Annotated in this window: 55 protein-coding genes and 1 pseudogene (1 of these 56 cut by a window edge); 32 read left to right on the forward strand and 24 right to left on the reverse strand. The window is 66.2% G+C overall.

Annotated elements, in window-relative coordinates:
* Both NU1_RS31660 and NU1_RS31665 read left to right on the forward strand, forming a co-directional pair.
* Positions 1 to 389: the 3' portion of a TetR/AcrR family transcriptional regulator gene (locus tag NU1_RS31660; protein WP_067527145.1), read on the forward strand. The gene continues 214 nt to the left of window position 1, outside the view; 389 of the gene's 603 nt are visible here — the last part of the coding sequence; the start codon falls outside the window, past its left edge; it ends in the stop codon at positions 387 to 389.
* A gap of 40 nt (positions 390 to 429) precedes the next feature.
* Positions 430 to 810, forward strand: coding sequence for a nuclear transport factor 2 family protein (locus NU1_RS31665; RefSeq protein WP_067527146.1), 381 nt, complete (start codon positions 430 to 432; stop codon positions 808 to 810).
* 3 nt (positions 811 to 813) lie between these two features.
* On the opposite strand, the gene NU1_RS31670 is transcribed toward NU1_RS31665, so the two are convergent.
* A complete protein-coding gene (locus NU1_RS31670; RefSeq protein WP_067527197.1) occupies positions 814 to 1,782 on the reverse strand; it encodes a quinone oxidoreductase family protein in 969 nt (322 codons plus the stop codon).
* 82 nt (positions 1,783 to 1,864) lie between these two features.
* Here NU1_RS31670 and NU1_RS31675 point away from each other — a divergent pair, with 82 nt between their 5' ends.
* Complete coding sequence (locus NU1_RS31675; RefSeq protein ID WP_067527198.1) at positions 1,865 to 2,215, forward strand: hypothetical protein; 351 nt, start codon at positions 1,865 to 1,867, stop codon at positions 2,213 to 2,215.
* A 47-nt stretch (positions 2,216 to 2,262) separates the two neighbouring features.
* Positions 2,263 to 2,982, forward strand: coding sequence for a GntR family transcriptional regulator (locus tag NU1_RS31680; protein ID WP_245720401.1), 720 nt, complete (start codon positions 2,263 to 2,265; stop codon positions 2,980 to 2,982).
* 50 nt (positions 2,983 to 3,032) lie between these two features.
* Here the strand turns inward: NU1_RS31680 and NU1_RS31685 are convergent, their stop codons facing one another.
* Together NU1_RS31685 and NU1_RS31690 are read right to left on the reverse strand one after the other, a co-directional pair.
* Positions 3,033 to 3,482, reverse strand: coding sequence for a PTS sugar transporter subunit IIA (locus NU1_RS31685; RefSeq protein ID WP_067527148.1), 450 nt, complete (start codon positions 3,480 to 3,482; stop codon positions 3,033 to 3,035).
* Positions 3,483 to 3,490: 8 nt separating this feature from the next.
* On the reverse strand, positions 3,491 to 3,721 hold the full coding sequence (locus tag NU1_RS31690; protein WP_067527149.1) for a PTS sugar transporter subunit IIB: 231 nt from the start codon (positions 3,719 to 3,721) through the stop codon (positions 3,491 to 3,493).
* A 117-nt stretch (positions 3,722 to 3,838) separates the two neighbouring features.
* Here NU1_RS31690 and NU1_RS31695 point away from each other — a divergent pair, with 117 nt between their 5' ends.
* From NU1_RS31695 to nagB, 5 genes are read left to right on the forward strand one after another with little or no spacing between them, the layout of a single operon-like run.
* Positions 3,839 to 5,059 (forward strand): PTS transporter subunit EIIC, encoded by a 1,221-nt coding sequence (locus tag NU1_RS31695; RefSeq protein ID WP_067527150.1) that lies wholly within the window; start codon positions 3,839 to 3,841, stop codon positions 5,057 to 5,059.
* Positions 5,059 to 5,322: an HPr family phosphocarrier protein gene (locus tag NU1_RS31700; protein ID WP_067527151.1), complete on the forward strand. Its 264-nt coding sequence runs from the start codon at positions 5,059 to 5,061 to the stop codon at positions 5,320 to 5,322. Before NU1_RS31695 ends, NU1_RS31700 begins: the two co-directional genes overlap by 1 nt.
* Positions 5,312 to 6,973, forward strand: coding sequence for a phosphoenolpyruvate--protein phosphotransferase (gene ptsP / locus NU1_RS31705; RefSeq protein WP_212762184.1), 1,662 nt, complete (start codon positions 5,312 to 5,314; stop codon positions 6,971 to 6,973). Before NU1_RS31700 ends, ptsP begins: the two co-directional genes overlap by 11 nt.
* Before the next feature lie 55 nt (positions 6,974 to 7,028).
* Positions 7,029 to 8,192, forward strand: a complete 1,164-nt coding sequence (locus tag NU1_RS31710) for an N-acetylglucosamine-6-phosphate deacetylase (RefSeq protein ID WP_067527199.1) — start codon at positions 7,029 to 7,031, stop codon at positions 8,190 to 8,192.
* On the forward strand, positions 8,180 to 8,962 hold the full coding sequence (gene nagB / locus NU1_RS31715) for a glucosamine-6-phosphate deaminase (protein ID WP_067527153.1): 783 nt from the start codon (positions 8,180 to 8,182) through the stop codon (positions 8,960 to 8,962). The genes NU1_RS31710 and nagB overlap by 13 nt, the downstream gene beginning before the upstream one ends.
* 18 nt (positions 8,963 to 8,980) lie before the next feature.
* On the opposite strand, the gene mraY is transcribed toward nagB, so the two are convergent.
* A complete protein-coding gene (gene mraY / locus NU1_RS31720) occupies positions 8,981 to 10,057 on the reverse strand; it encodes a phospho-N-acetylmuramoyl-pentapeptide-transferase (protein WP_067527154.1) in 1,077 nt (358 codons plus the stop codon).
* A gap of 250 nt (positions 10,058 to 10,307) precedes the next feature.
* On the opposite strand from mraY, the gene NU1_RS31725 reads away from it, so the two are divergent.
* Genes NU1_RS31725 through NU1_RS31740 form a run of 4 tightly spaced genes read left to right on the forward strand, consistent with a single transcriptional unit; the run spans position 10,308 to position 12,906 of the window.
* The gene (locus NU1_RS31725; RefSeq protein WP_067527155.1) at positions 10,308 to 10,685 is read left to right on the forward strand and encodes an ArsR/SmtB family transcription factor; all 378 of its coding nucleotides are present in this window, start codon (positions 10,308 to 10,310) and stop codon (positions 10,683 to 10,685) included.
* Positions 10,682 to 11,782, forward strand: a complete 1,101-nt coding sequence (arsB, locus tag NU1_RS31730; protein WP_084521989.1) for an ACR3 family arsenite efflux transporter — start codon at positions 10,682 to 10,684, stop codon at positions 11,780 to 11,782. The genes NU1_RS31725 and arsB overlap by 4 nt, the downstream gene beginning before the upstream one ends.
* On the forward strand, positions 11,779 to 12,453 hold the full coding sequence (locus NU1_RS31735; RefSeq protein WP_067527157.1) for an arsenate-mycothiol transferase ArsC: 675 nt from the start codon (positions 11,779 to 11,781) through the stop codon (positions 12,451 to 12,453). The genes arsB and NU1_RS31735 overlap by 4 nt, the downstream gene beginning before the upstream one ends.
* A 42-nt stretch (positions 12,454 to 12,495) precedes the next feature.
* Positions 12,496 to 12,906 carry an arsenate reductase ArsC gene (locus tag NU1_RS31740; protein WP_067527158.1) on the forward strand — a complete coding sequence of 137 codons (411 nt, stop codon included), beginning with the start codon at positions 12,496 to 12,498 and terminating at the stop codon, positions 12,904 to 12,906.
* Positions 12,907 to 12,936: 30 nt separating this feature from the next.
* Here the strand turns inward: NU1_RS31740 and NU1_RS31745 are convergent, their stop codons facing one another.
* Complete coding sequence (locus NU1_RS31745) at positions 12,937 to 14,031, reverse strand: flavin-containing monooxygenase (RefSeq protein WP_067527159.1); 1,095 nt, start codon at positions 14,029 to 14,031, stop codon at positions 12,937 to 12,939.
* A gap of 250 nt (positions 14,032 to 14,281) precedes the next feature.
* On the opposite strand from NU1_RS31745, the gene NU1_RS31750 reads away from it, so the two are divergent.
* Together NU1_RS31750 and NU1_RS41950 are read left to right on the forward strand one after the other, a co-directional pair.
* Positions 14,282 to 14,491 (forward strand): TDT family transporter, encoded by a 210-nt coding sequence (locus tag NU1_RS31750; RefSeq protein ID WP_067527160.1) that lies wholly within the window; start codon positions 14,282 to 14,284, stop codon positions 14,489 to 14,491.
* Positions 14,488 to 14,631 (forward strand): hypothetical protein, encoded by a 144-nt coding sequence (locus NU1_RS41950; protein WP_157553306.1) that lies wholly within the window; start codon positions 14,488 to 14,490, stop codon positions 14,629 to 14,631. The genes NU1_RS31750 and NU1_RS41950 overlap by 4 nt, the downstream gene beginning before the upstream one ends.
* Here NU1_RS41950 and NU1_RS31755 read toward each other — a convergent pair.
* Positions 14,628 to 15,602: a COX15/CtaA family protein gene (locus tag NU1_RS31755; RefSeq protein WP_067527161.1), complete on the reverse strand. Its 975-nt coding sequence runs from the start codon at positions 15,600 to 15,602 to the stop codon at positions 14,628 to 14,630. The two genes, NU1_RS41950 and NU1_RS31755, sit on opposite strands and share 4 nt — an antisense overlap.
* A 58-nt stretch (positions 15,603 to 15,660) precedes the next feature.
* Positions 15,661 to 16,614: a helix-turn-helix transcriptional regulator gene (locus tag NU1_RS31760; protein ID WP_067527162.1), complete on the reverse strand. Its 954-nt coding sequence runs from the start codon at positions 16,612 to 16,614 to the stop codon at positions 15,661 to 15,663.
* A gap of 90 nt (positions 16,615 to 16,704) precedes the next feature.
* Between NU1_RS31760 and NU1_RS31765 the strand changes: the two genes are divergently transcribed.
* The gene (locus NU1_RS31765) at positions 16,705 to 17,118 is read left to right on the forward strand and encodes a VOC family protein (protein WP_067527163.1); all 414 of its coding nucleotides are present in this window, start codon (positions 16,705 to 16,707) and stop codon (positions 17,116 to 17,118) included.
* Between the two features lie 56 nt (positions 17,119 to 17,174).
* Here the strand turns inward: NU1_RS31765 and NU1_RS31770 are convergent, their stop codons facing one another.
* The 3 genes from NU1_RS31770 to mptB are packed head-to-tail and all read right to left on the reverse strand — an operon-like array spanning position 17,175 to position 20,559.
* A complete protein-coding gene (locus NU1_RS31770; protein WP_067527164.1) occupies positions 17,175 to 17,957 on the reverse strand; it encodes an ABC transporter permease in 783 nt (260 codons plus the stop codon).
* A complete protein-coding gene (locus tag NU1_RS31775) occupies positions 17,954 to 18,883 on the reverse strand; it encodes an ABC transporter ATP-binding protein (RefSeq protein ID WP_067527165.1) in 930 nt (309 codons plus the stop codon). The genes NU1_RS31770 and NU1_RS31775 overlap by 4 nt, the downstream gene beginning before the upstream one ends.
* Entirely contained in the window at positions 18,877 to 20,559 is a 1,683-nt protein-coding gene (gene mptB, locus NU1_RS31780; protein WP_067527166.1) for a polyprenol phosphomannose-dependent alpha 1,6 mannosyltransferase MptB, read from the reverse strand. The genes NU1_RS31775 and mptB overlap by 7 nt, the downstream gene beginning before the upstream one ends.
* A gap of 135 nt (positions 20,560 to 20,694) precedes the next feature.
* Here mptB and NU1_RS31785 point away from each other — a divergent pair, with 135 nt between their 5' ends.
* Positions 20,695 to 21,273: a TetR/AcrR family transcriptional regulator gene (locus NU1_RS31785; protein ID WP_067527167.1), complete on the forward strand. Its 579-nt coding sequence runs from the start codon at positions 20,695 to 20,697 to the stop codon at positions 21,271 to 21,273.
* 85 nt (positions 21,274 to 21,358) lie between these two features.
* On the opposite strand, the gene NU1_RS31790 is transcribed toward NU1_RS31785, so the two are convergent.
* Complete coding sequence (locus tag NU1_RS31790) at positions 21,359 to 22,903, reverse strand: acyl-CoA synthetase (protein WP_067527168.1); 1,545 nt, start codon at positions 22,901 to 22,903, stop codon at positions 21,359 to 21,361.
* A 188-nt stretch (positions 22,904 to 23,091) separates the two neighbouring features.
* Between NU1_RS31790 and NU1_RS31795 the strand changes: the two genes are divergently transcribed.
* The 6 genes from NU1_RS31795 to NU1_RS31820 all read left to right on the forward strand — a co-directional run bounded on the left by NU1_RS31795 (position 23,092) and on the right by NU1_RS31820 (position 28,270).
* The gene (locus NU1_RS31795) at positions 23,092 to 24,279 is read left to right on the forward strand and encodes a lipid-transfer protein (RefSeq protein WP_067527169.1); all 1,188 of its coding nucleotides are present in this window, start codon (positions 23,092 to 23,094) and stop codon (positions 24,277 to 24,279) included.
* 2 nt (positions 24,280 to 24,281) lie between these two features.
* Complete coding sequence (locus tag NU1_RS31800) at positions 24,282 to 24,740, forward strand: MaoC family dehydratase N-terminal domain-containing protein (protein ID WP_067527170.1); 459 nt, start codon at positions 24,282 to 24,284, stop codon at positions 24,738 to 24,740.
* Entirely contained in the window at positions 24,737 to 25,147 is a 411-nt protein-coding gene (locus NU1_RS31805) for a MaoC/PaaZ C-terminal domain-containing protein (protein ID WP_067527171.1), read from the forward strand. Before NU1_RS31800 ends, NU1_RS31805 begins: the two co-directional genes overlap by 4 nt.
* 15 nt (positions 25,148 to 25,162) lie before the next feature.
* Positions 25,163 to 25,993, forward strand: coding sequence for an SDR family NAD(P)-dependent oxidoreductase (locus NU1_RS31810; protein ID WP_067527172.1), 831 nt, complete (start codon positions 25,163 to 25,165; stop codon positions 25,991 to 25,993).
* A 157-nt stretch (positions 25,994 to 26,150) separates the two neighbouring features.
* Complete coding sequence (locus tag NU1_RS31815) at positions 26,151 to 27,014, forward strand: alpha/beta fold hydrolase (protein WP_067527173.1); 864 nt, start codon at positions 26,151 to 26,153, stop codon at positions 27,012 to 27,014.
* A 62-nt stretch (positions 27,015 to 27,076) separates the two neighbouring features.
* Entirely contained in the window at positions 27,077 to 28,270 is a 1,194-nt protein-coding gene (locus NU1_RS31820) for a TetR/AcrR family transcriptional regulator (RefSeq protein ID WP_067527174.1), read from the forward strand.
* A gap of 6 nt (positions 28,271 to 28,276) precedes the next feature.
* Here the strand turns inward: NU1_RS31820 and yidC are convergent, their stop codons facing one another.
* Both yidC and NU1_RS31830 read right to left on the reverse strand, forming a co-directional pair.
* Positions 28,277 to 29,041, reverse strand: coding sequence for a membrane protein insertase YidC (gene yidC / locus NU1_RS31825; RefSeq protein ID WP_067527175.1), 765 nt, complete (start codon positions 29,039 to 29,041; stop codon positions 28,277 to 28,279).
* Between the two features lie 89 nt (positions 29,042 to 29,130).
* A complete protein-coding gene (locus tag NU1_RS31830) occupies positions 29,131 to 29,424 on the reverse strand; it encodes a DUF6412 domain-containing protein (protein WP_084521990.1) in 294 nt (97 codons plus the stop codon).
* A gap of 86 nt (positions 29,425 to 29,510) precedes the next feature.
* Here NU1_RS31830 and NU1_RS31835 point away from each other — a divergent pair, with 86 nt between their 5' ends.
* Positions 29,511 to 29,870 (forward strand): P-loop NTPase family protein, encoded by a 360-nt coding sequence (locus NU1_RS31835; protein WP_169815175.1) that lies wholly within the window; start codon positions 29,511 to 29,513, stop codon positions 29,868 to 29,870.
* Between the two features lie 91 nt (positions 29,871 to 29,961).
* On the forward strand, positions 29,962 to 30,768 hold the full coding sequence (gene prcB / locus NU1_RS31840) for a proteasome subunit beta (RefSeq protein WP_067527201.1): 807 nt from the start codon (positions 29,962 to 29,964) through the stop codon (positions 30,766 to 30,768).
* Positions 30,769 to 30,790: 22 nt separating this feature from the next.
* On the opposite strand, the pseudogene NU1_RS31845 reads toward prcB, so the two are convergent.
* From NU1_RS31845 to NU1_RS31855, 3 genes and pseudogenes are all read right to left on the reverse strand, one after another.
* Positions 30,791 to 31,175, reverse strand: a pseudogene (locus NU1_RS31845) (VOC family protein).
* Entirely contained in the window at positions 31,162 to 31,458 is a 297-nt protein-coding gene (locus tag NU1_RS31850) for an ArsR/SmtB family transcription factor (protein ID WP_067527177.1), read from the reverse strand. Before NU1_RS31850 ends, NU1_RS31845 begins: the two are co-directional and overlap by 14 nt.
* Positions 31,459 to 31,545: 87 nt before the next feature.
* Entirely contained in the window at positions 31,546 to 32,562 is a 1,017-nt protein-coding gene (locus NU1_RS31855; protein WP_067527178.1) for an alpha/beta fold hydrolase, read from the reverse strand.
* 68 nt (positions 32,563 to 32,630) lie between these two features.
* Between NU1_RS31855 and NU1_RS31860 the strand changes: the two genes are divergently transcribed.
* Positions 32,631 to 33,803 carry an RNA-guided endonuclease InsQ/TnpB family protein gene (locus NU1_RS31860; protein ID WP_157553308.1) on the forward strand — a complete coding sequence of 391 codons (1,173 nt, stop codon included), beginning with the start codon at positions 32,631 to 32,633 and terminating at the stop codon, positions 33,801 to 33,803.
* 56 nt (positions 33,804 to 33,859) lie between these two features.
* On the opposite strand, the gene NU1_RS31865 is transcribed toward NU1_RS31860, so the two are convergent.
* Together NU1_RS31865 and NU1_RS31870 are read right to left on the reverse strand one after the other, a co-directional pair.
* Positions 33,860 to 34,357, reverse strand: coding sequence for a DinB family protein (locus tag NU1_RS31865; RefSeq protein ID WP_067527180.1), 498 nt, complete (start codon positions 34,355 to 34,357; stop codon positions 33,860 to 33,862).
* 22 nt (positions 34,358 to 34,379) lie between these two features.
* A complete protein-coding gene (locus NU1_RS31870; RefSeq protein ID WP_067527181.1) occupies positions 34,380 to 35,006 on the reverse strand; it encodes a class I SAM-dependent methyltransferase in 627 nt (208 codons plus the stop codon).
* A gap of 87 nt (positions 35,007 to 35,093) precedes the next feature.
* On the opposite strand from NU1_RS31870, the gene NU1_RS31875 reads away from it, so the two are divergent.
* Positions 35,094 to 35,693 carry a helix-turn-helix domain-containing protein gene (locus NU1_RS31875; RefSeq protein ID WP_067527182.1) on the forward strand — a complete coding sequence of 200 codons (600 nt, stop codon included), beginning with the start codon at positions 35,094 to 35,096 and terminating at the stop codon, positions 35,691 to 35,693.
* 21 nt (positions 35,694 to 35,714) lie between these two features.
* Here the strand turns inward: NU1_RS31875 and NU1_RS31880 are convergent, their stop codons facing one another.
* Positions 35,715 to 36,293 carry a dihydrofolate reductase family protein gene (locus NU1_RS31880; protein ID WP_067527183.1) on the reverse strand — a complete coding sequence of 193 codons (579 nt, stop codon included), beginning with the start codon at positions 36,291 to 36,293 and terminating at the stop codon, positions 35,715 to 35,717.
* A 154-nt stretch (positions 36,294 to 36,447) separates the two neighbouring features.
* On the opposite strand from NU1_RS31880, the gene NU1_RS31885 reads away from it, so the two are divergent.
* The gene (locus NU1_RS31885) at positions 36,448 to 36,657 is read left to right on the forward strand and encodes a hypothetical protein (protein ID WP_157553310.1); all 210 of its coding nucleotides are present in this window, start codon (positions 36,448 to 36,450) and stop codon (positions 36,655 to 36,657) included.
* 84 nt (positions 36,658 to 36,741) lie between these two features.
* Positions 36,742 to 36,957 carry a DUF4236 domain-containing protein gene (locus NU1_RS44405; protein WP_084521991.1) on the forward strand — a complete coding sequence of 72 codons (216 nt, stop codon included), beginning with the start codon at positions 36,742 to 36,744 and terminating at the stop codon, positions 36,955 to 36,957.
* A gap of 135 nt (positions 36,958 to 37,092) precedes the next feature.
* On the opposite strand, the gene NU1_RS31890 is transcribed toward NU1_RS44405, so the two are convergent.
* The gene (locus tag NU1_RS31890; RefSeq protein WP_067527202.1) at positions 37,093 to 38,064 is read right to left on the reverse strand and encodes a zinc-binding dehydrogenase; all 972 of its coding nucleotides are present in this window, start codon (positions 38,062 to 38,064) and stop codon (positions 37,093 to 37,095) included.
* Positions 38,065 to 38,147: 83 nt separating this feature from the next.
* On the opposite strand from NU1_RS31890, the gene NU1_RS31895 reads away from it, so the two are divergent.
* Both NU1_RS31895 and NU1_RS31900 read left to right on the forward strand, forming a co-directional pair.
* Entirely contained in the window at positions 38,148 to 38,807 is a 660-nt protein-coding gene (locus NU1_RS31895; protein WP_170264355.1) for a TetR/AcrR family transcriptional regulator, read from the forward strand.
* A 153-nt stretch (positions 38,808 to 38,960) separates the two neighbouring features.
* Positions 38,961 to 39,158 (forward strand): hypothetical protein, encoded by a 198-nt coding sequence (locus NU1_RS31900; protein ID WP_212762187.1) that lies wholly within the window; start codon positions 38,961 to 38,963, stop codon positions 39,156 to 39,158.
* A 74-nt stretch (positions 39,159 to 39,232) separates the two neighbouring features.
* Here NU1_RS31900 and NU1_RS31905 read toward each other — a convergent pair whose 3' ends face one another.
* From NU1_RS31905 to NU1_RS31910, 3 genes are read right to left on the reverse strand one after another with little or no spacing between them, the layout of a single operon-like run.
* Complete coding sequence (locus NU1_RS31905) at positions 39,233 to 39,706, reverse strand: NUDIX domain-containing protein (protein WP_067527187.1); 474 nt, start codon at positions 39,704 to 39,706, stop codon at positions 39,233 to 39,235.
* Entirely contained in the window at positions 39,690 to 39,854 is a 165-nt protein-coding gene (locus tag NU1_RS41955; protein ID WP_157553312.1) for a hypothetical protein, read from the reverse strand. Before NU1_RS41955 ends, NU1_RS31905 begins: the two co-directional genes overlap by 17 nt.
* Positions 39,855 to 39,872: 18 nt before the next feature.
* Positions 39,873 to 40,529 carry a hypothetical protein gene (locus NU1_RS31910; protein ID WP_067527188.1) on the reverse strand — a complete coding sequence of 219 codons (657 nt, stop codon included), beginning with the start codon at positions 40,527 to 40,529 and terminating at the stop codon, positions 39,873 to 39,875.
* Positions 40,530 to 40,547: 18 nt separating this feature from the next.
* Here NU1_RS31910 and NU1_RS31915 point away from each other — a divergent pair, with 18 nt between their 5' ends.
* Positions 40,548 to 40,784 carry a hypothetical protein gene (locus NU1_RS31915; RefSeq protein ID WP_067527189.1) on the forward strand — a complete coding sequence of 79 codons (237 nt, stop codon included), beginning with the start codon at positions 40,548 to 40,550 and terminating at the stop codon, positions 40,782 to 40,784.
* Between the two features lie 88 nt (positions 40,785 to 40,872).
* On the opposite strand, the gene NU1_RS31920 is transcribed toward NU1_RS31915, so the two are convergent.
* The coding region (locus NU1_RS31920; RefSeq protein WP_218027870.1) for a hypothetical protein at positions 40,873 to 41,616 on the reverse strand (744 nt) is incomplete at its 5' end.

Consider the following 41,616-nt stretch of genomic DNA (forward strand, 5'->3'; position numbering starts at 1 on the left):
CGCGCGCGGAGGGCCCCGACCACAATCCGGACTTCACCGATCCGGAGGCCGTGCGCTTCCACATCAGGGGGTACTGGGACGCCGCCCGCGAGAACTGGCCGGTATTCCGCGCCATGGGTCAGGCCGCGCTGGTCAATGATGAGTTCGCCCGCATCATGGCCGGCTTCACCGCCTCGCAACGTGCGGATGTCGCCGACCACCTCGATGGTTTCGACGCGGCGGGGCTGTCGCTACCGAGCACGCCCGATGCCAGTCTCGCCATGATGTTCCTGGTGGCCACCGGGCTGCTACAGGCCGTCGAGGAGGGCGCGGTCGAACTCACCGATGACGAGGCAGTCGAGGGACTCACTCGATTCGTCTATCGGGGACTCACCGGCCGCGATATCTGATCCTCGCCCCGGCGGCGCCCGCCGAATCTAGAATCGGTGCATGGCCGCCGAGTCGGCGCACGCCGAACTGACCGAGATCTCCAGGGACTGGGCGAGCGCCATCGTGTCGAACGATCCCGCCCGGATCGCGCATTTCATGACCGAGGACTGGGTGATCGTGGCCGAGTCGGGGATCTCGACCCGCGAGGAATTCCTGGCCCTGATCAGTTCGGGCGATCTGACGCATTCGGCCATGGATACGGTCGACGAACCGCGTATTCGCGTGTACGGCGATACGGCGGTGGTGACGGCGCGCGCCACGAATACCGCGCACTACCGCGGTGATCGGTTCGATTCCGATGAGTGGGTCACCGATGTGTTCCTGCGTCGCGATGGCGAGTGGCGTTGTGTCCTCACCCATCTCACCACCGCGAAGGGGTAGCGGCTATCGGGGCAGCAGCACGATGGAGCCGGTTGTCTTGCGCCCCTCCAGGTCCCGATGCGCCTGTTCAGCCTCGGCGAGGGGGTAGGTCGCGCCGATGCGGAGGCGCAGCGTGCCGTCGGCAATGGCGTTCATGACATCGCGTGCGCGCCACAGCAATTCGGCGCGGTCGCGGGTGTAGTGGGCCAGTGTCGGCCGGGTGACGAACAGTGAACCCGAGCCGCTGAGCCGTTGCAGGTCGAACGGCGGCACCGGACCGCTGGCCCCGCCGAACAGCGCCAACATGCCGCGCACCCGCAGCGAGGCCAGGCTGGCCTCGAAGGTGGCCGCGCCGACGCCGTCATAGGCGGCGGCGACACCCACGCCACCGGTGAGTTCGCGTACCTGCGCGGCGAGTTCGTCGCTGTAGCGCAGCACCTCGGCGGCACCGGCCTCGCGGGAGAGCTTCTCCTTCTCCTCGGAGGACACCGTGGTGATGACCCGAACCCCACGCTTGGCAAGCAGCTGGGTGAGGATGAGCCCGACACCGCCCGCCCCGGCGTGCACGAGCACCGCCTCGCCCTGCTCGGGTTTGTAGATCGATTCGGTGAGGTAGTGCGCCGTCATGCCCTGCAACAGCGCCGACGCCGCGACCGGCGCGTCGATCCCCTCGGGCACCGGAATAGCCACGGCCTCGTCCACCGCGACCCGCGCGGCATAACTACCCGGCGCGGCCGCCCACGCGACCTGATCCCCGACCCGGAATTCGGTGACATCCGCCCCGACCGCGGCCACCCGCCCGGTGCCCTCGGCGCCCGGCACATACGGCACGGTCTGCGGATACCGGCCGGTGCGGATATAGGTATCGATGAAATTCACGCCGATGGCGTCGATATCGACCAACAGCTGCTTGGTACCGATAACCGGGTCCGGCACCTCCGTGAACCGAAGGACCTCGGGACCGCCATGCTCGGAAACCTCAATCGCGCGCATGCCTTCCAGTTCTACACCCGTGCCGCGCTGTTGTGGGCGGCGGCACATGGACTCGGTTCTACACGTGGGTAAACTCCTCGGCATGAGCGCTACCGCCGCCCCGGCTTCCGTCACCCTGTCGCCGTCCATCGTCGATTCGGTCAAGGGATTCCTTGCCGAGCACGGTGGTTCCGCCACGGCGGTACCGCAGCCGCTCGGGCGGGTGGGTGTGCGCGTTACCCTCGTCGGTGCCGACGGTGTGCTCGGGGACCGCGTGGTGGCCGATATGGAAACCGCCAAGGCTCTGGTCGCCGCCATCGAGGGTCTGTCCGAGAGCGATGAGTGGGATCGGGAGCTGATCTCGAAGGTCACCCCGGAGAAAGGCCACTGGGCGCGGATGGCCGGGTGGGTCGCCAAGCAGACGCGATTCCCCAAGGGCCGCAACGAGAGCTGAGTTGAGCCACGAATGACCCCGGTGGTCGAGGAGTGCCCGAGGGCCGCGTGGCCGGGCGCGTAACCAAACAGGCGCAGCTGCGGTCGGCGCTGACGACCCTGTGCGCCACCCTGCGCCCGGGTGAAATGCTGCCCAGTGAGCGGCAGCTGTGCGATGACTACCGCGTCAGCCGGATGACGGTGCGAGAGGTATTGAGCCAGCTGGAGTCCGAAGGGGTCATCACCCGGATTCCCGGTAAGGGCACCTTCGTCGCGGAGCGGGTAGCACGCTCGCGCCTGCATATGGCGTCCTTCAGCGAGGATATGCGCCGCCTCGGCCGCACCCCGAGCACCGTGGTGCTGCACAGTGATTACGGCACACCACCGCCCGCGTCGGCGGCCGCACTCGGCTTGGCGCCCAGTGCGAAAGCGTTCCATCTGGTGCGGCTGCGATTGGCCGACGGACTGCCGATGTCCATCGATGACGGCTGGTACCGGGCCGATCTGCTGCCCGGACTGCTCGATCACGATCTGACGCAGTCGCTGTACGCGCTGTTCGCGGGGGAGTACGACTGCCCGATCGACCGCGCGGAGCAGAGCGTGCGGGCGGTAGCCGCGGATGAGCGGCACGCGGGCTGGCTGGGAACCGAACCCGGTTCTCCGCTACTGGCCTTCGACCGCATGTCGTTCTCACGGGACCGCTGCGTGGAGCACGCGGAGTCCTGGTACCGCGCCGACCGATACCAGGTCTACATGACGGTATCGGCCGACGACGGCCACAGCGAGTAGGCCCGACACTCCGGGCTACGTCCCCGAACCCCCGTGGGGGACTTCGTCTCTCAGATCGAGAACAGCACCGCGCCCGCGGTGACCGGCCCGGTCACGGGGTTCCGCGCCGCCCCCGGTGCGGTATCCATGACCACCACCGGCACTGCGGCACTCAGGCCGAGTCGGCGAATGGCGTTGGGGGAGAAGGTGATCAGCGGTTCACCCGCGGTCACATCGCCGCCTTCTTCCACCTTGACCTGGAAGAGGTCGGGCTTGCCGACGGTATCGATGCCGACGTGCAGCAGGACACCCACTCCGGAATCGGAGACGATGACCGCCGCGTGCGGATGCACTTTCACCAGCGTGCCGGAGATCGGCGAGATGACCGTAATCGGCTCATCGGTATCCGGCGGCTCCACCGCCACTCCGGAGCCCACCATTTCGGCGGAGAAGACCGGGTCGGGAACCTCGGACAGGGGTATGGCGCGGCCCGCGAGCGGCGCCAGGATCTCGGTGCTCATACCGTCGCTCAGAGGAGATCGTTGATGTCTTCGGCCAGGGCATCCGCGGTCGGCCCGACCACGACCTGAACCGCGGCACCACCTTTGACCACGCCGTGCGCACCGGCGGCCTTGAGCGCCTTCTCGTCGACCTTCGCGGAATCCTTGACCTCCACGCGGAGTCGAGTGATGCAACCTTCGACCTCGACGATGTTGTCGGTGCCGCCCAACCCGGCGACGATCTGGTCGACCTTCGACATATTTCCTCCGTGCGTGTCTAGTGGACAAAGCTGGTTATAACCAGTATAAGTCTGGTTATAACCAGTCGCTGTCACCATACACGTGTGTGACCCGATTCACGGACTGAGGACCTCGCTATGGCCGACGCCGCCACAAGTGCGCGTAAGAAGCTGGATCTATCCGGCCTGCAAAAGCTCGGACGCAGCCTCATGCTGCCGATCGCCACCCTCCCCGCAGCGGGTCTGCTGCTACGACTAGGCCAAGAGGACATGCTCGGCCGCTGGTCGGCCACCAAGACCGTCGCCGATGTCCTGGCTGGCGCGGGTGGCGCGCTCCTGGACAACCTGCCGTTGCTGTTCGCGGTGGGTGTCGCCATCGGCTGGGCCAAGAAGTCCGACGGTTCGACCGCGCTGGCGGCGGTGGTCGGATACCTGACCTTCAATGGCGTCCTGAAGGCCATGTCCCCGGTGGTACTGGAGGACAAGGTAGACAAGGATGGCGCACAGGCGCTGGTGAACTTCGGTGTACTGGGCGGCCTCGTCATCGGCCTGGCCGCCGCCGTACTGTGGCAGCGCTATCACCGCACCCAGTTGCCCGACTACCTCGGTTTCTTCTCCGGCCGTCGCCTGGTGCCGATCCTCGCCGCCTGCGCGGCCGTGGTCATCGGTGTCGCCATGTCGTTCATCTATCCGGCCTTCAATGCCGGACTGACCTGGCTCGGTAATGCGGTGGCCGATAACGCCGTTGTCGGTGGCGGCATCTTCGGATTCGTGAACCGGCTACTGCTGCCACTGGGTCTGCACCACATCCTGAACTCGGTGGTCTGGTTCGTCATCGGCGACTACGACGGCGCGCACGGTGATATTCCGCGATTCCTGGCCGGTGACCCGTCCGCCGGTACCTTCATGACCGGCTTCTTCCCGATCATGATGTTCGGCCTGCCCGCCGCGGCCTTCGCCATCTGGCGCAACGCCAAGCCGGAGAACCGCAAACTGGTCGGTGGCATCATGCTCTCCACCGGTCTGACCGCCTTCGTCACCGGTATCACCGAGCCCCTCGAGTTCGCCTTCATCTTCGTGGCGTGGCCGCTGCTGCTCATCCACGCGCTGTTCACCGGTTCGGCCCTCGCCCTGACCAACGCGCTCGGTATTCACGACGGGTTCATGTTCTCCGCGGGAGCGATCGACTTCCTATTGAACTTCGGCAAGGCACAACACCCGCTGTGGCTCATTCCGATCGGACTCGGCTACGCGGTTCTGTACTACGTGACATTCAGTTTCATCATCCGTCGTTGGAATCTGCCGACACCCGGCCGGGAACCCGATGAGGAAGAGATCGAGAAGGAGAACATCGCGTGATGATCAACCGCACCGCCGTAGTCGCGTCCAAGACCGGTCTGCACGCCCGCCCCGCCGCGCTGTTCGCCAAGGCCGCCGCGGCATCGCCGATACCGGTGATGATCTCGGTGGACGGCAAGGGGCCCGTAGCCGCCGGAAGTCTGCTGCAGATAATGACCCTGGGGGTGAAACAGGGCGATACCGTGATCCTGTCCGCCGAAGACGGGGCCGAGGTGACCCTGGACGAATTGGTCGAGCTGCTGGAGACCGATCTTGACGCGTGAGATTCGCGGTATCGCGGCCGCGCCGGGAACCGCTGTCGCGGCGGTGAAGTGGTTGGCGTCCGCGCCGAGCACCAGTGCCGCCGACACCCCCGGCGCGGACGTCGATGCCGAAATCGCCCGGGTCGAAACCGCTTTCGACACCGTCTCCGCCCGCTACGCCGCACAGGCGGAGCGGGCGGCGGGACCGGCCGCCGATATTCTGACCATGACGGCGGCCCTGGCCGGCGATCCGGCGCTGCTGGATCAGGTGCGGGCCGGGATTCGGGCCGGTGGTCCGACGGCGCATTCGGTGACCGAGGCCGTGAACCACTTCGCGGAGCAATTGGCCGCACTCGGCGGAATGATGGCCGAGCGGGCATCGGATCTGCGCGATGTGGGACAGCGGGTGGTCGCCGAATTGCTCGGTGTCGATCCGCCCGGAATTCCGGACAGCGCTGAACCTTTCGTTCTCGCCGCACAGGATCTCGCGCCCGCCGATACGGCCACCTTGGATCCGGCGAAGGTGGTCGGCCTGCTGACCATCGCGGGCGGGCCCACCTCCCATACCGCCATTCTCGCCAAAGCACTGGGCATTCCGGCCGTGGTCGCCTGCCCGGGGGCCGTAGAGATCGTCGAGGGGACCGAAGTGCTCCTCGATGGCACCGCCGGTGTGGTCGATACCGAACCCGATGCGCAGCGTCGTGCCGCGGTGGCGATCGAGAAGTCGCGGCAGCAGACCGCTGCGACAGGTCCCGGCCGTACCGGCGATGGGCACGCGGTACCGCTGCTGGCGAATGTGGGCAGTGCGGCCGACGCGCGGCTCGCGGTCGAGCTGGGAGCCGAGGGGGTCGGACTGTTGCGCACCGAATTCCTGTTCCTGGGACAGCAATCCTCGCCGACCATCGACGAGCAGACCGCGCACTACACCGAGATCTTCCAGATCATGGGGGAGCGGCCGGTGACGGTGCGGACCCTCGATGCCGGATCGGATAAGCCGCTGCCGTTCCTGAAGTTGCCCGCGGAGGAGAATCCGGCGCTCGGTGTGCGCGGGATTCGATTGGCCAGTGTCGATGAGGGGACATTGGACGATCAGCTCACCGCCATCGAGGCGGCGCGGGCGGCTACCGGGACGCCGGTCAAGGTAATGGCACCGATGGTGGCGACCGTCGAGGAATCGCGGGCCTTCGCCACCCGTGCGCGGGAGCTGGGCGTGACCAGCCGCGGGATCATGGTCGAGGTTCCGGCCGCGGCCATGCGCGCCGAATACCTCGGCGCGGAAGTGGATTTCTTCTCCATCGGCACCAATGACCTGTCGCAGTATCTGTTCGGCGCGGACCGGATGTCGTCGGCGCTGGCGGCCCTGCACGATCCGTGGCAGCCCGCCCTCGCGGCGACCATTGCCGCTGTTGTCGCGGGTGCGCGCACACACGATGTCACGGTCGGCGTGTGCGGAGAGTCCGCATCGAACCCCGAATTCGCCTGTGTACTGGTTGGTTTGGGTGTGTCGACCCTGTCCATGGCACCGCGCTCGCTTGCCGGAGTGCGCGCGGCGCTGGCCGATGTGACGCTCGCGCAATGCCGGGCGGCGGCCGCCGCCGTCCTGGCGGCCACGACTGCCGAGGCGGCCGCGCGGGCGGCGCGTGCCGAGCTCGGCCGGGCCGGTCGAGTATGAGGCAGGGCTGGTCGACAATGACCGGGTCGAGCGTGATACCGGAGCGAGCCGGGCGATGACGACACTGCGTGGGCGGGTCGTCACTGCCACCGGTGCCGGCGAACTCGCCGACGGTGTGGTGTCGTTCCGCGGGCCGCTGCTCGACTTTGTGGGCCCGGCAGCGGAATTCGACGGTGAACTCCCCGAGTTGGTGGGAGAGCCGTCGATTCTGCTGCCCGGGCTGATCGATGTGCATTGCCACGGCGGTGGTGGATTCGGTTTCCCGGAAACCGATTACGACGGTGTGGTGGCGGCCGCGAGCTTCCATCTCGGCCGCGGGACCACCACTCTGGTCGCCTCGCTGGTGTCGGGGACCGAGGCGGAGTTGGTCGAGAAGATCGATCTGCTGGGTAGGGCCGTCGATGCCGGGTGGCTGGCGGGCATTCACCTCGAGGGCCCGTTCATCAGCGAACATCGGCCCGGCGCACACGATCCCGAGCGCATCGTGCCCGGTGATCCGGCCATGCTGCGGCGGCTGCTGGAGCGGGGCGGTGGGCGGATCGTCTCGGTGACCATCGCACCGGAGACCTCGAATTTCGACGATCTCGCCGATCTGCTCAATGCGGCCGATACGGTGCTGTCGCTCGGACATACCGTCGCCGACTATGACAGCACGGTGCGGGCCATTCGACGCGGCGGGCGCGTGTCGATCACCCACCTGTTCAACGCCATGCCCGCACTGGCACATCGCGATGCGAACTTCCTCACCGCGGCCATGGCGGCGGCCGGGCGCGGCGATGTGGTGGCCGAAGTCATCGCCGATGGCGTGCATTTGGCCGACGGCACCGTGCGGATGGTGTTCGACACCCTCGGCGCGGACAATCTCGCCCTCATCACCGACGCCATGGCGGCGGCCGGTATGCCCGACGGGCGCTACCGCCTCGGCATTATGGATGTTGTTGTAGCGGAAGGGGTATCGCGCCTATACGACCCGGCGGGCGAAGGCGCTATCGCGGGCGGAACGGCTACCGCCGCAGATGTGCTGCGGCGCACCGTATTCCACGCCGGGGTGGATCTGACCACCGCCGCCACGGCGGCCTGCGCCACTCCCGCGCGTCTGCTCGGTATCGCCGACCGGGTCGGCGCGCTGCGCCCCGGCCTGCGTGCCGATGTGCTCGTCACCGATTCCCGATTGAACCCAGTGAATGTGTACAAGGACGGACTCCCATGGAACTCGTGATCGCCGACAATCGAACCGAAGCCGGTGTGCTGGCGGGCCGGATCATGGCCGACCATGTGCGCCGGGGTGCGCGCGCCATCGGCCTCGCCACCGGCTCCTCGCCACTGGGCGCCTACCAGGAACTCATCCGTCAGCACCGCGAGGACGAGCTGAGTTTCCGTGGCGTACAGGCCTTCCTGCTTGATGAGTACATCGGCCTCCCGGAAGGCCACCCACAGTCCTACGCGCAGTTCATTCGGGACGAATTCACCTCCCACGTCGACTTCACCGACTCCGATGTGCACAGCCCCGACGGTCGCGCCGCCGATATCCCCGCCGCTGCCGCCGATTACGAGCGCATGATCGCCGCAACCGGCCGAATCTCCGTGCAGATCCTCGGTATCGGCGCGAACGGTCATCTCGGCTTCAATGAGCCCGGTTCCTCCCTGCGCTCACGCACCCGCGTCAAAACCCTCACCCCGAAAACCCGTGCGGACAACGCCCGCTTCTTCGAGGGCGACCTGACCCAGGTGCCCACCCACGTCCTCACCCAGGGCCTCGGAACCATCAGCGATGCCGACCATCTCGTCATGATCGCCACCGGCGCGGGGAAAGCCGACGCGGTCGCCGCCGCCGTCGAAGGCCCCGTCTCCGCCTTCTGTCCTGCCTCGATCCTGCAAATGCATCCGCACGTCACGGTGATCGTCGACCCGGCCGCCGCCACCAACCTGAAGGCCATCGACTACTACCGCTTCGCCGTCGAGAACAAGCCCGCCTGGCAGAGTTTCTGAGGTCGGCAGCGGGTCGGGTCAGCCGCTGGTGGCGAGATATTCGCCGTAGAACAGGGCGAGCCCGACCGCCGCGGAAATGCCGCCCAATAGCCAGAATCGGATGATGACCGTGGTTTCGGCCCAGCCGGTGAGTTCGAAGTGGTGATGGAACGGGGCCATTTTGAACAGGCGCTGGCGGGTCGTTTTGAAGACGATGATCTGGAGCAGGACCGAGAGGATCTCGGCGAAGAACAGGGCACCGACGACAATCATCAGTAGTTCGGTGCGGGTGGTGATGGATATTCCGGCGAGGAGGCCGCCCAGGGTCATCGACCCGGTATCGCCCATGAAGATCTTGGCGGGGGCGGCGTTCCACCACAGGAATCCGATACATGCCGCCGCACCTGCCGCACAGACCAGGGCCAGGTCGAGCGGATCGCGGACGTGGTAGCAGCCGAGGCTGGGTTGGGCCGCGCACGAATTCGAGTACTGCCAGAATGAGATCAGCACGTACGCACCCAATGCCCAGCTCATCGCCCCGGCGGCCAGCCCATCGAGCCCATCGGTGAAGTTCACCGCATTGGCCCAGGCCACGACGAGGAAACACACCCACAGCAGGAAGAACACGGTCCCGAGCGAGATCAGCGACATATCCCGCACATAGGACAGGGCCGGACTTCCCGGTGTCAGCCCGGTACTGCTCGGAAACCGCAGGGCGAGCACCCCGAATACCACGGCGGCGGTGAGCTGCCCGATGTACTTTCCCGCTGCGGTCAAGCCCAGATTCCGCCGCTGCCGCAGTTTGATGAAGTCATCGAGGAACCCGACGAACCCGAGGGCGGTGGCGAGGCCGAGTACCAGCAGCCCCGATGCGGAAACCCCCGGCGCGTCATACCTGATCCCGATCAGATGCGAGCCGAGATATCCGGCCCACATGCCGATGAGAATCGCGATCCCACCCATGGTGGGCGTCCCACGTTTCGCGTGATGGCTGGCGGGACCGTCGCCGCGGATCTCCTGCCCGAGACTGCGCGTCGCGAACAGCTTGATCAGCAAGGGCGTCAACGTAATCGAGACCGCGAGCCCGATCATCGCCGCGAACAGAATCTGTCTCACACGCCCCCCTCTACCGCCGACCACAGTCGGCCCGCAACAGCCATCCACCGCACAAAGCGTCGAAGTCAGATGCTAACCAAGGTGTTTGGACAGCGCCGCATTCGGACCGCGGTCCAGGTGTGAGCTCGGCGCGGTGTGCGGGTTCACGGCCGAGCGGCTCGATGCGTAGTACCGACGACGCGGCCCGTGCGAGCCACAGTTCACCGAGAGTTTGCTTGATCGCTATTTAGATATCTGTCAATATTGGCGTATGTCGAAGTCAAAGCTGCCGGTCACGCCGGTGCAGGCGTGTTCCGCCGCGCCGCTGGCGCGTGAACCCCTGACCGGTGAGGCCGCCGTCGAGCTGGCGAGCGTATTCCGGGCGTTGTCGGATCCGGTCCGGTTGCGCCTGTTGAGCGCGATCGCAAGCCGTACCGGGCAGGAGGCGTGCGTGTGTGATCTGTCCGAGGGTATCGATGTCAGCCAGCCGACGATTTCGCACCATTTGAAGGTGTTGCGCGAGGCCGGGCTGCTCGACAGCGAGCGCCGCGCGTCCTGGGTGTACTACCGGGTGGTTCCCGAAGCCCTGCAACGGCTTTCGGATGTCCTGTTGGTCGAGAGCGGCGCCGCGGCGGGAGTAAACGCGTGAGTGTGGAAACGACCACCGCCGAGCGCGGTGTGGTCGGCAAGCTGTCGACCCTGGACCGGTTCCTGCCGGTGTGGATCGGCGTCGCGATGGTTGCCGGGTTGCTGCTCGGTCGATCCGTCTCGGGGCTCAATACCGCGCTGGAGAAGGTGCAGATCGATGGGATCTCGCTGCCGATCGCCATCGGGCTGCTGATCATGATGTACCCGGTGCTGGCGAAGGTGCGCTACGACCGCCTCGACACCGTCACTGGCGATCGCAAGCTGCTGGTGAGTTCGCTGCTGTTGAACTGGGTGTTCGGTCCCGCGCTCATGTTCGCCCTGGCCTGGCTGATGCTGCCGGACCTGCCCGAATACCGCACCGGGCTGATCATTGTCGGCCTGGCGCGCTGCATTGCCATGGTCATTATCTGGAACGACCTCGCCTGCGGCGACCGTGAGGCCGCTGCCGTGCTGGTCGCGCTGAACTCGGTATTCCAGGTCATCATGTTCGCGGTCCTGGGCTGGTTCTACCTGTCGGTTCTCCCGGGTTGGCTCGGCCTGGAGCAGACCACCATCGACGCCTCGCCATGGCAGATCGCCAAGTCGGTGCTTATCTTCCTCGGCATCCCGCTGCTTGCGGGATACCTGTCGCGTCGCATCGGCGAGCGAACCAGGGGCCGTGACTGGTATGAGAGCGCGTTCCTGCCCAGGATCGGGCCGTGGGCGCTGTACGGATTGCTGTTCACCATCGTGCTGTTGTTCGCGCTGCAGGGCGACCAGATCACCAGCCGCCCCTGGGATGTCGCCAGGATCGCACTGCCGCTGCTGGTCTACTTCGCGGTCATGTGGGGTGGCGGGTACGCCCTGGGTGCGGTGCTGGGTCTCGGCTACGAGCGCACCACCACCCTGGCGTTCACCGCCGCGGGCAATAATTTCGAGCTCGCCATCGCCGTTGCCATCGCCACCTACGGCGCGACGTCCGGACAAGCTCTCGCCGGTGTGGTCGGGCCGCTGATCGAGGTTCCGGTCCTCGTCGCCCTGGTCTACGTCTCCCTCGCGCTACGCAAGCGATTCAGTCCGATTATCGGCACCGCCGTCGCGGAGCGGAGTGGGTCATGACCGAGGGTCTCGACGACGCGCTCGTCGGTGTCCGGCATACGGTATCGGTCGATCAGCGCGTGGCGATCGAGCGGTCGGCGGTGCGGCTCGCCGAAGAGTTCGCGGGCGTGTTCGAGTTCGATACGGTGCAGCGGTTCCTGATCTCCTCGTACGACCAGTTGGCGGTGACGGCGAAGGTGCCGAATTACCTGCCGCTGCTGGCGGAACGGTTCACCCGGCAACGGTTGCGGGCCCGGGCGAAGGCCGAAGGTCGCGCCGATTCCAGGATTCCGGCGGTGCTGTTCCTGTGCTCCCACAATGCGGGTCGGTCGCAGATGGCGCTCGGATTCTTCGCCGATATCGTGGGTGACCTCGCGGTCGGCTGGTCGGGCGGTTCGGCACCGGACGCTGCGATCGATCCGCGCGTAATCGATGCGATGGCCGAACGCGGTGTCGACATCACCACCGAGTTCCCCAAACCCTGGACCGATGAAGTCGTCCAAGCCGCTGATGTCGTTGTCGATATGGGCTGCGGCGATACCCGCCCCGCCCGGTCCGGACATCGGTACGAGGTGTGGGATCTGGCCGATCCGGCGGGGCAGAGCATCGACCGCATTCGCGCCATTCGCGACGAGATCGAACAGCGCGTCCGTCTGTTGGTCGCCGATCTCGACCTGTCCGGCCACCACTGAACCGCCCGACCCGTCCCGAACCTCATCGAAAGGCACTGCCTCATGACCGACAAGCCCAGCGTCCTCTTCGTGTGCGTCCACAACGCCGGACGTTCCCAGATGGCCCAAGGCTTCCTCGCTCACCTTGCCGGGGATGACATCGAGGTCCGCTCCGCGGGCAGTGCGCCCGGTGACGCGCTCAATCCCGCCGCGGTGGAGGCGATGGCCGAGGTCGGAATCGACATCACCAGCCAGTCCCCGAAGATCCTCACCCCGGATGCGGTGGAGGCCTCCACCGTCGTGATCACCATGGGCTGCGGTGACGCCTGCCCATACTTCCCGGGCGTGGACTATCGTGACTGGAAGCTGGCGGACCCGGCAGGCAAGGGCGTCGAGGCGGTACGGCCGATCCGCGACGAGATCCGCACGCGCATAGCGGAATTGGTCGCCGAACTGCTGCCCGTCCGCCCCTGAGCCGCCCGGTTCCGGGAGGGATCGAACCAATCACCGCGCCGATCCGCGGCGCTGCCGCGGCGATGTCTTCGCGGTCGGGCTGCGCTGGATGAGGTGGTGGGCAAGCCGATCGGCGTCGCGGCCGACCCCGCGCAGGGAGTTCGACGACAGACTGCGTTGGAATTCCAGCCCGAGATACCCGAGACCCGGGTGTGTGGTGGACAACCCACCGCGGTGCCGTGGTCGGCCGTCGACGGCGAGTGCTCCGAGAGCGGACAGGTAGGGCAGGTGCGGGGTATATCCGGTGGCGAAGACAATCGCATCGACCGGCGTGCGGGTGCCGTCGGGCCACACCACGCTGTCGGTCTCGACGCTGGTGAACATCGGCCGCGCCCGAGGGCGGCCGACGTCGAGAGCGGCGCGGTAGCGGCCGCTGTCGAAAACCGGTGCGGTCGGCGGGTTCCGGAGCAGATGCCCGACCGGTGCCGCGTCGATCCCGGTGATGGTGAACCAGAAATGCATGTCACGGCCGAGGGGGCGTTGCGGCGCGAACTTCACCGGCGTGCGGCTGGCGAGCGTCACCGTCGCGGTGTCGGCGAGTTCCACCGCGATCTGCACCGCGGAATTTCCGGCGCCGACGACGATCACGTGTTCTCCGGCGAACTGGTCGGGCGAGCGATATTCGCTGGCGTGCAATAGTTTTCCGGCGAAGCGATCCTGGCCGGGCACGGTTGGGATGTGTGGCGAATCGAATGCGCCGGTTGCCGCGATTACCCGTGGCGCGGTGAACGCCGCGCCGGTATCGGTGCGGACGGTGAACCCGTGTTCGCCGTGGTCGACGCTGTGCACCCGGTGGCCGGTGCGGATGTCGATGTCGAGGGTGTCGGCGTAGGTACGCAGGTAGTTGATGACTTCATCGCGGTGAGGGTAATGGTCCGGGTGGCCGGGGAACGGAAGACCCGGCAGGGAGCTGTATCTCGCCGGGGAGAACAGGGTGAGACTGTCGTAGTACCGCGGCCAGGAACCGGTCGGCTCCGGCCCGGCTTCCAGCAACGCCACCGTCGAACCGCGTCGCCGCAGGTGATATCCGGCGGCGAGTCCGGACTGTCCGCCGCCCACCACGAGGGCCTCGTATTCGTTTGTCACAGCAGTTCCATTTCCTTGTCTTCATCGACGCTCATCGATCAATTGCCACTGGACTATATCGATGGTCGTCGATCGATACAACCATCGATGAAGATCGATGTATGAGTGGTGGTATTGCTGTATCCGCTCGGTTGGCCGTGCGGATACAGGCCGACTAGGTGATTCGCGGATTCGATGGGTGTGATGCTGTGTGGTTGCTTGATCGGTGATGCCGAATGGGTTGTGCTGGCCGGATGGCGCGAGAGCGAGGATGGCGGGATTTATCTCCACCCTGGCCGCTTCGAAACTGGTCGCGTGGCACCGGTGGACGGGCCCGCCGCACGAGGTGCTGTGCGTGGTGACGTTCGCGCTGCTCGCCCTCACGTTCGTCGGCTACGTGATTCTGTGCGTGTCCGAAATCGCCCGGGTCCGGCTGGGGTACAACATTCGGCGCTGGGCCACGGTATTCCCACTGGGATGACGGCGGTGGCGACCCTGTCCACGGCGGCCGCGACGGACGTGCCGTCGCTGCGCACAGTCGGAAAAGTGTTGCTGGCCATCGCCGTCGGCGTGTGGTTCCTGGTGATCGCCGAACTGGCCGCGCGCAAGGTCGCGAACTAGACGGTCTCACCGATCGGTTCGCGGATATCGGCGGGCACCGCTTCGCGGGTGCGCATGGCCGCCCACAGGGCCGCGGTGGCGGCCACGCACGCCGCCGCACCGCCGACATGGATGGCGACCAGAGCGGCCGGCACGTCGGTGAAGAACTGGACGATGCCGACCAGGGCCTGGCCGCAGACCAGGGCGATGAGGACGATGAGGCGTTTGCGGATGGCGCTGGTCATTCCGACGGCGGCGAGGCCGCAGGCCAGGCCGATCAGGAGGGCGAGGTAGGCCACCAGGAGTTCGGAGTGCAGGTGCACCAGCGGCGTGATCTCGACCTGCAGCCGCTCGACCGGCCGTTCCAGGCTCTTGTCACCGGCATGCGGTCCCGCGCCGGTAACCAGGGTCCCCGCGATGAGCGTCCCGGCCAGGGCCACGCCACTGAATACCGTCAGCAGACGCAACGGCCGGGGCGCCTGGACGGTTTCGAGCCCGGCATCGGGCTCGCCGATCTTGGCGTACAGCAGCACGGCCAGCCACACCATGACCATCGAGGCCAGCAGGTGTACCGCGACCGTCCACCACAGCAGACCGGTCCGGACGGTGACACCGCCGATCATGGCCTGCACCACGGTGCCCGCGGGCATGAGCCACGCGTACACCAGCACCTCGTGCCGTCGCCGCGCCCGCGTCACCGCGAGCACCACGGCACCGGCGAACAGGCACACCACGAAGGTGAGCAGGCGGTTGCCGAATTCGACGGCCTGGTGGATGAAGGGGACTTCGGCCACGGTGACGGGGACGAAGCTGCCGGGGAAGCATTGCGGCCAGGTGGGGCAGCCGAGGCCCGAGGCGGTGACGCGGACAATGGCCCCGGTCACCGAGATTCCGGCCTGCGACAGAATCACCAGGATGGCAATGAGTCGCTGGGTCCGGAGGGACGGCAGCGGGAAGAAGTCGGCGAGTCGCTGGAATGCGCGGGACAGCACGCAACGATGGTAGCGGGAGCGAATACGCGCGAATCACCCGGTCTACTACAAGATGTCGTTAGGTGGGGGTTGGGCCGTAGCGCGCCGAGAGTTCGACGCCGATGCGCGCCAGCTCACCGCGCACCGACGGCGGTTCGAGCACCTCGACCAGCGCACCCCAACCAGCCAGGTGGCGGGCGATATCCAGGGGAGTGGGGGCGCCGACGCGAACGCGACTGCGGCCGTCGCCGAGGTCGGTCTCGGTTTCGCAGTGTCGTCCGAACTGATCGCGCAGGATGGGCACGAATCGGGTTTCGATATCCAGGGTCGCCCAGGTGCGCGACCGATTGCGTTCCATTTCGCCGACGACCTGCTCCCAGGCTTGGTCGAGGGCGAAATCATTCGGACGCTGCGACGGCTGGTCGGTCGGTTCGGCGGCCACAATGCGATCCACGCGAAATGTGCGCTGCCCCGTCTCGGTTCCCGCGATGAGGTACCAGCTGTCGTCCTTGTCGACCAGGCCCCACGGATGCACCAGTCGGTCGGAGCGCTCCCGCGCGGCATTGGTGTAGCCGAGTCGCACGGTGCGCCGTCGCACCACGGCGGATTGCAGGAGTTCGACCATCGCGGGCCGCTGCCGTTCGGGCTCGCCCCAGCGGGTCGAATCGATCAGGGTGGCATCCGCGGCCGCCTCCGCCTCAGCGCGGAAGGTCTGCGGCAGCGCCCGAACCAGTTTGCGCAGCGCCGCTTTCGCCTCGCCGGATACCGCCGCGGCCGGTCCGACGAGCAGGAACAGCGCCTGCGCCTCGGACTCCGATAAACCGCTCAGGTCGGTGCGCGCGCCACCGAGCAATGACCAGCCGCCATTGCGTCCGGCCTGCGGATATACGGGAATGCCCGCGGCGGAGAGGGCTTCGAGATCCCGTCGCGCGGTGGCCACGGACACCTCGAGTTCTTCCGCCAGTTCGGCGGCGGTCACCCGTCCCCGGGACTGCATCAGCAGCAGGGCGGCTACGAGTCGGTCGGCGCGCATGGTCTCAGATTCCCAGAAAAAGTGCTCAATTGGTGAGCACTTTACCGGGGAAGATTGTTCTCATCAGCCACTAGAGAGAAGGAAAGCCCGATGCTGCGAGGACTCACCACCGTCAATCACTTCGCCACCGATGTCCCGGCCGCCGTCCGCTGGTACGCGGAAGTGTTCGGCGTGGAGCCGTACTTCGAGAAGGAGTTCGCCGGTCAGATCGCCTATGTCGAATTCCGCATCGGTGACTACCAGGCCGAATTCGGCATTCTCGACGCGCGATACGCACCCCACCCGGTGTCGGGTGCGCCCGCCGGAGCCATGACGTACTGGGCTGTCGACGATGTCGAGGCCGCGTTCGAACGGTTGCTGTCACTCGGTGCGTCCGAGCACTCCAAGCCGACCGAGCAGGGGCCCGGATTCATCACCGCCTCGGTGGTGGACCCGTTCGGCAATGTGCTCGGGATTATGTTCAACCAGCATTATCTCGACATGGTCGAGCTGCTGAAGAAGTGAATGGCAGCGCCCCGGTCACTCGGTGCCCGGGGCCGCACACCGGTATCGAAAACCGTTCAGTCGAAACGGAAGAACCTGGTGGCGAGCCAGCCGCTGACCCCGCCCCACACCGCGAGCATGGCGACGCCGTACCAGTCGATCGCCCCGCCGAGCGCCCGGTACAGCGCTTCCGACAGCGCCCCGGACGGCACCGCGCGCGCCAGCCAGCCCACCACCGACGGCAGATCGTCGGACATGAGGACCAGGCTCGCGATACCGAGCATAATGAACCAGAGGATATTCGCCAGGGCGAGCACGATTTCGGCCTTCAGCGTGCCGCCGAGCAGTAGCCCCAGCGCGGCGAAAGTCGCCGTGCCCAGGCCGATGATCACCGCGCCGAGCACCAGCCCGAGCGCCGACGGCCGCCACCCCAGTGCGACTCCGATGGCGCCCAGCAGAATCGACTGCAACACCACCACGATCAGTACGGCCGAGCACTTCCCGGCGACAATGCCCCACCGTGGTAATGCCGTGGCCCCCAAGCGCTTCAGCGCCCCGTAGCGGCGATCGAAGCCGACGGCGATCGCCTGCCCGGTGAATGCCGTGGACATGACCGCCACCATCATGACGGCGGGCACCACCCGATCCACCCGGCTCTCACCGAGCCCGTTCAGGGGCAGCAGTGTCAATCCGATCAGCAGTGTGATCGGAATGAACATGGTGAGCAGTAACTGTTCCCCGTTGCGCAGCAACAGGATCAGTTCCATCCGCGTCTGCGCGGCCAGCATGGCCGCGCGCGTGGTGGGTCGCGGATCGGGTGTGAAGGTGCCGGGTGCGAACCGATTGGCTGTATCGATCATGCCCGCAGATCCCGTCCGGTGAGTTCGAGGAATACATCTTCGAGTCTGCGCTGGTCGATACGAATATCGCTGGGCAGCACATCGATTCGCGCGCACCACGCGGTGAGGGTGGACAGCACCTGCGGGGTGATATCGCCCTGCAGCAGGTAGGAGCCGGGACCGACCTCGCGCGGCGCAAAACCTTCCGGCAGCGCCGCTTCCAGCAGCGTGAGGTCGAGCTTCGGCGGCGCGATGAAGCACAGCCGTCCCTCCGCGCCGTGCGAGGTCACCTCCGACGGCGTGCCCTGCGCGACGATCCGGCCGTGATCGATGATCACCAGCTGATCGGCGAGCTGTTCGGCCTCGTCCATCATGTGCGTGGTCATCAGCACACTCACCCCGTCGCGGCGCAGTGCGTCGATGAGCTCCCACACCAGATGTCGCGCCTGCGCGTCCAATCCGGCGGTGGGTTCGTCGAGGAAGACGATCTCCGGGCGACCGACCAGTGCGCAGGCGAGCGCGAGCCGCTGCTGCTGCCCGCCCGAAAGCCGCCGGTAGGGGGTGCGGCGCGCGTCCTGGAGTCCGAGCGTGCTCAAGAGCCACTCCGGATCCAGCGGCGCGGCCGAATAGGACGCCACCAGATCGAGCATCTCCCCGGCTCGTGAGCCGGGATAGGCTCCGCCGCCCTGCAACATCACACCGATGCGCGGCCGCAACCGATCGGAATCGGCGATGGGATCGAGTCCGAGCACCCGCACCGTTCCGGCATCGGGGGTTACGAATCCTTCGCACATCTCGGTGGTCGTGGTCTTGCCCGCCCCATTGGGCCCGAGCAATGCCAGTACTTGCGCGCGTTCGAGTTCGAAGCTGATGCCGTCGACCGCGGTGATGTCGCCGTACCGTTTCGCGACGCCGTCGACGCTAACGGCGGGTCCTGAGGTCACGATCTGACACCGTAGGCTGTGGCCTGCTGTGACGGAGCCGACACCCCCGGCTGGTTACGCCACGGCAGCACCTTTCGGGTCAGGAAGATCAGCAACAGCCCGACGATCACGGTCGCGATGGCCGCCTGCACGATCTGGAACACATAGAAGTCGGCACCGCGCGGCATGACGAGCACGCTCACGATGACCGAGAGGGTAATGGCCGGAACCCGGAAGAGCGGTCGGTTCGCCCAGGCTGCCAGCGGCACGATCGCCCACAGCAGGTACCAGGGCTGTACGACCGGGAACAGCAGGACCAGGGCACCGAAGGACACTCCGAGCGCACCCACCGGATGCAGTCGCCCGGTCCACGTCGCGAACAGCATGCGGGTCATGACGAAGGCGGCCACCAGGTAGCCGATGGGTCTGGTGATGCTGAGCAACGCGGTGGTGTGATCGCCGAGACCGAGCAGCACACCGCCGAAGCCGGTGGCTATTCCGATCGCCGTGGGGAGCGAGAGATAACTGCGCACCGCGCTCGCGGTATTGAGCGTGTGCACCCAGCCGAATCCGAGTCCGCTGGCGGTGGTGACCAAGAGTGTCGTCGCCACCGCCACCGCGCCGAGGATCGCCCCGGCCAGGAGCACCTGCTTGAATCCGCCGCCCAGGCGCCGCGCCAGGGCCATTGCCACGAACCCCAGGGCGGCCAGTGATACGACCTTGATCGATGACGACAGCGTGATGACCACCGTGCCGAACAGCAGCAATGCCCACGCGCGTTTATCGAATGGATGGGTGTCCTCGATGGCCCGCAGCGTGAACTCCAGCCCGGCCAGCATGAGCCCGAGCATGAGCGCGTCATTGTGCACCCCACCGACGAGGTGGAACAGCACCAGCGGATTGGCCGCGCCGAGCCACAGCGCACTCACCGGCGCGACCCCGCAGCGTCGTGACAGTCGCGGCAGCGCCCACACGATCAGCGCCACACCGCCCAGCGCCAGCAGCCGGTGCAGCCAGACCCCGGCAATAATATTGTCGCCGGTGAGGATCGCTATGCCCTTACCCATCCATAGGAACAGCGGCCCATAGGGCGCGGGCGTCTCCCGCCAGATATTCGGCACGTTCTTGGTGAGCACGTTATCGAGCCCGAGCCCGTCGGCCGGTCCCACCACATAGGGGTCGAGCCCGCGTTGGGCGATTTCACTCTGTGCCAGATACGAATAGACGTCATTGCTGAACATCGGTGGCGCGATGCTGAGCGGAATGATCCACAGCAGCAGTGTTCGATCCATCTGCGACCGGGACAGCCGATGTCGCGGATTGCCGCCCCAGCCGCCGATGGCGAACCGTCCGAGCAGCAGCCACGCCATGATGACGAGCACCGTGCCGATCATGCACATGGTGAGCGTGGAGGTGTGGGCGCGCGCGAAGAACCCGAGTACCCGCATGCCGGACGTCGGGTTCTGCCGTACCGGTTGGGCGCCGACCCCCAGCGCGGAAATGGCCATGATGACCGCGCCCGTCGCGCCGAGCAGCCGGATTCGGGTCAGTTGCAGCGTTTCCCGCCGGTCCAGACCCGGCACTTCGGATTCGGCGACGTGCAGTGCGGCAGCGGTGTGGTCGGAGGGTGGGACGTCCAGGCCCAGTGCCCGGCGTCCCCACTCGATGATCCTGCGCCGCGCGCTGTTCGATACCGCCACGGCGGCCAGCCTAATTCGCCGCGCGGCCGGGTAGTGCCACGGGCACAGTCGGAGTGCGGGTCGCGTGGCTCTCACCCGCCGTTATGGTCGGGTTTTCGCCCGATATGTGTCAGGACGGGTGAATACCCTGACTAGATGGTTTCGGATTCCAAACGGCGGATCGAGGTGGCGGCGGCCGGGCTGCTGGCGCGGCACGGCTACCACGGATTCGGTCTGAAGAAGTTGAGCGAGGCGGCGGGGCTGCCGTACGGGTCCATCTACCACCACTTTCCGGGCGGTAAGGAGGAGATCGCGGTCGCGGCCATTACCGAGACGGGGGTGCTGGTGGGCCACATGATCAGTCAGGCTCCGGGCGATGTGTTCGCCACGGCGGCAACCGTCTTCGATTCGATGGCCGCGAAACTCGCTGCCTCGGACTGGACCGACGGCTGCCCGGTGGGTACGCCCGCACTCGATGGTGGCAGTGACGTGGAGGTGGTGCGCACGGCCTGCGTAATTGCATTCGATGCCATGGCGCGGGGGTTCGCGCGTTTGCTCACCGATATGGGCTTGCCCGCGGGGGAGGCACACGACTTGGCGACCACCGTGGTCGCGGCCTACGAGGGGGCGACCATCCTGGCGCGAGTGCGGCGCTCGGACGAACCGCTGCGCACGGTATCCGCCGCTATGGCCCGCCTGATTCGCGTGAGCCTCGCGGAAGCCGCTGCGTCCTGACCGATGCCTTCCACTCCGAGATGAACTCCTCCCGCGGTGGCGACTTCCGCTCGGAAAGGCACTGCCGCCGAGGCTCATCCGATGGTCAATGCACCTGACGGTCGGAATCGCCCCAATACCGCTTGCGCAGTTCACGTTTGAGGATCTTGCCCGCACCGGAGACCGGGAGGGCGTCCACGATCTCGATGGTGCGCGGGGCCTTGTAGCCCGCGATCAGGGTTTTGGCGTGTTCGCGGATCTCGGCGGCGGTTACGGTGCGGTCCGGCAGGCAGACGATGACGGCGTGTACCCGTTCACCCCATTCCGGATCGGGGACGCCGATGACCGCGCAGGCCGCGACGCTCGGATGCGCCGCCACGGCGTTCTCCACCTCGGCGGAATAGACGTTCTCGCCGCCGCTGACAATCATGTCCTTGATCCGGTCGACCACGAAGACGTAGCCTCGATCGTCCATGTAGCCGCCGTCGCCGGTGTGCATCCACCCGTCGCGGACCGCGGCCGCGGTCTCCTCGGGCTTATTCCAATAGCCGAGCATCACATGGTCGCCACGTACCGCGATCTCGCCGACGGTGCCCCGGGGCACCTCGATACCCTCGGCATCCACAATGCGCAGATCGGCGTGCGGCGCGGCGCGACCGGCCGAACGTAGCAGTCCCGCGACGTGTTCGGCGGGTCCGAGCAGTGTGGCCACCGGAGCGACCTCGGTCATGCCGTACGCCTGGGTCAAGCCCGCGCCGGGGAAGAGTTTCATGGCCCGTTCCAGGACGGCCTGGGCGATCGGGGACGCACCGTAGAGAATGCGTTCCACGCCGGACAGGTCGTAGTCGGTCGCGGCCGGGTGATCGACCAGCATCTGGATCATGACCGGCACCAGTAGCACATCGGTAACCTGGTGCGTCGCCAGTGCTTTCATGGTCGCGACGGGTTCGAACGCCGCAATGATGATGTGCGTGCCGCCGAGCATCACCTCGGCCAGCCAGCCCGCCAGATCGGCGAGGTGGAACATGGGTGCCGCGTGCAGGTACCGGCCGTTCGGCTTGAAGAGGTAGCCACTGGCGATGGAGCCGAGCGCCGAGGCGAACAGGTTGTCGTGACTGAGCATGACGCCCTTGGGAAAACCGGTGGTGCCGCCGGTGTAGAACAGGCCCGCCAGTGCATCCCCGCCCCGGCGCGCGTCCTCGATCGGTGCGGTGTCGGCGATGAGTTGCTCGTACGACAGCGTGCCGTCCGGGGTGGGTCCGTCACCGCAGTGGATGACCGCGATCAGCCCCGGATACTCCTGGCGGATCGTGGGCAGCATCGGCGCGAACGCGTCGTCGACGAACAGCACCGTGGTACCGGAATCGACGAAGCTGTAAATGATTTCGGCCGGGCTCCACCGAATATTGACCGGATTGAGTACGGCATCGGCCCAGGGCACCGCGAGCAGGTACTCGCTGTAGCGGTCGGAGTTCAGCGAGAGCATCGCGACCCGGTCGCCGGCGGTCACCCCGAGACTCCGCAACGCGCCGGCCAATCGGGCGACCCGATCGGCGACCTCACCGAAGGTGCGGGTGCGGTCCGCGTAGATGGTCATGATCGCGTCGGGGTGTTGCTGGACGGCGCGGTGCAGGCCCTGGGTGAGGTACATCGGCGTATTCCTCCATGCTCACGATGTGAATCGGCGATAGGGTAACACCGATCACACTCCGCGTCATCGACTCCGGGTTAATCACCGGCTACCCGGAAACCCGGCTGCTAACAGTGGGATGATTGCGCGAATGGCGGATGTCGGGTTCACTAAGTGAATATCCAATAGCTTCAACGGTGAGGATCGTGATGAGTCAGCGAGTGGTCGTGGCGGGTGTGGGAATGATTCCTTTCACCACGCCGAGTCGGACCGAGTCCTACGACGTCATGGGTACGACGGCGGCACGGGCCGCATTGGCCGACGCCGGGATCGGGTACGAGAAGATCCAGCAGGCCTACGCCGGATACGTCTACGGCGATTCGACCTGCGGGCAGGCCGTGGTCTACGGCCTGGGGCAGACCGGTATTCCGGTGATCAATGTCAATAACAACTGTTCGACCGGATCGTCGGCGCTGTTCCTGGCGCGGCAGGCGGTCGAATCCGGTGCGGTGGATGTGGCCCTCGCCGTGGGCTTCGAACAAATGCAGCGCGGTGCGCTGGCCATGGGCTATACCGATCGGCCGAGCCCGATGGCTCGGTTCGACGTGGTGATGGACGAAATCCAGGAGCGCGACCAATCCCCGTTCGCCGCACAGATGTTCGGCGGTGCGGGGCGACAGTACGCGGAACGGTACGGCACCGCGCCGGAAACCTTCGCCAAGATCTCGGTGAAGTCGCGCAAGCACGCCGCCAATAACCCCTACGCGGTATTCACCGATCCGGTGACGGTCGAGGAAGTCCTTGCCTCCCCGCACATCTACGGCCCGCTGACGCGATTGCAGTGCTGCCCGCCCACCTGTGGCGCGGCCGCGGCGGTGCTGGTCAGTGAGAAGTTCGCCAAGGCCAACGGTATCGATGCCGGCGTGGTGATCAAGGCGCAGGCCATGGCCACCGACCTCCCGTCCACCTTCACCGAGAAGGATATGACGAAAATCGTCGGCTACGACATGAGCAAGGCCGCGGCACACCAGGTGTACGAGGCCTCGGGGGTCGCGCCGACCGATATCCGCGTGGTCGAACTGCACGACTGCTTCACCGCCAACGAGCTGCTCACCTACGAGGCCATCGGGCTGACCCCGGAGGGGACGGCGGAGAAGTTCATCAATGACGGCGACAACACCTATGGCGGACGGGTGGTCACCAACCCCTCCGGTGGCCTGCTGTCCAAGGGCCACCCGCTCGGCGCGACCGGCCTCGCGCAGTGCGCGGAACTGGTGTGGCAGTTGCGCGGACAGGCCGACGCGCGACAGGTCGACGGCGACCTGACGCTCGCGCTGCAACACAATATCGGGCTCGGCGGCGCCGCCGTCGTCACGCTGTACGAGAAGGTGAGCTGAGCATGGCTGTAGATCCCGCTCTGATCGGGAAAGAGTTTCCCGCAACGAGTTTGACCGTCGACGCCGGGCGGTTGCGCTTCTTCGCCAAGGCCATCGGCGAGACGAATCCGGTGTACACCGATGTCGAGGCCGCCAAGGCGGCCGGGTATGCCGATCTGCCCGCACCGCCGACCTTCCTGTTCTCCATCGAAATGGAGAGCCCCGACGCGTTCGGATTCCTGGCCGACGCGGGCGTGGACTTCCGGTTCGTTCTGCACGGCGAGCAGTCGTTCACCTACCATGCCATCGCCTACCCGGGCGATGTGCTGACCGCGACGCCGCGCATTGCCGACGTGTACAGCAAGAAGGGTGGGGCGCTCGATTTCATCGTGAAGGAAACCGCGGTCACCCGCGCCGACGGTACCGCCGTCGCCGACCTGAAATCCGTGATCGTCGTGCGCAACCCGGGAGCAGGCAAATGAGCACCCTCGAAGCAGTCGAAGTCGGCACCGAGCTGCCGCCCTTGAAGATTCGGCCCATCTCCCGCACCACCCTGGCGCTGTTCGCCGGAGCGTCCGGCGATCACAACCCGATGCATATCGATACCGACGTGGCCAAGTCCGCCGGTCTCGACGACGTCTTCGCACACGGCATGCTGTCGATGGCCTACCTCGGCCGGCTGCTCACCAATTGGGTGTCGCAGCAACAGCTTCGGTCCTACCGGGTGCGGTTCGCCGCCATTACTCCGGTGCACGGCCAACCGACCGCCACCGGCACGGTGGTCGCCATCGATGAGGTGGACGGCGAACGCCGCGCCACCCTCGAACTCGCTGTCACACTGGCTGACGGCACCGTTACATTGACCGGCGACGCTGTCGTCGCACTCTGAAAGGTATTGCGCACCATGGGAACACTTGATGGCAAGGTGGCCATTGTCTCCGGTTCGGGTCGCGGCATCGGCCGCGAGATCGCGCTGAAGCTCGCCTCCGAGGGCGCCAGCGTCGTGGTCAACGACCTCGATGCCGGACCCGCCAAGGAAACCGTCACCGCGATCGAGGCCGCGGGCGGCAAAGCCGTCGAATGTGCGGGCAGCGTCACCGAGGAAGGCTTCGCGGAGCGATTCGTGCAGACCGCCGTCGACTCCTTCGGTGGTCTCGACATCATTATCAATAACGCCGGCTACACCTGGGATTCGGTCATCCAGAAAATGACCGACGAGCAGTGGGACGCCATTCTCGACGTCCACCTCAAGGCGCCGTTCCGGATTCTGCGTGCCGCGCAGCCCGTTATCGCCGCCCAGGTGAAGAAGGCCAAGGAGGCCGGTGAACCCATTCCGTGCCGCAAAGTCGTGAATATCTCCTCCCTGGCGGGCACCGGAGGTAATGCGGGACAGGCGAATTACTCCTCGGGCAAGGCGGGCATCCTCGGTCTCACCAAAACCATCTCCAAGGAGTGGGGCCGCTACAACGTCACCGTCAACGCGGTCGCCTTCGGCATGATCAAGACCCGGCTCACCGAGGCACCCGCCGATAGTGGCGGCACCATCGATGTGCAGGGCAAGGAGATCAAGGTCGGCGTCAACCCGAACCTCCTAGCAGCCATGGAGCAGATGATCCCGCTGGGTCGTGGTGGCACACCGGAGGAGGCCGCGGGCGCGGTGTACCTGCTGTGCCTGCCGGAATCCAATTACATCAGCGGACAAACCCTGGTCTGCGGCGGCGGATTCAATATCTGAGGACCGCTACCCACAACCGCGCCGACTCCCGCATGCGGCGGCACCGTGCGGGAGCCGGTGAAGTGATGAAGGATCTGATTGCGTGCTCGCTATAGGGCGGCGCGCAACAGACATCCGTGTCTCGATCCCGGAGGCGCACGACGATGGGACCCACCCGATGAACGCACTGGCGCGTTTCGACACTCCACCCCCGATCCGGCGTGTCGGTTCCGGTGAACCGCTGCTGCTGGTGCACGGCTTCACCATGAACTGGCAGGCCTGGGGTGCGGTGATCGATGAATTGGCCACGGAATTCGATGTTCTGGCGGTCACCCTGCCCGGGCACTGGGGCGGGCCGCCGGTGACCGGATCCGCGTCCGTCGCGGGATTCGCCGACTACCTGGAACAGGTGATGGACGAGGCCGGTTGGGCGACGGCGCATTTCGCGGGCAATTCGTTGGGTGGGTACCTGTCGTTCGAACTCGGCGCGCGCGGCCGGGCTCGTTCGATCACCGGGATCGGGGTGCCGGGTTTGTGGCGGATCGGCGGCGCCGTGGCGGCGTCGGTCTCCCGCAAATTCAAGCTCATGGGTTACGGGCTGCCGCTCATTCCACTGACCAGACTCCCGATCGTCGCGCAGCTGACCCGCCTGTCGGTGCTGCGGATGCTGAGTTACCGACCGACGCGAGTGCCCGCGCCGTTGGCTGCGATCGCGATCGAATCAGCGGCGCATTGCCGTTGCTACCACGAATTTCTCGCACAGTCCGCCACTGATATCGGAAATTCCGCGGATGACGTCGGTGGCAATATTCTGGAGCGGGTCACCGCGCCGACGACGGTGGTTTTCTGCGAATACGACCGGATCGTCCCGCCTCGGCCATCGAGTGCGCGCATGGTGACCGGGCTACCGAAGGTCCGGTCGCGCACCCTGTCCGGCGTCGGCCACGTGCCGATGCTGGAAGCGCCAGCGCAGGTCGCGGCCGAGATCCGATCCACCATCCGGTTCGCTCAGTCGGGTGGGGACGCGTCGCAGCTCGGCTGATATCGGTCGGCGCGGGCCGATGAGGTAGGAATGAGGATCGCTGGCGACGGGAGGTGAAAGACATGGTGAGCGCGCCGAATCAACCGGTGGTGATCGGCCCTGCCCGGGGTACCCGACCCGCCAACCGCCGACAGCTGATTGTGGCGGCGGCAGCGGACCTGTTCTACCGCAAGGGATACACCACCGTCGGCATGGGTGAGGTCGCTGACGCGGTGGCCATCGGCCCGTCCGCGCTCTATCGGCACTTCCGCGGCAAGCAGGATCTGCTCGTGACGGTGGTCGGCGACGCGCTGCACACCATCGATTCCGCCCTGGCCGCCGCGACGGCCGACAGCATCGGGGCGAGTGTGGCCGCCGCGGCGCTCGAACATCGTGCCGTCGGGGTGTTGTGGCGGCGGGAGTCCCGGCATCTGTCCGCCGGCAACCTGTTCGCATTGCGCGAGGTCACCCATCGCGTCGTGGACCGAGTGACCGAACTGGTCCGCGTCCGCCGACCCGAGTTGGGGGCGACCGAAGCGGATCTGCTGGCCCGCTGCGTGCTCGCCATCGGCGACAGCGTCTCGTTCCACAGTCAGTCGCTACCCGAACCCGAATTCCGAACCCTGCTGGGCGAACTCATCGACGCGACCATCGACGCACCTGTTTCCCTACCCGACAATCTGTCCGCCGACACCGCGAAATCGGGTATCGCGACCACCGGCTCCCGCCGCGAAAAGATCCTCACCGAAGCCACGAAACTGTTCGCCCACAAGGGATTCGCGGGTGTCAGCATGGATGACATCGGGGCCGAAGTGGGTATCTCGGGCCCCAGTGTCTACAACCACTTCCCGACGAAGGCCGATATCCTCATCGCGGCCGTCTACCGCGGCGACGAATGGCTGCGCATGGATATGACCCGCGCCTTCGCCCAGGCGACCGACGCCCGCGACGGCCTGGACCGACTGCTGCGCAGCTACAGCGCCTTCGTCTTCGAAAACCCCCACCTCGTCCAGATTCTCCTCTCCGAGGCGGTACACCTGCCCGAGACGGAACGCCACCGCGCCCGCGCGTCACAGCGCGCCTATATCGGCGAATGGGTGAATCTCGCCCGGCAGGTGCATCCGGCATGGGGTCCGGTCGGTACTCGCATCCGGGTACAGGCCGCGCAGACCGTACTCAATGAAATCGCCCTGGCCGCCCGACTGCGCACCCGCGCCGGCGTCCCCGACGCGGTACGTGTCATCGGCACCCACCTGCTCGCGATATCCGAGGCCTGAGCCGCACTAGCCGGGTACCACGTCTGGTTGCGCACCCGTTCGTCGCGCGACGACATGCTGCTGCACCAGCGTCCACACGCTGTTCGTCGCGAAGTACACCACAATCGCCAGCGGCATGACCGCCCCGGCGATCACGGAGCCGATCGGAAATACCCACAATGATACGAATTTCATGATGTCGGCGAATTGCCCGGTCGTCGGTTCCTGCCGCCGCAATGACACACGGGCAGTGAGGTGGGTGACAACCGCCGTCAGGAGCGCGAGGGGAATCACCACCGCCGTGGTGGCCGCGAACGTGTCGGCCACCGTGGTCAACGCCGAGGTCAGTGGGGCGCCGAACACTGTCGCACTCAGGAACGACCGCACCTGATCCGCCCCGAACACATAATTCGCGGTAGCGGCGTCCTGAAACGACCGCAGCACATGGAACAGGCCGAGGAAAACCAAACCCTGAGCGACGATCGGCAAGAAACCGGTCAGCACATTGACACCGTGTTGCTGCTGAATCTTTCGCAATTCGGCCGTCCGCCGTGTCGGATCATCGGCGTAATCACGCTGAATCCGCTGCATCTCGGGTTGCGCGGCAGCCAGCGCCCGCATGAATCGCGCCTGTGCCAGAAATGGCCGCAGCAGCAACGCCCGCAATGTCATCACCAGAAATATCACCGCGAGTACCCAGGCGAGACCACTCGCCCCACCGAAGACGGCGGCAAAGGCGGTGTGCCACAACCAGAGCACAGCGGACACAGGATAGTAAACGAAATCGAGCATGGGGGACCCTTACTGGGAGACGCGCCGACATCCGGCGCGCAGGGAATAGGACAGCCGAAGCCGACCGTGCTCAATAAGGCACGGTCAGCTCAGAGCCGCCACCCCGGAGCTCGTGGACGCGGACGCCCCGCGGTATCCGGATTGCTCTGCCGCTGAAATGCCCCCCGCCGTCGGCGCGCCGACTCGGGCGGCCCGGAACTCACCGCGACCAGGGCCATCGGCCGTTTCGCAGGCAATACCGCCAGCACGGCCAGCGTCAGGACAGTGGTCGCACCAATGGCGACCAGCGATTCTGAATCCACCCCATTGGTCAGAACCATCGCCCACGTGGCAAGCATCAGCGTGACCGCCATCAGCGCCGTCACCCGAATCCACGTGAACACGACCCCGACAGTACCTGCCCGATAACGGGTCCGCCGCCCCCTGCCCGTCATCGAATTCCGAGTTCGCACGATGATGTCCGACCATGGTGGGCAAGGCAGGCACCCTGGTGGTGATCCGCGGCAACTCGGGCTCGGGCAAGAGCACCACGGCGATCGAAGTTCAGCAACGATTCGGCCGTGGTACGTGCGCGGTCGTCGCGCAGGACGTGGTGCTCGTGGCCACCACGCCACACGCGCTCTTCTACAGCTTCGATCTGACGCTGGACCAGACACTGATCCGCCACGCCGGGCGCCCACTAGCGGCATCGATTCCGGAATCGACGATGCGGCAATGGTATCGGGGCTGGCAGCCGCTCCCGTTCGTCGACGAGGTCCGCATAGACGCGGACTGGAGTCTCGATGCCATCGTGGATCGGATATATCGCGACGTGGTCGCGGTCAGGTAGTTCGGCAGGTAGCGTCGGGCGGGTAAGGCTTTGTCGGTCACGGGTATCGAGGAGGGACCGGGTGGATTTCGAGGACGGCTTTTCGCTCGATATGGGGTACTCGGTGGGATCGTTCTCCGAGTATCTGCGGCAGCACGCGCCGGAGTTGTTGCCGGGTAACCGGTTCGGTGGGCGCGGGAAAGTCGACGCTCCGCACGGGACCACGATTGTCGCGGTGGCCTATCGCGGTGGGGTGCTGCTCGCCGGGGATCGGCGGGGGACCATGGGGAATCTGCTGGCCAGCCGGGATATGGAGAAGGTGTTCATTACCGACTCCTATTCGGCGGCCGGGTTCGCGGGCACCGTCGGCGTCGCGGTCGAGATGATTCGGCTGTTCGCGGTCGAACTCGAGCACTACGAGAAGATCGAAGGTGTGCCGCTGACCTTCGACGGTAAGGCCACCAAGCTCTCGAAGATGGTGCGGGACAACCTCCCCGCCGCCTTGCAGGACCTGGCGGTGGTGCCGGTGCTGGTCGGCTACGACCTCAATGCCACCGATCCCCGCAAGGTCGGCCGCATCGTCTCCTACGACGTCGTCGGCGGTCGCACCGAGGAACATTTCGGATACGCGGCGATCGGATCCGGTTCGCTGTTCGCGAAATCCTCACTCAAGAAGACCTACACCCCCGACATCGACGAGGACCGCGCACTGCGACTCGTTGTGGAAGCGCTCTTCGATGCCGCCGACGACGACACCGCGACCGGCGGCCCGGACATTATGCGCGGCATCTATCCGACCGCGATCGTGGTGAATGCCGAAGGAGCCGAAGAGGTTTCGGAGCAACGACTCACCGAGACAGCACGTGCCTTCCTCGACGAGCGAACCGCCGCCACCGAAGATTCCCCGACCTCGCACTGATATCGCTCGCGGTCTATGCGGTTCAGGCCGCAGTGACTATCTGGATCAGATTCCCGCGAGTGTCGTCGAAGACCGCCGTGGTCACCGGCCCGGTCTCGAGCGGTTCCTGGGTGAACATCACCCCGTGTCGGCGCAGGCGCTCATATTCCGCCCGCACATCCGCGACCTGGAGACGCGATCGGAATGCCGTCTGCGGCCAGCCCCTCCTTGTAGGACTTGACCACGGGGTGCCTATCCGGTTCGAGCAGTAGCTCCGCGCCCTCGGGGTCCTCCGGTGCGACGACCGACAGCCACCGGTCCGCACCCAGTGGGATGTCGTGCTTGGTGGTGAAACCGAGTACATCGGTGTAGAAGTCGAGGGCTTTCTGCTGGTCGTCGACGAATACGCTGGTCCTATGGATCCGCACGGTTGCTCTCCTTTCCTGGTGGCCGCCACCGTTCGAAGATGGCGGCCAGGGGAGTGGTGTCGAGGTGGTGGAACTTGTACCGCCCCTGCTTGCGCGTGGTGATCAGCCCGGCCTCCTCCAGCACCGCCAGATGCTGGGAGACGGCCTGCCGGGTCAGGGTCACCTGATGCCGACTCGTCAGGCGGACACAGATCTCGAACAGGGTTTGCCCGTCGTGCTCGGTGAGCTCGTCGAGAATGGTCCGCCGGGTGGGATCGGCGAGGGCCTTGAAGAGATCACCCATGAGTACGACGTTAGGCAAGTGGCGACTTGCCTGTCAAGGATCGTCCGTCGATCGTGCTGTCCAGGTCGACCAGCGCCACCGAGACGGTTATCCGTCGAGGAAGCGCAGCAACTCCGCGATGACGAACTGGGGGTTCTCCTCGACGAGCCAGTGGCCCGCGTTCGGCACGTCGACTGCCCGCACAATATTGGTCATGCGTGGGGCCGTGGTGGCTCGAACCGGGTCGAGTTGGCCCTGGGCCGTCATGAGCAGGGCCGGGACGTCGGTCGGTGCGGCCGCGATGGTGTCGCTGACATCCTGGTCCAGCGCGCGATAGAGCTCGAACCCGCCGGACAGCACCTCGGGTCGGCTGTAAGTCCGTGCGTACTCGTCGATTTCGGCGTCGGTGAACGGCGAACGATCCGAGGTGCCGCCGAAAGCCGTTCCGCCGTACGAGACCTGCGGGTAGAACAGGGCCAGGTACTCGCGGACATCGTCGCCGACCACCGCCTCGGGCACCCGTCGCTGCGAATGGAAGGCGATGTGCCAGCTCATGGTGCGATAGGTGGGTGCGTCGATCGCGGGCCCGGGCAGCGGCAGGTCGAGGTAGCCCAGACGTGCGGTGTCGGAGGGGAATTGGCTGGCGTACTGGAACGCCACCGCCGCGCCGAAGTCGTGGCCGATGACACGGGCGTCGCGCACCCCGAGCCGGTCGGCGATCAGAGTGTGGACGTACCGTGCCAATGTCGCCTTGTCGTAGCCGATAGGCGATCCGGTGCTATCTCCCAACCCGGGCAGGTCGACGGCGTAAACGGTGTGATGCTCGGCGAGCGCGGGCATGATCGGCCACCACCCGTACCAGGTCTGGGGCCAACCGTGCAGCAGTACCACCGGTGAGCCACTGCCGCCGGTCACGTAATGCATTCGGACACCGTCGATATCGGCGAACTCGTGTCGGAAGGTGTTGTCGAACTGCGGATCCGACTGCGTGGCAACGGCGTAGGCGGGAACATCGGCGGTGGTCGTTGTCCCGGAGCAGGCGGTGGCGATCGTGAGCAGGGCGGAGAGGGTGACTGTTGCCGCAATCCGCGTGATTCGCGGGAACGGGCGCGCTGGCGTGGTCATCGTGTGTTCGGCGCGGATACTCTCGTCTACGAGGGTGAGGAAGCGCCGTCCTCCCTTTCGTGTCGGTGGTGGCGGTTAAGGTTTTCGGTGTGGATGAGGTGGTGCGGTACAGTTTCCGGTTGCGGCCCGGCCGCACTGCCGAAGCCGTGCTGCGCTGCGAGTGGCATCGCTGCCGGTTCCTGTGGAACGAAGCAGTCAATCAGCAGAGGTCGGGTCTGAAGCCGACCTTCGGGAAACTCAGCAAGCTCCTGACCGAGGCCCGCGCACACAGCGCCTGGTTGGCAGAGGGTTCGCAAGTGGCGCAACAGCAAACGCTGCGGACCTATGCGCAAGCGCTCACGCAGTCGTTCACTGTCAAGGGCCGGAGGCGGCCGGTATTCAAGGCTCGCAAGCGGTCCCAGGTGTCGTTGGAATACACCCGACGCGGCTTCACCCTCACTGATGGGCGTCTGGTGTTGGCGAAGGGCGTCAGTATTGCGGTGGTGTGGTCGAGGGAGTTGCCGTCCGAACCGACGAGTGTGCGGATCACCCAGGATTCGTTGGGGCATTGGTATGCCTCGTTCGTCGTGCGCCGCACCATCGAGCCCGTCCCTGCCACCGAGGGCGGCATCGGTATCGACTGGGGCGTGAAAACCACCGCCACCACGACCGATCCCGCGTTCGATTTGCCCTACCGCGGGCACCGCGCTCGGTGTGCGGCCGAACTGGCCCGGGCGCAACGCAAAACGGCCAGACGGCATCGCACACGCGGTTCGCAGTCGCGCGGGTATCAGCGGGCCGCAGGTGCGGTCGCGAAGCTGCACAAGAAGGCGGCCCGGCAGACCCGACATGATGCGCGGGTGTGGGCCAAGGGTGTGGTTGGTAACCATGATGTGATCGCGGTGGAGGATTTCGAACCGAGGTTTCTGGCGAAGTCGTCGATGGCGCGCAAGGCCGCCGATGCGGCGATCGGCGCGGCGAAGCGGGAGTTGATCGAGCGTGGCGAGCGGGCCGGCCGGAGGGTGGTGTTGGTGCGGCCCGCGTACACGACCATGACGTGTTCGAGTTGTTTCGCGAGAGCCAAGCAACGACTCGAACTCGGCGAGAGAACTTTCCGGTGCCACGCCTGCGGATTCACCGCTGACCGAGACTGGAACGCCGCCAGGGTGATTCTGCCTGTGGCAGAGCGCGGCCACACACGTGTCGAGGATGTCAGCCAATTGGATCACCGCCTTCCGGTGGTGGGTTCGGTTGCGGTCTGAGCGTGAAATCTCCTGCCTTCAGGCAGGGGAAGCGTTAAATGTCCTTCTTCGGGGAGTCAGCGCCCGGTCGCGCCGTCGATCAGTTCGCGAAGGATGTCCGCGTGCCCGGCATGGCGTCCGGTCTCCTCGATCATGTGGGTGAGCGCCCAGCGAACACTGGGAGCCGGACGCCCCGGCCGCGACCGGGGCACCGGTGCGCCGAGATCGGTGCAGCCATCGAGCACCTCGTTCGCTCGCTCGACCGTTTCGCGGTAGCGGGCGACGACATCGGCGACGCTGTCCTCCGGTGCTGCCCGGAATGTCGCCTGCCAGTCGGTCACGGTGTCCCCGAGGAATATCGAGCGTTCGACGCAGGTCAGATGCGTGAGCAGTCCGAGCAGATTCGTGCCCGACGGCACGGTGGCCGTGCGCACCTGCGGTTCGGGCGCGCCGTCGACCTTCGCGGCGATCGCCGTGCGGAGATAGTCGAGAAATGCGCGCAGGGTCTCGGACTCGGTGTTCCCCGCGCGTGGCGGCGGGCTGTCGAGACGTTTGCGTCGGGCGGTGGCGGGCATGGTGGCCTCCTTCGTGCGCGGGTCAGTCAGCGCGGCGGATGAGCAGAACGTGATCGGTGACCTCGGCGGTGCGTCCATCCGGGCCCATCGCGATCCGGCGGGAAGCCTCGGCCCGCTCGACCGTCCACCCCGCCGGATCCAGGTCGATTCCATCAGCGACCTGCTGCGGGCTCGGGTACCGGACCTCGGGATCTTGGTTCCATGACCAAGGCGCGGTCGACCCGTGATCGACCACCAATAGCCGCCCGCCCGGACGCAGCGCGTGCGCGGCCCGGCGCAGGACGGCGTCCCGGTCCATATCGAGCGGGGTGTGCAGGTAGTGCGCGCAGATCAGGTCGAATCGGCCCGGTGGGAAGGACTCGCGCAGGTCATAACGCTCGGCCACGACCCGATCACCCAGGCCGTGCGCGCGGGCGAGGTCGGCGAGCCGGGCGACCGCCACCGCCGAGACGTCGACGGCGGTGACCCGCCAGCCCCGGCGGGCGAGCCACAGTGCGTCACCGCCGTTCCCGCATCCGAGATCCAACACATTGCCCGGTTGCAGACTCGAAACCGCTTCGCCGAGACAGTAATTCGGCTGCGGGTCGGTGGCAGCCGGTCGGGCGGCGTAGACGCCGTCCCAGAACGAATCCACCTCGGTGGCGCTCATGGGAACTCCTTTGGTCGGGATGCGACCAGTATTTCCAGACCCCCAACGTCCTGGCACGCAATCTTGCCGCTTTGGCAAGATGGCCGCGTGGACCCTGAAACCGACGAGGTACTCGACGCGGTGGGCCCGCGGCTGCGTGCCCTGCGCCGCGCCCGTGGCATCACCCTGACCGACCTCGCCCACCGCACCGGGGTGTCGGAAAGTACGCTGTCGCGGCTGGAGAGCGGTCAGCGCCGGGCCACCCTGGAGCTACTGCTGCCCCTCGCCCGCGTCTACGACATCCCCCTGGACGACCTCGTCGGTGCCCCGCGCACCGGTGACCCCCGAATTCACCTCAAGCCGATCCGGCGAGCAGGCATGATCTTCGTACCGCTGTCTCGGCAGCCGGGCGGCGTGCACGCCTTCAAGATGATCATCCCCGCCCAACCGAAACCACTCGAACCGACCCCGCAGACCCACGACGGCTTCGAATGGCTGTATGTACTCAACGGGCGTCTGCGGCTGATAGTCGGCGACCGCGACCTGATACTGCCGCCGGGCGAGGCCGCCGAGTTCGACACATCCCTCCCACACTGGCTGGGCAGCGCCGACGGCGCTGCCGTCGAACTCCTGATCCTGTTCGGCCTGAACGGAATACGCGCGCACGTGCGCCCCGACCACCGGGAGAACGCCCGCCCATCTCCCTGACGGGACGGGCGCGCGGTGGACTCAGATATGCGGAGTGGGCCGGTAGATGAGCTCTTGGATATCGCCGTCGAGTGTCCGGCTCTCGATCAGCTCGAGATCGAAGTCCGCCGCTCCCCGGAAGATTGGGTCCAGTCCGGTAGTCCCGGTGATTACCGGAAAGAGCGTCACCTGTACGCGATCGACCAGTCCGGCGTCCAGCAGCGCCCGGTTCATCGACAGGCTGCCATGGGAGCGCAACGGCACCTCGGACTCCTTCTTGAGCCGGGCGACGACATCGACGGCATCGCCGCTCGCGACCGACGCATCCGGCCAGTCGAGGGGCTCTTCGAGGGTGGATGACACCACCGTCGCCGGCAGGTTCCGCATCCGGGTGACCCAGGCATCACGCACCTCGGATCCCTCGGTACTCGACGCCAGCATCTGCGCGAACGCCCGATAGGTATTGGCCCCGAAAACCATCCGCTGTTCCTCGCCGTACAGGGCGAGGCGGTGGTCGAGCAGCTCGGGGCCCTGTTTTCCCCAGTAACCGGTCCAGTTACCGCCAGCGGCGCCGAAGCCGTCGAGACTGGAAAAAACATCGAATGTGTAGGTGGCAGACATGATGCTCCTCGAGTGCGACTGATCGGGTGTATATAGAGACGAGAAACCACGGCGAAACTCATCGCCGCGCCGCATGCCCGACCTGGACTCGGGCCGCCGTTCAGGTCGAGGCGGCCCGGTCAGTGCTCTGTCCCAGCACATTTAGTCTCGGCACATGGCAGATACCTCCGGTACGCCGATGACAGACGCGGAGATCAGGCAGTTCTTCACCCTGCTCCAGCGATGGTGTGACAGCGAACTCGACCAGTTCGCCAACCTGATCGTCCCCACTCGATGGGGCGATGTGTATGCCGATTTCGGCCGCGAGCGCCCTCCCGAGCATCCCGTCGAACTATACGAGCGACTGCCCGCAGACGGTGTGTGAACTAACACTCGACTTCGCGACAGCGCGAAGATCGTCGGAGGGACACCGGAAGCCGAAGATTCACTTGGTAATTCGAGGGTATGCATCTCCCGAGAAAGGAGGCTCGAATGTCTTTTCGCCTTCCGCAAGAGCTTCAAGATCTTCCCCGGCGTGCGCCTCAATATCAACCGCGGCTCCCTGTCGATCACCACCGGTAGCCGCGGCGGACCCCCGGCACACCAGCACCCCGGCCGCGAAACCACCTCCATGAACCTCCCCGGCCCCCTCGGTTGGCGTCGCACCCGTCGCCGGAGGCGCTGAATGTGGCTGCAATCGGCGATGATCGACTCGGGTACGCCTGCATTCGATCTCTGGCACCGTCCGCTATGGCCGGTTCGAACCGTGCGGGCAGCGGCATGCGCGTGCGCTGTTTTGTCGGGTGAGCACCGATCTGGTCTAGCTCCGTGGCGCTGTGAGCGCGATCCTGCCGAACACCTCGCCCGCTTCCATTTTCTGGTGGGCCAGAACCGCCTGTTCCAAAGGAAGTGCTTCGTGCACAACGGCTTTCAGCTCGCCACGACTGGCGGCAGTGAACAGTTCGGTGGTCGCGGCGCGTCGCTCGGCTGCGGGTACGGTGTCGGCGCTGAAGGTGGCGAACGACATCGACTTCCGGAACGCCGCGACCAGCTCCATGCCGAAGTCGGCCGGTGGCATACCTGCCATTGCGCCGACGGCCACCATGCGACCGTTCGGCGCGAGCCTGGCGAAGAAGGAGGGCAGATCCGCGCCGACGACGATATCGAGGATGACGTCGTAGTCCGCGGGAGCATCCGGTGCACCCCGGCCGAGCCGGTCCAGCACATGCGTCGCACCCAGTTCGCGCAGGCGCTCGCCGCGCTCGGCCGAGGATGTCGTGACCGCCACCGCACCCGCACCGCCGCGCGCCGCGAGCTGGACCGCCATGACGCCGATACCACCGGCCGCGCCGCGCACCAGCACCGATTCGCCGGGCTCGAAATGCGCATGGCGCAAAGCGAAGTGGGCCACCATGGCCGAGCTGCCGAGGGTCACCGCAGCGGCCGCGGACAGGTCCGTGGGAAGAGCGACGAGTGTCTCGGCCGATGCGACGGCCCGTTCGGCATAGCCGCCGCTCTCACCGGTGTGCGCCCACACGCGCCGACCGACCCATGCGGTATCTACGCCCTCACCGACCTCGGTCACGGTGCCCGCGACCTCGATGCCGAGGATGTGACCGGGTGTGCCGCCGTACGTGGCCAGCGCGCCGCTTCGGATCAAGGCGTCGAGACCGCCGACGCCGATCGCCTCGGTGGTGATCAACACCTGCCCGGCGGCCGGACGCGGGTCGGGGAGGTCGGCGACCGTGAGCACCTCGGGACCTCCGAATTCCTGGACCATCACTGCTTTCACCGGTTTCTCCATGTCCTTCTCGATCGGGAACCAACCAGCGGACCGTAACGGACGCCCCCGTCCGTTTAGCTAAAGTGAGAGCGGTGACTGCTCAATTGCCTCACGAACTGCGTTCGGACGCGCGTGACAATCGGGAACGCATCCTCGAGGCGGCTCGCACGATATTCGTCAGCACCGGCCTGGACGTGCCGATGCGGGAGATCGCCCGTCGCGCCGGGGTCGGACCCGCGACCCTCTACCGCCATTTCCCGACCAAGGAGACGCTGGTCGCGGCGGCGTTCACCGATCAGATGCACGCCTGCCGATCCCTCGTGGACGAGGGTCTCGCCGACCCCGATCCCTGGCGCGGCTTCTGCCGCACGATCGAGAAGCTCAGCGAGCTGCAAGCACGCGACCACGGCTTCACCGCGGCCTTCATGTCCACCTACCCGCACGCGCTGGATTTCGCGGCAATCCGCACCTCCGCGCTGACCGCCGCCGCCGAACTGATCCGCCGCGCCAAGGACACCGGGCACCTGCACCCCGACGTAATGGTCGACGACCTCATCCTCATGATCATGGCCAACAACGGCATTCACGCGACCACGCCGACAGCCCGCCTCGCGGCCTCGCGACGCTTCGCCGCACTCATGATCCAAGCGTTTCGGGCTTCCCCGGGTTCCGCGCCGCTGCCGCCGCTACCACGATTGGTGCCCGCGGTGTCGGCACCCCGCCCCGAATCCAACCGGCCGAGCACGCGGTGACCGGGCGAGTTGTGTTGTGGCGTCGCTGTATTGAAGAGTTCAGTGGTTCAGGTCTTCCGCCGTTCCGCCGCGCCTCGCGGCGGGACGAATTGCTGGCCCGGTCCGGCGGAATCCCCGATTGCCGTTGCCATGCCGCACCAACACACTGACCATGTGAACGAGACCTCGGTAGACGAACTCATCCTCGCTGAGAAGATTCTCCCGGCGCTCCAAAGCATTCAGGACGAACTGGGCTGCAGTCTGAGCGAAGCCATCGCCGAGTTCTCGCTGCGCTACAACCGGCTGCGCATCGATCGGCCGGACGACTTCACATTGCCGCACGGAGAATACGGACGCAACGTCTACACGTGAGAGTGTTCGTTCCCGCCTGTGCGCGGTGTATTCGCCGACCGAATTACCGTGCTGTCCTTGTGCACTGGCATTCGTCAGCCCAGGTAGGGCTGTGCGCGCTGTTCCGAGTGATGTTGCAGGCGCAGCCGAACCGTGTCGTGAACCGGCAGTTCAGCGAGTTCTTCCCGGCGAACGAAGCGGACCTCAGTGGACTCGTCGCTGACCGCGATCTGTCCTCCGCGGACGCGGCCATAAAAGGTGATACTGAATTCCTGCCGGATCTCTCCATCCGCATACGCGATGACGTGCGTCGGATCGGTATAGATGCCGAGCAGTCCTACGATTTCGACATCGAGGCCGGACTCTTCCTTGGTTTCCCGCACCACGCATTGCTCGAGAGTCTCTCCGATCTCCATGACGCCACCCGGCAACGACCAGTTCCCCGAGTCACTGCGGCGTTGCATGAGAATCGCTCCATGCTCGTCCACGACGAGCGCGGATCCACCCGGTACAAGGCTGTTGGCTTTGGGCGCGTTGGGATCTCGGTAGTAGTCACGCCGTCTGCTCATCGAACGCTCCTTGCCAATAGGGAGTGGAGGTGTCCCAAATCTGTTCGAGCAGCGAAGAATCCCAGGAGATTCGCTCGTCGATGAACTCGCGCGTGATGGCCGTGAGCTGCAGCGCTGAGATCGCATTGCCCCCTTCTGAATTCACCACGCGGCCCAGCCGTGGTGGTCAGGGTGTCGGCGCGGCCGGTGTTTCGACCGCTATTTCACCACCCAGTTCGTAGCCGCCTCCCAGCTGTAGGTGGTCTCCACTCCAGAACCGTCCCGGGTCATACCAGCTGGCGGAACGGTTTTGCGGCAGCAGTCCCATCGACTGGTAGGTCGTGGCCACGATCTCGGCGCAGTAGGCGGTTTCGAGTTCCTTGGCGGCCGGTGGGCCCGATCGGCGGCGGGGGAGGTGGGCTCGGCCGCGGAGCCAGCGGCCGGCGAGGCCGGCGGTGGAGGGGAAGGGGGTGCCGTCGAGTCGGGCGATGGTGCGCAGCAGGCTGTCTTCCATCTCTCGCGTTGCCGGACGGTTCAATTGGCGCAACCAGGCCTGCTGGTCGTAGCGGTGTGCCCACACCATGACGGCGTCGCGCAGATTGTGGAGCTGGACGCCGCGGTGGGTGGCTCCCGACCACATGTCGGGCAGTGATCGGCCGAGCTCCGCATGCCAGATCAGCGCCGGCATGTCATCGAGTACGACCGACATGCCGACATGGTTCACCGGACTGTTCGTCGTCATCCGAATCGCCCGGTCGGCCGCCGAATGCCCGCGAAACAACCAGATGTCACCCGTCCTGGTGATCTCGAGCGCTCGATCGAGACTGATGCTCGTCCCCGTCATACCAGTAGCGTATGCGGTATGCGGTGGTGGAAGGCAGTGGGATTGGCGGGGGCGGCCGGTGTGGTGGCGACCGGTGTGGTGGTCGTGCGTGCGGAACGTCGCCGCCGCGCCTACACACCGGATCAGGTCCGCGAACAATTGCACGAGCGGTTCGCGCAGGCACTCGCCGCCGAGGCAGCCGCCGAAACCGCCACTCCGGCACCTCAGGAGGCCCCTGGGCTTCGGGGGCGCATCCGACGTCTGTTTCGCCGCTGACCGCTGGGGGACAGGGGACGAGCTGCCGCACGGTGCCGACCGACTGCGCCGTGCGGCTGGGAACTCCGGTCCGGAGAAACGGTCGAATTCAGAGGGCCGCCGGGGCGGTGACTCGATGCACCCGGCAGTACTCCACGTGCAGCCACTGCGGCAAACCGTCTACTGAGATCTCGGCGCAGCAGTGGGCGTCCGGCCGCTCATGCATGTGCTGCGGACACTCCTCGACCAGTTCGCGCAGCGCGTATCCTTCGACTTCGAATGCTGTCCTGCTGCCGACCAGGAATAGGGTGTCAGCGGTAATATCGTGCCGCAGAATATCTTTGAACTCGCGATGGTATCGCGCGGCGAAGACGGCTCCCAGATCCGCTGCCTGCGGTAACCCGCGGCAGGTCACGGTGTGCGGCCGCCCGCTACCGAGCTTGGCGCGCAACTCTTTCCACCGGGATACTGGGAATCGCAGGCTGTGACGGAGTAACACCAGATCCAGCGGCGGCTCCTTGCCGCTGCCGTAGATATTGCATCCGACACCGTTGTGCCGCAACGGAAGGTACACAATCGTGTGCGGCGAGCGAGCCGCCAGCGACCATGCCATGCCCAGCGTCAACGCGGCGGCTTTGTCGACGGTTATCTGCGCACCGTGATACCCCTCGTGCAGCGGCGCGTGCCCGATCGGCCGCGCGGGCCGAACCACCCGATATTCGTTGCGCCCCAACCGCACCGTGCTGACCAGCGTGCGCCAACGCTGCCCCTGTAGCCGCATGCCCCTCCTCGAGTCCTGTGGGGGCGAACGGTAGGTCAGCGTGCACACGCTGGACAAGCGGATTCCGACCCT

It is taken from the genome of Nocardia uniformis NBRC 13702 (assembly GCF_001613345.1).
In the GTDB taxonomy this organism is placed as follows: Bacteria; Actinomycetota; Actinomycetes; order Mycobacteriales; family Mycobacteriaceae; genus Nocardia; species Nocardia uniformis.

Excerpts from the sequence above, each read along its gene's own strand:
- NU1_RS31765 (WP_067527163.1), top strand. The coding sequence starts at position 16,705 with ATGCTGCGAGGACTCACCACCGTCAATCACTTCGCCACCGATGTCCCG.
- NU1_RS31670 (WP_067527197.1), bottom strand. The coding sequence starts at position 1,782 with ATGCGCGCGATTGAGGTTTCCGAGCATGGCGGTCCCGAGGTCCTTCGG.
- NU1_RS31795 (WP_067527169.1), top strand. The coding sequence starts at position 23,092 with ATGAGTCAGCGAGTGGTCGTGGCGGGTGTGGGAATGATTCCTTTCACC.
- yidC (WP_067527175.1), bottom strand. The coding sequence starts at position 29,041 with ATGCTCGATTTCGTTTACTATCCTGTGTCCGCTGTGCTCTGGTTGTGG.
- NU1_RS31685 (WP_067527148.1), bottom strand. The coding sequence starts at position 3,482 with ATGAGCACCGAGATCCTGGCGCCGCTCGCGGGCCGCGCCATACCCCTG.
- NU1_RS31725 (WP_067527155.1), top strand. The coding sequence starts at position 10,308 with ATGTCGAAGTCAAAGCTGCCGGTCACGCCGGTGCAGGCGTGTTCCGCC.
- NU1_RS31810 (WP_067527172.1), top strand. The coding sequence starts at position 25,163 with ATGGGAACACTTGATGGCAAGGTGGCCATTGTCTCCGGTTCGGGTCGC.
- prcB (WP_067527201.1), top strand. The coding sequence starts at position 29,962 with ATGGGGTACTCGGTGGGATCGTTCTCCGAGTATCTGCGGCAGCACGCG.
- NU1_RS31750 (WP_067527160.1), top strand. The coding sequence starts at position 14,282 with ATGGCGGGATTTATCTCCACCCTGGCCGCTTCGAAACTGGTCGCGTGG.
- NU1_RS31800 (WP_067527170.1), top strand. The coding sequence starts at position 24,282 with ATGGCTGTAGATCCCGCTCTGATCGGGAAAGAGTTTCCCGCAACGAGT.
- NU1_RS31770 (WP_067527164.1), bottom strand. The coding sequence starts at position 17,957 with ATGATCGATACAGCCAATCGGTTCGCACCCGGCACCTTCACACCCGAT.
- NU1_RS31695 (WP_067527150.1), top strand. The coding sequence starts at position 3,839 with ATGGCCGACGCCGCCACAAGTGCGCGTAAGAAGCTGGATCTATCCGGC.
- NU1_RS31855 (WP_067527178.1), bottom strand. The coding sequence starts at position 32,562 with ATGACCACGCCAGCGCGCCCGTTCCCGCGAATCACGCGGATTGCGGCA.
- NU1_RS31740 (WP_067527158.1), top strand. The coding sequence starts at position 12,496 with ATGACCGACAAGCCCAGCGTCCTCTTCGTGTGCGTCCACAACGCCGGA.
- NU1_RS31905 (WP_067527187.1), bottom strand. The coding sequence starts at position 39,706 with ATGAGCAGACGGCGTGACTACTACCGAGATCCCAACGCGCCCAAAGCC.
- NU1_RS31915 (WP_067527189.1), top strand. The coding sequence starts at position 40,548 with ATGCGGTGGTGGAAGGCAGTGGGATTGGCGGGGGCGGCCGGTGTGGTG.
- NU1_RS31805 (WP_067527171.1), top strand. The coding sequence starts at position 24,737 with ATGAGCACCCTCGAAGCAGTCGAAGTCGGCACCGAGCTGCCGCCCTTG.
- NU1_RS31820 (WP_067527174.1), top strand. The coding sequence starts at position 27,077 with ATGGTGAGCGCGCCGAATCAACCGGTGGTGATCGGCCCTGCCCGGGGT.
- NU1_RS31710 (WP_067527199.1), top strand. The coding sequence starts at position 7,029 with ATGACGACACTGCGTGGGCGGGTCGTCACTGCCACCGGTGCCGGCGAA.
- NU1_RS31665 (WP_067527146.1), top strand. The coding sequence starts at position 430 with ATGGCCGCCGAGTCGGCGCACGCCGAACTGACCGAGATCTCCAGGGAC.
- NU1_RS31690 (WP_067527149.1), bottom strand. The coding sequence starts at position 3,721 with ATGTCGAAGGTCGACCAGATCGTCGCCGGGTTGGGCGGCACCGACAAC.
- NU1_RS31885 (WP_157553310.1), top strand. The coding sequence starts at position 36,448 with ATGGCAGATACCTCCGGTACGCCGATGACAGACGCGGAGATCAGGCAG.
- NU1_RS31910 (WP_067527188.1), bottom strand. The coding sequence starts at position 40,529 with ATGACGGGGACGAGCATCAGTCTCGATCGAGCGCTCGAGATCACCAGG.
- nagB (WP_067527153.1), top strand. The coding sequence starts at position 8,180 with ATGGAACTCGTGATCGCCGACAATCGAACCGAAGCCGGTGTGCTGGCG.
- NU1_RS31760 (WP_067527162.1), bottom strand. The coding sequence starts at position 16,614 with ATGCGCGCCGACCGACTCGTAGCCGCCCTGCTGCTGATGCAGTCCCGG.
- NU1_RS31735 (WP_067527157.1), top strand. The coding sequence starts at position 11,779 with ATGACCGAGGGTCTCGACGACGCGCTCGTCGGTGTCCGGCATACGGTA.
- NU1_RS31870 (WP_067527181.1), bottom strand. The coding sequence starts at position 35,006 with ATGAGCGCCACCGAGGTGGATTCGTTCTGGGACGGCGTCTACGCCGCC.
- NU1_RS31865 (WP_067527180.1), bottom strand. The coding sequence starts at position 34,357 with ATGCCCGCCACCGCCCGACGCAAACGTCTCGACAGCCCGCCGCCACGC.
- NU1_RS41950 (WP_157553306.1), top strand. The coding sequence starts at position 14,488 with ATGACGGCGGTGGCGACCCTGTCCACGGCGGCCGCGACGGACGTGCCG.
- NU1_RS31790 (WP_067527168.1), bottom strand. The coding sequence starts at position 22,903 with ATGTACCTCACCCAGGGCCTGCACCGCGCCGTCCAGCAACACCCCGAC.
- NU1_RS31880 (WP_067527183.1), bottom strand. The coding sequence starts at position 36,293 with ATGTCTGCCACCTACACATTCGATGTTTTTTCCAGTCTCGACGGCTTC.
- NU1_RS31850 (WP_067527177.1), bottom strand. The coding sequence starts at position 31,458 with ATGGGTGATCTCTTCAAGGCCCTCGCCGATCCCACCCGGCGGACCATT.
- NU1_RS31785 (WP_067527167.1), top strand. The coding sequence starts at position 20,695 with ATGGTTTCGGATTCCAAACGGCGGATCGAGGTGGCGGCGGCCGGGCTG.
- NU1_RS31700 (WP_067527151.1), top strand. The coding sequence starts at position 5,059 with ATGATCAACCGCACCGCCGTAGTCGCGTCCAAGACCGGTCTGCACGCC.
- NU1_RS31815 (WP_067527173.1), top strand. The coding sequence starts at position 26,151 with ATGAACGCACTGGCGCGTTTCGACACTCCACCCCCGATCCGGCGTGTC.
- NU1_RS31675 (WP_067527198.1), top strand. The coding sequence starts at position 1,865 with ATGAGCGCTACCGCCGCCCCGGCTTCCGTCACCCTGTCGCCGTCCATC.